Source organism: Streptomyces sp. NPDC005070, assembly GCF_053600395.1.
The window spans coordinates 114,073-161,829 of record NZ_JBSFZS010000003.1; the positions used below are offsets into that span (position 1 = coordinate 114,073).

The window sequence follows — 47,757 nt, forward strand, 5'->3', positions numbered from 1 at the left end:
CCGTGGTCACCAAGCAGGGCTGGACGGTGGGCGGCATGGCCAAGGGTGCCGGCATGCTCGCGCCGGGCCTGGCCACCATGCTGGTCGTGCTCACCACCGACGCGGACGTGGACAGCGCGGACCTGGACCGGGCGCTGCGCGCGGCCACCCGCACCACCTTCGACCGCGTCGACTCCGACGGCTGCATGTCCACCAACGACACCGTGCTGCTGCTCGCCTCCGGAGCCAGTGAAGTCACCCCGGACCAGGCCGAGTTCGCCGAGGCGGTCCGAGCGGTCTGCGACGACCTGGGCCAGCAGCTCATCCGGGACGCCGAGGGCGCGAGCAAGGACATCAAGGTCGAGGTGATCAACGCCGCGACCGAGGACGACGCCGTCGAGGTGGGCCGTTCCATCGCCCGCAACAACCTCCTCAAGTGCGCCATCCACGGCGAGGACCCCAACTGGGGCCGCGTGCTGTCCGCGATCGGCACCACCCGGGCCGCCTTCGAGCCGGACCGGCTGAACGTCGCCATCAACGGCGTGTGGGTCTGCAAGAACGGCGGGGTCGGCGAGGACCGCGACAAGGTCGACATGCGCTACCGCGAGGTCCACATCGTCGCGGACCTCGCCGCGGGCGACGCGACCGCCACCATCTGGACCAACGACCTCACCGCCGACTACGTCCACGAGAACAGCGCGTACTCGTCATGAGCAATACGACCCGCAAGCACACCGCTCTGCCCAAGGCGCAGATCCTCATCGAGGCGCTGCCCTGGCTGACCCGGCACCGCGGCAAGACCGTCGTCGTCAAGTTCGGCGGCAACGCCATGATCGACGCCGAGCTGAAGGCCGCCTTCGCCCAGGACATCGTCTTCCTGCACCACGCGGGCCTCAGGCCGGTCGTCGTGCACGGCGGCGGCCCGCAGATCAGCGCCGCCCTCGACCGGCACGGCATCGTCAGCGAGTTCAAGGCGGGCCTGCGCGTCACCACCGAGGACGCGATGGACGTCGTCCGCATGGTGCTGGCCGGACAGGTCCAGCGCGAGCTGGTCGGGCTCCTCAACGAGCACGGACCGCTCGCCGTCGGCCTCACCGGCGAGGACGCGCACACCATCACCGCGACCAAGCACCGGCCCACGATCGACGGCGAGTCGGTCGACATCGGGCGGGTGGGCGAGATCACCGCGATCGACACGGGCGCGATCGAGGCCCTGCTCGCCGACGGCCGGATCCCGGTCGTCTCCTCGATCGCCCGGAGCCAGGACGACGGACATGTCTACAACGTCAATGCTGATACGGCGGCTGCGGCACTCGCTGCCGCGCTGGGCGCCGAGACGCTCATGGTCCTCACGGACGTCGAGGGCCTTTACGAGGACTGGCCCGACAGCGACGAGGTGATCAGCCGCCTCACCGCCTCCCAGCTCGAAAAGCTCCTTCCCGAGCTGGCCAGCGGCATGGTGCCGAAGATGGAGGGGTGTCTGCACGCCGTACGCAACGGCGTCACCACCGCCCGTGTCATCGACGGCCGGGTCCAGCACTCGATCCTGCTGGAGATCTTCACCGACGAAGGCATCGGCACGATGGTCGTGCCGGACGACGAGGAAGCGGGGGACGCCGAATGACCGGCAGTGCGACGAACGCGGAGCTCACCGAGCGGTGGCGGGGCGCGCTCATGGACAACTACGGCACCCCCCGGCTGCCGCTCGTCCGCGGTGCCGGAACCAGGCTCTGGGACGCCGACGGCAACGAGTACCTCGACTTCGTCGGCGGCATCGCGGTCAACGCCCTCGGACACGGCCACCCCGCGATCGTCGAGGCCGTGAGCCGGCAGATCCGCTCGCTCGGCCACGTCTCCAACCTCTTCGTCGCCGAACCGCCCGTCGCCCTCGCCGAACGGCTCCTCCAGCTCTTCGGCCGCGAGGGCCGGGTGTACTTCTGCAACTCGGGCGCCGAGGCCAACGAGGGCGCGTTCAAGATCGGCCGGCTGACCGGCCGGACCCACATGGTCGCCACCACCGGCGGCTTCCACGGCCGGACCATGGGCGCCCTCGCGCTCACCGGCCAGACCGCCAAGCAGACCCCCTTCCTGCCGCTGCCAGGCGACGTCACGCACGTCCCGTACGGCGACGCGCAGGCCCTCGCCGAGGCGGTCACCGAGGACACCGCGCTGGTCATCATCGAGCCGATCCAGGGCGAGAACGGCGTGGTCGTACCGCCCCCCGGCTACCTGAAGGCGGCCCGCGCCATCACCGCGGCCCACGGCGCGCTGCTCGTCCTGGACGAGGTGCAGACCGGCATCGGCCGCACCGGCCACTGGTTCGAGTACCAGGCCCACGAAGGCGTCCTGCCCGACATCGTCACGCTCGCCAAGGGCCTCGGCGGCGGACTCCCGCTCGGTGCCACCGTCGCCTTCGGCCGTGCGGCCGGGCTGCTGGAGCCGGGCCACCACGGCACGACGTTCGGCGGCAACCCGGTCGTCTGCGCCGCCGGGCTCGCCGTGCTCGACACCATCGAGTCCGAGGGGCTCCTGGAGAACGTGAAGCGCGCCGGCGAGAAACTGCGGGACGGGATCGAGGGTCTCGGCGACGGTTCCGGCCATCCGTTGATCGACCATGTCCGGGGTGCCGGGCTGCTCCTGGGTATCGTGCTCACCGAGCCGCTCGCGCCCCAGGTGCAGCAGGCGGCTCAGGACGCCGGTCTCCTGGTCAACGCGCCCGCCCCCGATGTCGTACGGCTGATGCCGCCGCTGAACCTCGGCGACGACGAGGTGGACGCGTTCCTCCGGGCCCTTCCCGGCATCCTCGACGCAGTCAACGGGGACGGGTGATCCCGGGAAATGGGACGACGACGATGAGTCAGGCGCAGGACCACGAGCACGCAGGGCCTGCCGTGCCGCAGACCCGCACCGCACGCCACCGCCGGATCGTGGACATCCTCAACCGGCAACCGGTGCGCTCGCAAAGCCAGTTGGCGAAGCTTCTCGCCGACGACGGGCTGAACGTCACCCAGGCGACGCTCTCCCGCGACCTCGACGAGCTGAACGCGGTGAAGATCCGCAACAACGACGGCGACCTCATCTACGCGGTGCCGAGCGAGGGCGGTTTCCGTACCCCGCGCGCACCGCTGGGGGAGTCGGCGAAGGAGGAGCGGATGCGCCGCCTCTCCTCGGAGCTGCTGATCTCCGCGGAGGCCTCGGCGAACCTCGTGGTCCTGCGCACCCCGCCGGGCGCCGCGCAGTTCCTCGCGTCGGCGATCGACCAGGCGGAGCTGCACGACGTCCTGGGCACGATCGCGGGGGACGACACCCTGATGCTGATCAGCCGCGATCCGACGGGCGGGCAGGCGCTGGCCGATCATCTGCTGCGGCTGGCGCAGAACAACCACTGACACGTACACACGGTGGAGGCGTACCCCGCGGCGGGGTGCGCCTCCACCGTGTGTACGCCCGCCCCGGGTGAGGCCGGCGTCGCTCACCCCAGGCGCTGGGCGAGGCCTCCCGTGCAGCGGACCTCGTTGCCCGCCGTGATGAGCAGCGCCTCCACGTCCGGGAGCGACTCCAGCCAGTCCAGGCCCGCCCGCGAGCCCATCGCGAAGGCGGCGGTCGCCCAGGCGTCCGCCCAGGTCAGACGGGGGGCCACCACAGTCACTGCCACCAGGTCGGTGACCGCCGGCCTCCCGGTGCGCGGATCGACGATGTGGGCGCCGCGTTCGGCGGTGCCCGAGGTCGCGACGGCCAGCTCACCGACACCGGCCGCGGAGACCACCGCGGCGAGCGCGCCCGGGCGGAGCGGGTCCGACACACCCACCCGCCAGGGGCGGTGCGGCGCGGGGACCCCGCAGACCTGGACGTCGCCGCCGCCGTTGACGCTCACTCCGCTCGCCCCCGCCGCGGCGAGACGCAGGGCCGCGCGCTCGGCCGCCCAGCCCTTGACGATCCCCGTGGGGTCGAGCCGCCCCTCGTAACGCGTGCTGAACCAGCCGTCGCTGACCCGTTCCGCCTCGGCGCCCAGCTCCAGGACCTCGGCGACCTGCGGGTCGCACTCCCCGACCGTGATCTCTCCGCGTGCCAGCCGCGAGATCTGGCTGTCCTCGCGGTAGGTGCTGAACACCTCGTCGACGCGGTGCAGTTGGGTGACCGCCTCCTCCAACGCCACCCGCACGGGACCGGGTTCGCCGCCGCGCACGTCGAAGGAGAAGACCGTGCCCATCACCTCCTCGGCGTGGCGCAGTTCCTCGGGCGCGTCCTGCGCGGGCTCAGACACCGGCCTTGTCCAGGGCCGACTGGAGGGACTTCTTGTAGCCCTCGCTGGTGTAGGTCGCGCCGGAGACGGTGTCGATCTGGGCGCTGCCCGCCGCGACGGCCGCCTGGTTGAGCTTGGGCACGGCGAGTTCGGTCTTCTGGGAGCTGGTCCCGCCCGAGGGTGCCTGGACCGCCTCGGCCTTGGTGATCTTCTTGCCGTCGAGGGTGAGCCGGACCTGGACGGGCCCGTACTGGGTGTCGGTCACGGCCCCGGTGACGACACGGGCCTGCGCGGCCGGTGCCGCGGGCGACGCCCCGGCCGCGCCCGAGGACCCGGAGGACCCCGACGCGCCGCCGACGGTCTTCGCCTTGTCCAGGGCCGACTGGAGGGACTTCTTGTAGCCCTCGCTGGTGTAGGTCGCGCCGGAGACGGCGTCGATGTCGGCGCTGCCCGCCGCGACGGCCGCCTGGTTGAGCTTGGGCACCGCGAGTTCGGTCTTCTGGGAGCTGGTCCCGCCCTCGGGCGCCTGGACCGCGTCCGCCTTGGTGATCTTGCCGCCGCTCATGGTGAGCCGCACCTGGACCGGACCGTACTCGGTCCGCACCACGTCACCGAGGACGGTGCCGGCACCCGCCTGCTCGGCGGAGCCGCCCTGTGCCGCCCCCTGGGCGGCCGCCGTCTGCTGGGGCGCGGCACCGGCCTGCGCCGACGCGGCGGCCGGGTCGGACGCCGGCTTGAGCGCCAGCAGCAGCACGATTCCGGACACGGTGGCGGCACTGGCCAGCATGAAGCGGCGGATGGGGTGATTCTTCTTCATCGTTCCTGACTCCCGTCGCTCACATCTCGAACGACTCGTGATGGATGCGGCGGGCGGGGACCCCCGCGCCGCGCAGTGCCGCGTACACCTCCTGGGCGAAGCCGGGCGGCCCGCACATGAAGACGTCGTGGTCGTCTATGTCGGGCAGCTTGCGGCGCAGGGAGTCCGCCGAGATGTCCGGGCGTTCGCCCTCGGGGCTGTTCACCGCGTACATCAGCCGCGCCCCGCGCTCCTTGGAGATGGCGGCCAGTTCGTCCCACAGGGCCAGATCCTGCGTGGTGTTGGCCCGGTAGAGCAGCGTGAGGTCGCCGGACGCTCCGGGAAGGGTCTCGAACAGCGTCCGCATCGGCGTGATGCCGACGCCGCCCGCCACCAGGAGCACCTTGCCGCGGCTGCGCTTGCCGGCGGTCAGCGCGCCGTACGGGCCCTCGGCCCAGACCCGGGTGCCCGGCTCCAGATCGCGCAGGGCGGCGCTGTGGTCGCCGATCGCCTTCACGGTGATGCGCAGCATGCTGGGGCGGGGCGACGCCGAGAGGGAGTACGGGTGGGAGCTGAAACGCATCCCGGGCGCCAGGAAGCGCCAGCGGAAGAACTGCCCCGCCTCCGCGCCCATCCGGTGCAGCTTGCGTCCGCTGATCAGCACCGACACGATGCCGGGCGTCTCCTCGATGACCGCCTGGACCCGCATCTGGTGCTTCAGGTTCAGTCGGATCGGAGAAAGGATTCGGTACCACAGGACCAGGGCGGTCACGGATCCGTAGAGCCCGTACCAGACCGTCTTGGCGATGGGTTCGACCGCGAAGTCGTTGCCGGTGGAGAGCTGGTGCCAGAACGTCAGGAACACCGCGGCGTACGTCAGCAGGTGGACGTGGTACCAGGTGTCGTACGGGATCAGCCGGCGGAGCCAGCCCATGGAGATGAACCCGATGAGCACGAGCAGACCCGTGCCGATCGCGGCCTTGCCCATGTCGGGAAGCTGGTTGACCGAGTCGACGGTCTGGTGCACGATCCCGCCGAGCCCCTTGCCGGACTGCAGGGCGTAGCCCCACATCGTCAGGAAGAGATGGGCGAGGACCATGCAGATGGTGTAGCGGCCGGTCATCGCGTGCCAGCGCGCCACCCGGTCGGATCCCACCCGGCGTTCAAGGGCGGGGACACGGGCCATCTGGAGCACCACGAGGGCCATCAGGTATCCGGCGAGCAGCCCGGTGATACGGCCGGCGTTGAGGATCCTGCTGTCGTTGTCCGCGATGGACGGGGTGTTGTTCCACCACAGCCACAGGACCGCGGCGGCGCCGGCCCAGACGGCGATCAGCAGCGGGACGGCGGGCGAGCGGCGAGGGCGGATTCGGCGCATGGTCTGGCGCCGCGCGGCGCGACCACCGGCGATCGTGGACACGGTTCCTCCGTGTTCGTCCTGGAGAGACGGGGTGAGGGGAGTGGCCCCCTGGCCCAGAGATACGGTCCACGACGCCCGTGCGTTCAGAGGCCTGCCGAGTCGAGTGCGGACTGCAGCGACTGCTTGTATCCGTCACTCGTGTAGGTGGCTCCGGACACCGAGTCGATCCGGGCGCTCTGCGCGGCCAGCGTCTCGCGCCTGAGCGTGGGAATCGCGTAACTGTTGATCTCCTGGTCCTTGGGATTGCCGGAAGGATAGACGACCGCGGTGGACTCGGTGATCTTGCCGTCCTTCACCGTGACGCGCACCTGGACCGGGCCCCAACGGGTCTGCACCGAATCGCCGGTGACGGTCCTGGTCCCCGTGCTCCTCGACCCGCCGGACGTCCCCGAGGAGCTTCCGGAGGAGTCCCCGGACGAGCCTCCCGGGGACGAGGTGGAGGAGTGCCCCACGGACGAGGAGGCGTCGGCCGCCGTCGGCGCCGTGTGCGGCTTCAGCGACAGCAGAAGGACGAAGCCGGTGACCGTGGCGGCGGCCGCCAGCGTCACCCGGCGCAGCGGACGGTTCTTCTTCAGGGCGTGCACGGCGGCCTCACAGCTCGAACGACTCGTGGTGGATACGGCGGTCGGGGACACCCGCCGCGCTCAGTTCCGCGTACAGGTCCCGGGCCATCGTGGGGGGCCCGCAGAGATAGACGTCGTGCTCGGCGACGTCCGGAACGGCCTCGCGCAGGGACGCGGCCGTGAGCCGCGGGCGGGTGCCGTCGGCGGCGTTGAGCGCGTACAGGACCCGGGCCCCGCGCCACCGTGCGATGTCCTCCAGTTCGCCGCCCAGCGCCAAGTCCTCGGCCGTGCGCGCCCGGTAGAGCAGCGTGACCCGGCCGGGCAGCGTCTCGAACAGGGCCCGCAGCGGTGTGATCCCGACGCCGCCCGCGATCAGCAGGGCCTTCGACGACGTGCTCCGGTCGGCGGTCAGCGAGCCGTAGGGGCCCTCCGCCCACACCCCGGTCCCGGGACGCAGCATCCCCACGGCGGCACTGTGGTCACCGAGGGCCTTCACCGTGATCCGCATCCGGTCCGGCCGGGGCGGCGCCGACAGCGAGTACGGCGTCGAAGTCCACCGCAGTCCGTCCGCGAGGAACCGCCAGCGGAAGAACTGGCCCGCCCGCGCGTCCAGTTCGTCCAGGCGCTCCCCGCCGACCACGATGGAGAAGACCCCGGGCGACTCCCGGTGCACGGACTCCACGCGCAGCCGGTGGCGCAGGTTGAGCCGCACCGGGGTGAGCAGCCGGAACCACACGACGAGCGCGGCCGTACCGAGGTAGAGGGTGTACCAGGCGAACCGGGCCGCCGCGCTGCCGACGAAGTCGGAGCCGAGCGCGAGCTGGTGGAAGAAGGCCAGGAAGACCGCCCCGTACGTCAGCAGGTGCACGTAGTACCAGAACTCGTGGCTGATCCGGCGGCGGGCCGCGCGCGCCGATGTGATCCCGACGGCGAACAGGATGACCGTGCCGATCGTCGCCTTGAGCATGTCGGGGTAGTCGAGGACCACGGCGATCGTCTCGTCCACGACGCCGGACCCGTCCTGGGCCGCGTAGCCGAAGAGGATCAGTGCCACGTGCGCGACCAGCAGGCAGATCGTGTACCGGCCGGCCATGGCGTGCCAGCGGGCCACCCGGTCGGAGCCCACACGCCGCTCCAGGAGCGGGACCCGGGCCATCAGCGCCACCAGGACGGCACAGGCGTAGCCGCACAGCAGCCCGGCCATGCGCCCGCCGTCCGTCAGCCAGCCGGCCGGGCCCACCACCGACCGGGTGTCGGCCCACCACAGGGCGAGGACACCGGCCGCTCCCGCCCACAGCAGGGCGAGCAGCGGCCCTGCGGGCGAGGGCCGGGGCCGCCCGCGCCCTCGTGTCGTGCGCGGGTCCGCCGCCCGCTCGTGCACCGTGGTCATCTGTCCGTCCTTCCTTCCTGCGGTCCGGGAGGAAACTGTGCGTCGTGAACCTCTGAGGAGTCTCTGAACCGGCGCCTGCGGAGCGGACTCACAGGAAACTCAGAGCCGGTTCTCGCGCGGAGGCGACGCGGCGCGGGTCCTCGCGCGGAGGCGACCCGGAGGGAACTCAGAGGAAACTCAGAGGCCGCACGGAGCGGAGGGGACCGCCGGGAGGAGCGATGCTGGAGGACGACATGAACGCTCCCACCCCAGACCCGGCCGCTTCCCGGGACCCCGGCACCGGCACTCCCCGCAGGGCGCCCTCGCTCACCCGGCCCGACGGCACCCCCGTGCGCGTCCTCGTCGTCGACGACGATCCGGACCTGGCCGAGGTCCTGTCCGGCGCGCTGCGCTACGAGGGCTGGGAGGTCCGTACCGCCTGCGACGGCGCCTCGGCCGCCGCCGGGGCGCGCGAGCTGCTGCCCGACGCCGTCGTCCTCGACGTGATGCTCCCGGACACCGACGGCTTCGCCGTGCTGCGCGACCTGCACACCGTGCTGCCGGGCGTCTGCGTCCTCTTCCTCACCGCCCGGGACGCGGTAGAGGACCGCATCGCCGGGATCACGGCGGGCGGCGACGACTACGTCACGAAGCCGTTCAGCCTGGAGGAGGTCGTCGCCCGGCTGCGCGGACTGCTCCGCCGCGCCGGGATGGCCCGCCGCCTCGACGAGGGCCCGCGGCTCGTCGTCGGGGACCTGTCGATGGACGAGGAGGCCCGGGAGGTGACCCGGGGAGGCGACCTGATCGAGCTGTCGCCGACCGAGTTCGAGCTGCTGCGCTTCCTCATGCGCAATCCGCGCCGTGTGCTCAGCAAGGCGCAGATCCTCGACCGCGTCTGGTCGTACGACTTCGGGGGCCAGGCCCACGTCGTCGAGCTGTACATCTCCTACCTGCGCAAGAAGGTCGACGCGGGCCGGGATCCGATGATCCACACGGTCCGGGGCGCCGGGTACGTCATCAAGCCCGCGGCGGCCCGGTGAGTCCGCAGACGCGGGACCGGGCCGGAGCCGGGCGCCGGTGGGCCCGGCCCGTGGCGGCCGTGCGCGCGCTGCCGAGGCCCCGGACGATGCGCGCCCGCCTCACCGCCGGTCTCGTGGTGCTCCTGGCCGTGAGCTGCGCGGCCGTCGGCGTGGCCGCGGTCTACGAACTGGACGGCTTCCTGACCGGCCGCCTCGACCAGCAGCTCCAGGAAGCCGGGCCGCGCTTCCCGGCGAGCCTGGAACACGGTGCGGTGAACCCCTCGGACAAACCGTCCGACCACGACGGCGACGAACACGGCGACACCCGGCGTCAGGCCACCGGTACGTTCGGAGCACGCCTGGTCGGCGACGACGTCACCAACGCCGCCGTCGTGCCGCCGGGCTCCGGCACGGCCGTCCGCAACGTGGATCCGACCGCACACGACGAGGCGGTCCTCGCCGCGGTGCCGGTGGACGGACGGGAACACACCGTGTGTCTCTCGGAACTGGGCGGCTACCGCGTCCTCGCGACGGCCGGCAAGGACGGTGACGTGCTGATCACCGGACTGCCCACGGAGCCGGTCGACGCGGCCGTGCACCGGCTGGAACTCGTCGCCTCCCTGGTCTTCGGCGTGGCCCTCGTGGTCGCCGGAGTCGCCGGGGCGCTGTGGGTGCGCTGGTCGCTGCGACCGCTGAACCGGGTCGCCGCGACCGCCACCCGGGTCAGCGAACTGCCGCTCGCCAGCGGTGAGGTGGCCCTGCCTCCACGGGCGCCCGAGTCGGACCCGCGCAGCGAGGTGGGCCGTGTCGCCGGCGCCTTCAACCGCATGCTCGGCCATGTCGAGGACGCGCTCACCAAGCGGCACGCGAGCGAGGAACGGCTCCGCACCTTCGCCGCCGACGCCAGCCACGAGCTGCGCACCCCGGTCGCCTCGGTCCGCGGCCACGCCGAGCTCGCGCTGCTGCATCCCGGCCCCGTGCCCCCGAAGGTGACGCGCGCCCTCGAACGCATCGCCGCCGAGTCGGCGCGCATGGGCGAGATGGTCGACGACCTGCTGCTGCTGGCCCGCCTCGACGCCGGGCGCCCCCTGGAACGCCTTCCCGTCGACCTGACCCGTCTCGTCCTCGACGCGGTGACCGACGCCCGCGCGGCGGGCCCCGGTCACCGCTGGGTCCTGGAACTGCCGGAGGAACCGGTGACCGTGACGGGCGACGTCCACCGGCTCCAGCAGGTCGCGGCGAACCTGCTGGCCAACGCGCGGGTCCACACGCCGGCGGGCACCCGGGTGACGGTGTCCCTGGAGCGTGCCGGAAAGGAGGCCGTCCTGAAGGTCCACGACGACGGCCCCGGGGTTCCCGAGGACGTGCGGCCGGGCGTCTTCGAGCGCTTCACCCGGGCGGACCGCCGCCGCGCCGACGTCTCCGGCAGCGGAGCCGGCCTCGGCCTGTCGATCGTCGCCGCCGTGGTCGAGGCCCACGACGGCACGGTCACCCTGGAGAGCGGCCCGGGGTCGACCACGTTCACGGTCACCCTCCCGGCGTCCTGACCGCGGGCCGGCCGGAACTCCGGTCGGCCCGTCGCCCCCCTCGGCACGGTCAGTACCGCGTCACCGCCGTGGCCCCGCCCGTCGTGCCGATGGCGATGTGCGGTCCGCGCGCGGGGTCGGCCCACGCGAGGATCCGCCGCATCGCGCCCGCCGGCACGGACACGCAGCCGGCGGTCGGCCCGCTCCCGTCGACATGCAGGAAGATCCCCGCGCCCCGCCCCCGTACGGGCCGGTCGTAGTTGAACCCGATGACCACGGCGTACGCGTACTGCTTGTCGTAGGCGGCCAGCTGCTCGGACTCCCCGGCCCGGCAGTCCGCGGGGCGCGGCTCGGTCCACCGGTTGTACGACCGGGAGGCGTTGTCCTGGCACCACCAGGAGTCCCGGTTCACCCGGCGGTACGGCAGAGAGGTGCCGTCCGGCGCCGCCCGGGTCCCGAACGCGTACGGCAGCGCGTACAGCCCCGAGGGTGTCGTGTTCGTGCCCTGGCGCCTGGCTCCGCCCTCGACGAGTCCGCGCGCCCCGAACCACGCGGGTGCGGAGCCGGCCCGCACCCAGCGCCCGCCCCGCAGGTCCCACCAGGAGAGGGTTCCCGTGGTCGCGTCCGCGCGGGGTGCCTCGGCGGTGAGGAGCTGGCTGCCGCCGCCGGTGTCGGCGAGCCGCGCGGGCAGCACGGCGACGGGCGGCGGCCCGCCAGGGGCCAGAGCGAGCAGGGACACGGACGCGAGGGCGGCGGCGGCTCCGAGGCGCATGGCTCAGACCGTACTGGGGGGCAACGGCAGCGGCAGCCCGGGAAGTCCGTCCAGGCTCGTCGCGATGTGCTCCTTCTTGGTGAAGTACGCGCTCAGCGAGGCGTCGTCCTCGCGCGCGAAGCGCTTGCCGTGCAGGTCGCGGTCCTCCTCGTAGGACATGAAGGGCACCGCGTAGCCGCAGGAGTCGCGGACGAGTTCGGCGGTCACGACGATGATCGCGCGCAGCCCGTGCAGGGTCGGGTCGATGCCGGCGAAGTGGGTGAGGAGTTCCGCGAAGCGCGGGTCGTCGCGGAAGACCGGTTCGCCGCGGCCGTGCACCCGGACGATGTTGGGCGGGCCCTGGAAGGCGCACCACATCAGGGTGATCCGGCCGTTCTCGCGGAGATGCGCGATCGTCTCCGAGGTGCTCCCGGCGAAGTCCAGATACGCCACGGTCAGTTCGTCGAGAACGGCGAACGAGCCGGTGAGCCCTTTGGGGGAGAGGTTGACCGTGCCGTCCCCGGACAGGGGCGCGGTCGCGGTGAAGAAGAGGGGCTGGGCCTCGATGAACGAGCGGAGGCGGCCGTCGATGCGCTCATAAGTCTTTCCCATGTCTAACGATTATCGGGGAAAGCTTTTCGCCTGTCTAAGGGATTGCGGGTTCCGGCGGCGTCGTTCAGGGGCACCGCCGGAACCCGCGGACCGCCCCGGCCCTTGCCGGCGGGGCGGTCGCATCACGGGTCAGGTCACTTGGTGAGCGTGCAGGCGGCGAGGGTGTCCAGGCCGGTCGGCTTGGCGGCGGTGCGGCCGATGGAGATGGCGATGCGGTCGATGGTGGAGACGCGCTTGTCCTTGAGGGGGCCGAGGATCGCGTTCTGGACGAAGTTCGGGCCGCCCTGTCCGACGGTGTTGGCCAGCCGGGTGTTGGCCTCGGAGATCTGGGTGTTCAGCAGGGCGAGGTTGCGGTCGACCTCGGCCTTCGCGGAGGCCGGGACGGCGGGCAACTGCGAGGCGACGTCCGGGCAGGTGATCGTGCCCGCGGCGGTGGCGGCACCCGTTCCGGAGCCGGCCCCGCCCGCCTGTGCGGTGGCCGGCGCGCTCGGCGCGGCGGTGACGGCGCCCGCACCGCCGGCGGCCGCGCCCGCCGTGTTGAGGGTGCAGGGCGCGAGCGCGTCCAGACCCTGCGGCTTGGCGGCGGTGCGGCCGATGGCCGTGGCGATGCGGTTGACGGTGGAGACGCGCTTGTCCTTCAGCGGGCCGAGGATCGCGTTCTGGACGAAGTTCGGGCCGCCCTGCCCGACGGTGTCGACCAGCCGCTTGTTCGCCTCGGCGATCTGGGTGTCGAGGAGGGCGAGGTTGCGGTCGACCTCGGCCTTCGCGGAGGCCGGGATCGCGGGCAGGCTCGGGGCGACGGCCGGGCAGTTCACCGTGTTCGCGGCGGCCTTCGTCGTGGCGTTCCGCGCGTTGCCGTGCGTCTCGCCCGCCAGGGCGCTGCCGGCGATCACGGCCGCGGACAGCACCACGGCGGAGGCTCCGCCGATCATCACGACGCGCCGCTTGTTGTACTTCGGAAGAGCCCTGGACATGCGGAATCCTCACTCGGGTCGGGGGCGGACGGCCATCCGGTGTTCGACCGGTCGGTCATCGTCCGTGTGCCTGTCGTGCGTGAACGCGGCGCCTGCGTTCAGCGGGAGATACGCGGAAACGATTACGAGTGTTCAGCCCTCGGTGAAGATTCCTCGGCCGGGCGTGCCGGGGCGAGCCGCGATTGACGAATCATGCAGAGTGCTGCATACTCATGCATGTCAGCGAATGCACTGTGAGGAGAATCCCGTGACCGAGCGCGTCGTACTCGCCTACTCGGGCGGTCTGGACACCTCCGTCGCCATCGGCTGGATCGCCGAGGAGACGGGCGCCGAGGTCATCGCCGTTGCGGTCGACGTCGGCCAGGGTGGCGAGGACCTGGACGTCATCCGCAAGCGAGCGCTCGCCTGCGGTGCCGTCGAGGCCGAGGTCGCCGACGCCAAGGACGAGTTCGCCGACGAGTACTGCCTCCCGGCGATCAAGGCCAACGCCCTTTACATGGACCGCTACCCGCTGGTCTCCGCCCTCTCCCGGCCGACGATCGTCAAGCACCTCGTCGCCGCCGCCCAGAAGCACGGCGCCACCACGGTCGCCCACGGCTGCACCGGCAAGGGCAACGACCAGGTGCGGTTCGAGGCCGGCATCGTCGCCCTCGCCCCCGACCTCAAGTGCATCGCCCCGGTCCGCGACTACGCGATGACCCGGGACAAGGCGATCGCCTTCTGCGAGGAGAAGCAGCTCCCGATCGCCACCACCAAGAAGTCCCCGTACTCCATCGACCAGAACGTCTTCGGGCGCGCGGTCGAGACGGGCTTCCTGGAGGACATCTGGAACGCCCCGATCGAGGACATCTACGAGTACACCTCGAACCCGGCCGAGCACCGCGAGGCCGACGAGGTGATCATCACCTTCAAGCAGGGTGTCCCGGTCGCCGTCGACGGCAGGCCCGTCAGCGTCCTCCAGGCCATCCAGCAGCTCAACGAGCGGGCCGGCGCCCAGGGCATCGGCCGGATCGACATGGTCGAGGACCGGCTCGTGGGCATCAAGTCCCGTGAGGTGTACGAGGCTCCGGGCGCCATCGCGCTGATCACCGCGCACCAGGAGCTGGAGAACGTCACGGTCGAGCGTGAACTCGCCCGCTACAAGCGGCAGGTCGAGCAGCGCTGGGGCGAACTGGTCTACGACGGCCAGTGGTTCTCCCCGCTCAAGCGCGCCCTGGACGGCTTCATCGACGAGGCCAACCAGCACGTCAACGGCGACATCCGGATGACCCTGCACGGCGGCCGCGCGGTCGTCACCGGCCGGCGCTCCGACACCTCGCTCTACGACTTCGACCTGGCCACGTACGACACGGGCGACACCTTCGACCAGGCCGCGGCCAAGGGCTTCATCGACATCTACAGCCTGTCGTCGAAGATCGCCGCCAAGCGGGATCTGGCGTAAGCGGTACGGGACCCGGCGCGGGCCGTGTCGTGTCCGCCGCCGGGAAGCCTCCCGAGCACTAGCCTGGCAGCCGCCTCCTCACGCACGTGCGCGTGGGGAGGCGGTGGCACATCCACACCTTTCGAGGAGTAACGCAAGTGAGCAGCAACAGCGGTGACGTCCGGCTCTGGGGCGGACGGTTCGCCGACGGTCCCGCCGAGGCCCTGGCCAAGCTGTCCGCGTCGGTTCACTTCGACTGGCGTCTCGCGCCGTACGACATCGCCGGTTCGCGTGCCCACGCGCGCGTGCTGCACAAGGCGGGCCTGCTCACCGAGGACGAGCTCACACGCATGATCGGGGGCCTCGACCTGCTGGAGTCGGACGTCGCCGACGGCTCCTTCGTGGGCACGATCGCCGACGAGGACGTCCACACCGCCCTGGAGCGTGGCCTTCTCGAGCGCCTCGGCCCCGACCTCGGCGGCAAGCTCCGCGCCGGCCGCTCCCGCAACGACCAGGTGGCCACGCTCTTCCGGATGTACCTGCGCGACCACGCCCGGATCATCGGCGGTCTGATCGCCGACCTCCAGGAGGCGCTGATCGGCCTGGCGGAGGCCCACCCGGACGTGGCGATGCCGGGGCGCACCCATCTCCAGCACGCCCAGCCCGTGCTGTTCGCGCACCACGTCCTGGCGCACGTCCAGTCCCTGTCCCGGGACGCGGAACGGCTGCGCCAGTGGGACGAGCGGACGGCCGTCTCGCCGTACGGTTCCGGCGCCCTGGCCGGCTCCTCCCTCGGCCTGGACCCGGAGGCGGTGGCGAAGGACCTCGGCTTCGAGCACGGCAGCTCCGCCAACTCCATCGACGGCACGGCCTCCCGCGACTTCGTGGCCGAGTTCGCCTTCGTCACCGCGATGATCGGCGTGAACCTCTCCCGGATCGCCGAGGAGATCATCATCTGGAACACGAAGGAGTTCTCCTTCGTCACCCTCCACGACGCGTTCTCCACGGGCTCGTCGATCATGCCGCAGAAGAAGAACCCGGACATCGCCGAGCTGGCGCGCGGCAAGTCGGGCCGTCTGATCGGCAACCTGACCGGGCTGATGGCCACGCTCAAGGCCTTGCCCCTCGCGTACAACCGCGATCTCCAGGAGGACAAGGAGCCGGTCTTCGACTCCTGCGACCAACTGGAGGTCCTGCTCCCCGCGTTCACCGGCATGATGGCCACGCTGACCGTCCACCGCGAGCGCATGGAGGAGCTGGCCCCGGCCGGTTTCTCGCTCGCCACCGACATCGCCGAGTGGCTGGTCAGGCAGGGCGTGCCGTTCCGTGTCGCGCACGAGGTCGCCGGTGAGTGCGTGAAGGTCGCGGAGGCGGACGGCAAGGAACTGGACGAGCTGACCGACGAGCAGTTCGCGAAGATCTCGGCGCACCTGACGCCGGAGGTGCGGACCGTCCTCGACGTCCCTGGTGCCCTCGCCTCCCGCGACGGCCGCGGCGGTACGGCACCGAGCGCCGTCGCCGTCCAGCTCGCCGAGATCAAGACGGACGTCGCCGCCCAGCAGACGTGGGCGGCGGCCAAGCGGAAGAAGTAGGACGACCACGCCCCTGATCCGCCCCCGCCCCCGGCCGCCCGAGCAGCGGACACGGTTCGCGGGCCGGGGCGGGTGCCGTACGACGGAGGGTGTCGCGGGTTACGTTGGCCGGGAGCCGTAAAGGAGCCGACCGAACGGAGCCGCGATGCCCTTCGCACGTCTCGCCTCAGCCACGACTCCCACCGCCCACCTCGGCCTGGGGCTTGCCGCGGTGGGCCGCCCGGGCTACATCAACCTCGGGCGCGAGGAGGACCTCCCGGGCGACCGCAGTGTCGAGGCACTGCGCGAGCGCACCCACGAACTCCTCGAAGCCGCCTACGCCCAAGGCGTGCGCTACTTCGACGTGGCCCGTTCCTACGGCCGCTCGGAGGAGTTCCTGGCCGGCTGGCTCAGCGGCCGCCCGGACGTCGACGACGTCGTCGTCGGCAGCAAATGGGGCTACACGTACACGGCCGACTGGCGCACCGACGCCGAGGCGCACGAGGTCAAGGACCACGGCCTCGCCACGTACGAGCGGCAGCGCGCCGAGACCGCGGAGCTGCTCGGCGACCGGCTCGACCTCTACCAGATCCACTCGGTGACCCCCGACAGCCCGGCCCTCACCGACAAGGAACTGCACGCGGCCCTCGCCGACGCGGCCGCCCGGGGCCTGTCGATCGGCTTCTCCACCAGCGGGCCCGAGCAGGCGGAGGCGATCCGTGCCGCGCTCGCCGTCACGGTCGACGGCGAGCCGCTGTTCCGTACCGTCCAGTCCACGTACAACGTCCTGGAGACCTCCGCCGCCCCGGCGCTCGCCGAGGCGCACGACGCCGGGCTCACAGTGATCGTCAAGGAGGGCGTGGCCAATGGCCGGCTCGCCGGGCCGCACGCGCCGGAGGCGCTGCGCGCCGTCGCCGCCGAGACCTCCCTCGGCTGTGACGCGGTCGCCCTCGGACTGATCCTGCGCCGGCCCTGGGCCGGCGTCGTGCTCTCCGGGGCGGCCACCGCCAACCAGCTCGCCTCGAACCTGCACGCGGCGGTCGTCGACCTCGACGACGACCAGCTCTCCCGGCTGTCCGCCCTGGTGGAGGAACCGCGGGCGTACTGGGAGCGACGCGGGCAGCTTCCCTGGCACTGAGCGCTTCCGGACGAGCGAAGGTGAGACACGTACGCTCCGCGTGAGACATTATTGTCTCATCTGCGGTACGGTTGTCTCATGGCTGTCGACCGTGATCACGTGCTGCGCAGCGCAGCCGCCCTGCTCACCCGCAAATCCACCGCGACGATGGACGAGGTGGCGAAGACCGCCGGAATCAGCCGGGCCACGCTGCACCGCCAGTTCGCCGGCCGTGACGCGCTCGTACGCGCGCTGGAGGCGCTCGGCATCGAGGAGTGCGAGGCCGCTCTGGACGCGGCCCGCCTCGACGAGGGCACCGCACAGGAGGCCGTGCGCCGCCTGGTGAGGGAGTTGGAGAAGGCCGCCGGACTGCTCGCCTTCCTCTATACGGAGAACCAGCTCTTCGAGGGCGACGGGCAGCACGAGGGCTGGGCCCGGCTCGACGCCCGGATGGCCGCGCTGTTCCGGCGCGGCCAGGAGGGCGGCGAGTTCCGCATCGACCTCAGCCCGGCCTGGCTCACCGAGGCGCTCTACGGACTGATGGCCTCGGCGTCCTGGGCCGTCACCGAGGGCCGCGTCGCCGCCAAGGACTTCCACCACATGATCGTCGAGCTGCTGCTCGGCGGCGCGCTCAGGAGAGAGGAACCATGACCAGCACCCTGCGGCCGGCGACCGTGACGGAGACGCCGAAGCGTCCGGGCCGGTGGCTCGCGCTCTGCGTCCTCGTCCTCGCCGTGCTGCTGGTGACCGTCGACGCGACCGTCCTCGGTCTCGCGACCCCGTACATCAGTGAAGACCTCGAACCCTCGGGCACCCAGCTTCTGTGGATCGGGGACGTCTACTCCTTCGTCATCGCCGGCCTGCTCGTCTCCATGGGCAGCCTCGGCGACCGCATCGGCCGCAAGCGGCTGCTGCTGGCGGGCTCCACGGCGTTCGGCCTGATATCCGTGCTCAACGCCTATGCCACGACACCCGAGATGATGATCCTCGCGCGGGCGCTGCTCGGCGTCGCGGGCGCGACCCTGATGCCCGCCACGCTCGCCCTGATCCGCAACATCTTCCACGACCCGCGCGAGCGCAGCCTCGCCATCGGCATCTGGGGCGCGACCGCCTCCGCGGGCACGGCGGTCGGCCCCGTCGTCGGCGGCCTTCTGCTCGAACACTTCTGGTGGGGCTCGGTCTTCCTCATCAACCTTCCGGTGATGGTGGTCCTCGTCCTCGTCGGGCGCAGACTGCTGCCCGAGTCGAAGAGCCCCAGCCCCGGCCCCTGGGACCTGATCAGCGTGACGCTCTCGCTCGTCGGTGTGATCGCGGTGGTGTACGGGGTGAAGGAACTCGCCGCGCACGGGCCGTCCGGCGAGGCGCTCGCCGCCGGTCTCCTGGGAGCGGGCGCCCTCTCCTGGTTCGTACGCCGCCAACTGACGCTTCCCACACCGCTGCTGGACGTCCGGCTGTTCCGCAACCGCGGATTCTCCGGCGCGGTGCTCGCCGACCTGTTCACCGTGCTCGGCATGTCCGGGCTCGTGTTCTTCCTCTCCCAGTACCTGCAACTGGTCCAGGGCCGGGGGCCGTTCGAGGCGGGGCTCGCCGAAGTACCCGCGGCCGTCGGCGCGGTGGCGGCGGGCCTGGTCGCCGGACGGGTCGCGCGGCGCTTCTCCGTGCGGACCGTCGTGTCCGGCGGACTCGCCGCAGTGGGCCTCGCGCTCGGAGCGCTCACCGTCCTGGACCGGTCCACCGGCTATCCGCTGCTCGGCACGGCCCTGCTGGTCGTCGGGGTCGGCGCGGGCTTCTCGTTCACCGTCACCGCCGACGTCATCCTCTCTGCCGTGCCCAAGGAGCAGGCGGGCGCCGCGTCCGCGGTCTCCGAGACGGCGTACGAACTCGGCGCGGCTCTGGGCATCGCCCTGCTCGGCTCCGTCGTGACCGGCGTCTACGCGGGCTTCACCGGCCCCGCGGGCACACCGGCCGCGGCGCACGACTCGCTCGGCGGAGCGGTGGAGGCCGCCGGAGGCCTGCCCGAGCACACCGCCGAGACGCTGCTCACCGCGGCCAGGGAGTCCTTCGTGGACGGTCTGGCCCTCGCCTCCGGCGCGGGCGCCGCTGTCCTGCTGGCCACCGCGGTGGCGGCCTGGTTCCTGCTCCGCGGCCAGAAGCTGGAGGCCTAGTGCCGCGACAGGCAACGTTCGCCCCGTCGACGGGCAAACGTTGCCTGCCGCGGCACTAGCCGCACGAGAGCGGGCCCGACTCAGCCGCATCAAGAGGCCCCACCGCGTGGGCGCAAAAGCGTGGGCCCCGACCGGAAGTCTCCGGTCGGGGCCCACCCTGGTGCTTGAGCGCGGCAGCGCTACGCGGCCTTCGCCTTGGTGGCGTACATGTCGACGTACTCCTGGCCGGACAGCCGCATGACCTCGGTCATCACGGAGTCGGTCACGGCGCGCAGCACGTACCGGTCGCGGTCCATGCCCTCGTAGCGCGAGAACTCCATGGCCGGCCCGAAGCGGACCGTGACCTTGCCCGGACGCGGCATGCCCGCGCCGCCCGGCTGGAGCTTGTCCGTGCCGATCATCGCGAACGGGACGACCGGGGCGCCGGTCATCAGGGTGAGCCGGGCGATACCGGTGCGGCCGCGGTACAGACGGCCGTCGGGGGAGCGGGTGCCCTCGGGGTAGATCCCGAAGACCTTGCCCTCCTCCAGGACGCGGCGGCCGGTCATCAGCGCGGCCACGCCGCCGTTGGCGCCGTCCCGGTCCACCGGGATCATGCCGACGCCGGTGAAGAACCACGCCATGAGCCGGCCCTTGAGGCCCTTGCCCGTGACGTACTCGTCCTTGCCGATGAAGAACACCTGCCGGTCGCAGACCAGCGGAAGGATCATCGAGTCGATGAACGTGAGGTGGTTGCCGGCCAGGATCACCGGCCCCTTGCCGGGGATGTGCTCCACGCCTTCCACCCGTAGGCGGAACATCAGGCGCATGATCGTTCCGAGCACTGCCTTGATGAGCGCGAAGCGGGACAACGGGCCCTCCGGTGTCAAGGGATCGGTATGGAGTCTGTGCAGGTGAGGACCATACTCGCGGTTCCCGGTCGATTGCACATCGGGTTCATCGACCGGATACGCACTGTTGACCTACGTTTACCTGCGATGGCGTGCCCGTGAGCGGTGCACACCGGGGTCGTCCGGTGTGACGGACATCGCGCGCGGGTACCGGCGAACGGGTGAGCGCCCGGCGAAGGGCCGTGCGCCCCGCCGTCGTCTCACGCCTACCCCCGACCGCCCGGCCGATGCCGACGGACCGTCAAGTTCCGCATCCCGCGGTGGATCCGAGGTCACCCACTGTTCCGCCACGGGCCCCCCTCCCGTCACACGGGGGCACCTACGATCGTCCCGCTTCGACAGGCAGGCACCTACGGCGGGAGGAGCGCTCATGGGAGCGCAGGAGTCGAACGGTCAGGAGCGGGGCACGGCGCGGCGGACGCTGCTTTCGGCCGCGGTGCTCGGGGCGGGCGGAGCGGCCCTCGGCCTGCCCGGCACCGCGAGCGCGGACGAACGCCACGGGGGCGGCGGCTACCGCGGCCTGCCCCGGCCGACCGTCATCGGTCACCGCGGGGCCAGCGGCTACCGGCCGGAGCACACCTTCGGCTCGTACCAGCTCGCCCTCGACCTGGGCGCCGACGTCGTCGAGGCCGGTGACCTGGTGCCCACCAAGGACGGTCACCTCGTGTGCCGTCACGAACCGGAGATCGGCGGGACCACGGACGTCGCCGCGCATCCCGAGTTCGCCGGCCGCAGGACCACCAAGACGCTCGACGGCGTCCCCACCACCGGCTGGTTCACCGAGGACTTCACGCTCGCCGAGCTGAAGACCCTGCGCGCCGTCGAGCGCATCCCCGCCAACCGTCCGCACAACACCCTCTACGACGGCCGCTGGGAGATCCCCACCTTCGAGGAGGTGCTCCGCTGGCAGGACGAGCAGACCCGCAAGCGGGGCAAGCAGGTCTGGATCTACCCCGAGACCAAGCACCCCACCTACTTCCGGGCGCTCGGTCTCGGCCTGGAGGAGCGGGTCGCGAAGCTGCTGCGCAAGTACGGCAAGGACAGGAAGGACTCGCCCGTCATCCTCCAGTCCTTCGAGCCGAGCAGCATCCAGCGGCTGGACAAGCTCGTCGGCAACCCGCTCGTCGTCCTGCTGTCGGCCGCGAACACCCGCCCCTGGGACTTCGTCGCGGCGGGTGACCCCCGCACGGTCGCCGACCTCGTCACGCCCGCGGGCCTGGAGTGGATCGCCTCGTACGCGCAGGGCATCGGTCCCACCCTCGACCTGGTCATCCCGAAGGACGCGGCCGGCAACCTCACCACCCCGACCACGCTCGTCGCCGACGCGCACCGGGCGGGCCTGACCCTGCACCCGTACACCCTGCGCAACGAGAACCCCTTCCTGCCCGCGAACTTCCGCAAGGGCACCGCCGCGGACGCCTACGGAGACCCCTTCGGCGCCTTCAAGGTCTACTTCGAGACGGGCATCGACGGCGTGTTCTCCGACAACGCGGACACCGCGGTGCTGGCCCGCGCGGACTTCCTGAAGCGATGAGTCCACCGCCCCGGGCCGCTCGCGGACCGGGGCACGGAGCGGGACAGGAGCACAGCGAGGGACAGGAGCACGGAACGGGAGCGGGACAGGTGCCCGCCCTCCGTCAACGGACGAACCGGTCACCCCGGATGGGGTGAGAAACGGCCGCCCCGGCAACCTCGCGCCGGGGCGGCCTCGTCGTGCCGCACATGACGCACGAACTGCTCACCACCCTTCGCCCGCTGCTCGCCGCCGAGGCGTCGGCGGAGGCCCATGCCTCCGGCGACGAGCGGGGCGACCTGGAACAGGCCGTCTGGCTACGGCTGCTGGAACGCCTGGAGACGACGGGACCGCCCGCCGACCCGCAGCGCTGGGTGCGCCGGGCCGTGCGCTCGGAGGTCCGCCGCTGCCGTCGCAGGGCACGCGCCGAGCAGCCCTACGCCACCGAGCCCGCCGACGACGGCTCCGGCCCGGAGGAGCGGGCGATGGCCGCCGTTCATCGGCGTGAGCTGCACGAGGCGGTGCGCCGGCTGCCCGGCCGCTGCCCCGGTCTGATGGCCGCCCTGCTCTCCCCGGCGGACCTCACTTACCGGGAGATCGCAGGCGAGTTGGGTATCTCACAGGGCAATCTTGGTCCGGAACGCTCCAGATGTCTTGGATGTCTTCGGCGATTGCTGACGCCGGAGGTTGCGGCCCGCTGACGACGGGGATAGGAGTGGGGGACGACCGGTGGAACAGGTGAGCGGGAGGCATGCACACATGGGCATGAGCGTGACCATCTCGGCGGCGACCGAGCAGGATGCGGAATCGATCCTGAAGCTGCAGTACCTCTGCTATCAGAGCGAGGCCGAGCTGTACGGCGACTACGGCATCGAGCCGCTCACACAGCCGCTCGACTCCCTCAGGGCGGAACTGGCGGGCGGCACCGTACTGGTGGCCCGGCTCGGCGACGAGGTGGTGGCCTCGGTACGCGGCGCCGTCGACGCCGACGGCACGGCCCGTATCAACAAGCTCATCGTGCACCCGCGCATGCAGCGGCACGGCCTGGGCGGACGCCTGCTCGACGCCATCGAGGCACGCCTGGGCGCCGAGGGCGCGGCCAAGTCCTTCCAGCTCTTCACCGGCCACCGCAGCGAACGCAACCTGCGCCTGTACCGCAAGCACGGCTACGCCCCCGTCTCGCAGGAGCGGGTGGGCGAGCGCATGACGCTGGTGACCCTGGCCAAGGGCGCCGACGCCGGCGTGTACGCCACCAGCGCCTGAGCGCCCGCCCGGCTTCGGCCGGAGGAGCCGTCAGCCGGCGTTCGTACGCGCCTTGCGCAGCCAGTACATCGCCGAGAGCGGCAGCAGGGCCGGGATGAAGAGATAGCCCATGCCGTAGTCCGACCACACCGTGGCGTCGGGGAACGCGGACGGCTCGGCCAGCGTCCAGGTTCCGACGACCAGTACGCCCGCGAGCTCGGCGGCGCAGCACACCAGCGCCGCCTTGCGCGCCGTCTCGCCGCCGCGCACGAGCGAGTACGTGATGAACCCGTAGACGAGACCGGCGACCGCGGACAGCGAGTAGGCGAGCGGCGCCTTGTCGAACTGTGTGGAGATCTGCACGGCCGACCGTGAGACGGCGCCGACCACCATCACCCCGTACAGCCACACCAGCAGGATGCCCGGGCCGCTGATGAGCCGCGCGCGCTTCGTGCCGGCGGACGGTCCCGCCGGGGTTCCGCCCTGTTCGTCGCCCATGTCCCGAGTCACCGGCGTGTTCTCCTCCGTGGCCGTCATCTCAGCCTCCCCAGATGTCGTAGAGCCGGACCTCGAGCACGGCGAGGACGATGCCGCCGGCCGCCACCGTGACCGAACCCCAGCGGGTGCGCTCCGCGAGCGACATGAATCCCGCGGCGGGAATGCAGGCGAAGGCGCCGATCAGATACGCCACGAAGATGGTCGTGCCCTGGTCCGGCTTCTCGCCGCGCGCGAGCTGGACGACGCCGATCACGAGCTGGACCAAGGCGAGCACGCTCACCACGGCCATGCCGATGAAGTGCCAGTCCTTGGTGGGCTGATCGCGGTGGGCGGCCCAGCCGCACCAGGCGGCGAGCGCGAGCGCGGCGACAGCCGTCGCGACCGTCAGGGCATCAAACATGCCGTGACCCTATTACGGGCCAAAAGACCTGATGCGCTCGCCCCCGGGCTGCCCCGCGGGCCACTGTCCGCCGCGCTCCGGGCGGGCCGCGCGGCGGGCCCGACCATCGTGGCGTCGGCCACAACGCGCCGGCCCGGTGAACTCGACGCCGACCTCGTGGTCGAGGGCTCCTCTCCCTTGTCCGTACTGGTGCCGGACGACGGAGCCGAACTCTTTGTCCAGGGCTGAAAAGTGACCACCTCTGTCCATCGCTGTCCGCTATTCGGACAGCGATGGCGGTCCCCACCCTCCTGTCTGCTTTACTTCCTTCCATGACCACGACGAGCGACCGCATCCTTGCGACCGAGGCGACCATGACGCCCGGTGCTCGTTGTATGTGTCGAATGTGCGCCTGCTAGAGGGCCCTCGCACCACCGCCTGATCCCGCGCCCCGAAGCGGGATCGCCGCGCCCAGTGTCCGTACCGCGTACGTGACCGGGCTGCCCCGCGCACACGTTCTCCTTCCGGTTCCATCGCCAACGCGAGAACCGTGCCGCGTTCCGACCGCATGCATCCGTGCCTGGCGCACACCCACGCCCCGCACTCGACAGTGACGGAATTCTCCAGTGATCACGACAACGGGCCTCACCAAGGTCTACCGCTCGCGCGGCCGTGAAGTGACCGCCCTCGACGGCGTCGATCTGCATGTCCGCGAAGGCGAGGTGTTCGGCGTCATCGGCCAGTCCGGTGCCGGCAAGTCCTCGCTCATCCGCTGCGTGAACCTGCTGGAGCGTCCCAGCTCCGGCACGGTCACCGTCGACGGCCAGGACCTCACCGCCCTCGCCGGGCGCGGTCCGCGCGCCGGCCGGGAGCTCCGTCAGGCGCGCAGCCGGATCGGCATGGTCTTCCAGCACTTCAACCTGCTGTCCTCGCGGACCGTCCAGGAGAACGTCGAGCTGCCGCTCGACATCCTCGGTCTCTCCAGGAGGGAGCGCGGCCACAAGGCCCTCCAGCTCCTCGACCTGGTCGGCCTGTCCGACAAGGCCACGTCGTACCCGGCCCAGCTCTCCGGCGGTCAGAAGCAGCGCGTCGGCATCGCCCGCGCGCTGGCCGGCGACCCGAAGGTGCTCCTGTCCGACGAGGCGACCAGCGCCCTCGACCCGGAGACCACGCGCTCCATCCTCCAGCTTCTGCGCGACCTGAACCGCCAGCTCGGTCTGACCGTCCTGCTCATCACCCACGAGATGGACGTCGTCAAGACGGTCTGCGACTCGGCCGCGCTGATGGACAACGGCCGCATCGTCGAGTCGGGCACCGTCAGCGAACTCCTCGCGACGCCCGGCTCCGAACTGGCCGCCGCGCTCTTCCCGGTCAGCGGCACTGCCTCCGGCGAGGACCGCACGGTCATCGACGTCACCTTCCACGGCGAGTCGGCCACCCAGCCGGTCATCTCGCAGCTCTCGCGCACCTACAACATCGACATCTCGATCCTCGGCGCCGCGATGGACACCGTCGCGGGCAGGCAGGTCGGCCGGATGCGCATCGAACTGCCCGGCCGCTACGAGGAGAACGTCGTGCCGATCGGATTCCTGCGCGAACAGGGCCTGCAGATCGACATCCAGGGGCAGCAGCCCGAACTGGTCAAGGAAGGTGCCAAGTGAGCTGGTCCGAGATGCAGCCGCTGCTGTCCGAGGAGTGTTGGAACACGCTCTACATGGTCGGCTGGTCCACCCTCATAGCGATCGTCGGCGGCCTGCCGCTCGGCGTCCTGCTGGTGCTGACGGACCGCGGGGGCCTGCTGCAGAACGTCGTCGCCAACAAGGTCGTCGGGCAGGTCGTGAACATCGCCCGCTCGATGCCGTTCATCATCCTGATGGTCGCGCTCATGACCTTCACACGGTGGGTCACCGGCACAACCATCGGCCGCGACGCCGCCATCGTGCCGCTCGCCATCGGTGCGATCCCGTTCTTCGCGCGGCTGGTCGAGACGGCCGTCCGTGAAGTGGACGGCGGGCTCGTCGAGGCCGTGCAGGCGATGGGCGGCAACACCTGGACCGTCGTCCGCAAGGTCCTCGTCCCCGAGTCGCTGCCCTCGCTGATCTCCTCGGCGACCACCACGGTCGTGGCCCTCATCGGCTACTCCGCGATGGCCGGCACCGTCGGCGCCGGCGGCCTCGGCGACCTCGCGATCCGCTACGGCTACCAGCGCTTCGAGACCGAGCTGATGTGGATCATCGTCGCCATCCTCGCCGTGGTCATCTCGGCCATCCAGTTCGCCGGCGACCACGCGGCCCGGACCCTGGACCGCCGCGCCGGCCACTCCGGACCCAGCCCGAAGCTGCGCCTGCTGAAGACCCGCCGGCCCACCGCCGCGGACGTCGGCGAGGCCGTCTGAACAACCGCGGACCCTCCCGCGGTCCCCGGTCCCACCCACAGTCTTCCCCGTCCACCCCATGACGGGGTGCCCCACCCTCAGGAAAGGCACTTTTCGTGCGTAACACCGCCAAGATCACCACCGCCGTCCTCGCCGCCGGAGCCCTCACCCTGGGTCTCTCCGCCTGCGGCTCCGACAAGGACTCCACCGCCTCCGACACCAGCGGCCCGCTCGTCGTCGCCGCCAGCCCGGTTCCTCACGCCGAGATCCTGAACTTCATCAAGAAGAACCTGGCGAAGAAGGCGGGGCTCGACCTGGAGGTCAAGGAGTTCCAGGACTACATCGTGCCCAACACGGCCACCGAGGACGGTTCGGTCGACGCCAACTACTTCCAGAACCAGCCGTACCTCGACGACTTCAACAAGAAGCGCGGCACCCACATCGTGCCCGTCGTCACGGTGCACCTGGAGCCGCTCGGCCTCTACTCCCACAAGGTTAAGAGCGCCGACGCCCTGAAGAGCGGCGCGACCGTCGCGGTGCCGAACGACGCCGTGAACGAGGCGCGTGCCCTGAAGCTGCTCGCCTCCAACGGGCTCATCACCCTCAAGGACGGCGTCGGCAACGAGGCGACCCCGCAGGACATCGCCAAGAACCCCAAGAACCTCACGTTCAAGGAGGTCGAGGCGGCGCAGACCCCGCGCTCCCTGGACGACGTGGACGCCGCGGTGATCAACGGCAACTACGCCATATCCGCCGGCCTCAAGCCCGCCAAGGACGCCCTCGTCCTGGAGTCGGCGACGAACAACCCGTACGGCAACTTCCTCGCGGTCAAGAAGGGCAACGAGAACGACCCGCGCGTGAAGAAGCTCGCCAAGCTCCTCACCTCGCCCGAGGTCAAGAAGTTCATCGAGGACAAGTACGCGGGTTCCGTCATTCCGTCGTTCAAGTAGGCAGGCGGCCGGGCCGATTTGCGGCCCGCGGCCCGACTCGTCACCGCACGGGGTCCACTCCATTACCCGGAGTGGACCCCGTTGTGCCGTTCGATGGTTTCATGCTGCATGCTGGGCAGTTCAGCGGACCCGACGGTACATCAGGTCCGAAGTCCCCGACGGTTACGGAGCGTCGCATGACGAGCACCTTCCCCGGCATCTCCATCAGCACGGAGCGGTTGGTCCTGCGTGCGCTCGACGAGGACGACGTGCCCGCGCTGACGGAGATGATGAACGACGAGATGGTGGCGGCCTGGACGTCGATCCCCCAGCCGTTCACCCAGGACGGTGCCCACGACTGGATCACCGACTACGCCCCCACGGAACGCGCCCGGGGGCGTGGACTCGACCTCGCCGTCACCGAGTTCCTCACCCAGCGCCTGGTCGGTGTGATCCAGCTCGGCAAGACCAACTGGCGGGTCCGCTCCACCGAGCTGTCCTACATCATCGCCCCCTGGGCGCGCGGCGAGGGCTACGCGTCCGAGGCCGCCCTCGCCACCGCGCGCTGGCTGTTCCGTGAGCAGAAGTTCGAGCGCGTGGAACTGCGCACGGCCGCGGGCAACACCGCCTCGCAGCAGGTGGCCCAGAAGATCGGCTGCATCAGCGAGGGTGTGCTCCGCAACGCCTGCATAGCGCGCACCCGGACCGAGGACGGCGCCTGGGTCGACCTGCGCACCGACTTCATCGTGTGGAGCCTGCTGCCCGAGGACCTCGACGACATGGACGGCCACCTCACGGACACGGGCGGCTTCCGCTCCTTCAACGACTGGAACTGAGGGCCGGCCGGCCGCACTCCAGCCCGCGCGGGAGGCCCGCACCGGCGAACGGGAGCCGCCAGGGCGGGGCGTGCACGGTCACGGCAGGGCGTGTGCGGCCATGGCGGGGCGTGCACGGCCATGGCCGGTCGTAAGCGGTCACGACGGGTCGTATACGGTCGGGTCGAGTCACATGGGTGTACGGAAGTCAGCTCACCGGATACCGGTCGCGCGGAGCCGGTCCCGTGGACCCGGGCCGCCGTCCGGGCCATCGTCCCGGCGCTGCGGGGCCGCTCCCCGCGCCACGCAGACCGGCGCACGCCCGCCGCACCGCGCCGGGGTACCCTCACCAAGCCCGCCCGGGCTGCACCTGAGACCCGCGAAGACCTGTCTGGAGACTGACGACGATGGCCGACCGGGTCACGGTGATCGGCTGGGACGGCTCGCCGCCGACCGTCGCGGCGCGCGCCGCTCTCGGTGCCGCCACACTGGTGGCCGGAGCGGCCCATCATCTCGACCTCCCCGAAGTGCCCGAGGGCGCCGAACGCGTCCGGCTCGGCAGTGTCGGCCTCGCCGCCCGCCGCATCGCGAGCCACCGCGGCACCGCCGTCGTCCTCGCCGACGGGGACCCCGGATTCTTCGGCGTCGTACGCACCCTGCGCGCACCCGAGTTCGGCCTGGAGGTCGAAGTCGTGCCCGCCGTCTCCTCCGTGGCTGCCGCCTTCGCCCGCGCCGGAATGCCCTGGGACGACGCACAAGTAGTCGTCGCACACAGCCGCACGCTGCGACGCGCGGTGAATGTATGCCGAGCCCACACCAAGGTCGCCGTCCTCACCTCACCGGGCGCCGGACCCGCCGAACTCGGGCTGCTGCTCGAAGGGGTGCACCGCACCTTCGTCATCTGCGAGGAACTCGGCACCTCCCGGGAACAGGTCACGATCCTCACCTCCGACAAGGCGGCCGACCACACCTGGCGCGACCCGAACGTCGTGATCGTCATCGGCGGCTTCGTCGCCGCGGCCGAGGGCGGCTGGATCGCCGGCCGGGAGCCCGCCGCCGGGCCGCGCGGCTGGGCGCTGCCCGCGCGGGCGTACGGCGGCGCGCTCGGCGAGGGCGAGTCGGATCTGCTGCGCGCCGCCCAACTCGCCCGGCTGGGACCGCGCGTCGGCGACCTCGTCTGGGACATCGGCTGCGGCAGCGGCGCCTTCGCCACCGAGGCCGCCCGCACCGGCGCCGCCGTCATCGCGGTCGACCGCAGTCCCGGCTCCTGCGCCCGCACCGAGCACTCGGCCCGCCGCTACGGCGTGCAGATGCAGATCGTGCACGGCAGCGCCCCGCACGTCCTCGAGGACCTGCCCGAACCCGATGTCGTGCGCGTCGGGGGCGGGGGCGCGGCCGTCGTCTCCGCGGTCGCCGACCGTCGTCCCCAGCGGATCGTCGCGCACGCCGCGACCCGTGACGCCGCCGAACTCATCGGCCGCGATCTGAGCGAGCACGGCTATGACGTCGAGTGCGCGCTCATTCAGTCCGTCGAACTCGATACACGGGCCTGGACGGAGAAGGAGCGGAGCGTCGCGTTCCTGCTCAGCGGCCGTCTGCCGGATCGCGCCCCGTGATCCTGTTGTCGTACCGCGCGCGGTAGGCTGGCCGATCGTTGTACCGCTCCTGGGGGTCGGCCTTTCGTAGGTCAATGTCCGGAAAACCCGCCCGTTTTGAGGCGTGTGTGGTACGGCGGAACCCGGAGGACGCGCAACGTGGCGCAGTCCACAGCGGGCTCTCGCGGATCACGCTGTCGCGAGGGCGGGATGACCGGGACAATGCCTGTTAATGGCTTTGTCGTCTTTGTTGGCCGGTCGTACGTGCCGCTGGGCATGCACGCTCGTTCTTCACTGTGGGGCGGTCGGTGCGCCGTTCCGGGCGAGCTGGACTTTGGAGCACTAACCGATGGGCGAGGGGTACGCATGACCGACACCGGCCAGGTCCCGGGCGAGGGAATGCCGGAGAGCGCAGGCATGGTGGAGCAGCCGGGCGTCACCACACCGGGCGCGTACACCTACCTCGACTCTCCCGAGAGCCCCGTCGAGGAGGACGACCTCCTTCTCCTGCCGGGCGCGCCCGGTGCCCAGGGCGCCTGGGGCAACGAGGTGCCGCCGCCGGCCCCGATGCCCTTCACGGACGAGCCCGGCCCGCACGAGACGGACGGACGCGACACCGGCGCGATCGACCTCGGCGCCGTGCGCGCGCCGAGCCAGGTGCCCGTGCCGCAGCCGGTTCCGCAGTCCGTGACGCCGCGCCGTCCGCTGCACCTCGGCCCGCCCACCCCGGACGGTTCCTCCAGTCCGGTGCGTTCGCTGGCCGACCGCGGACCCGCGGGCTCCCGCCCGAGCACCATGGCGACCCCGGTCACTCCGTTCCGCCAGGCCGGTCCGGCGACCGTCGGCCCCGAGTACCTGGACGTGCCCCCGTCCGGCGACGCCCTCCCGCAGGCCGTGGCGCCGTGGGGGACCGTGCCCGTCGGCGGCGAGGGCGCTGTCGCCGAAGCGGTCGCGCCCGAGGCGCCGCTGCACGAGGCCGTGATGAGCGCGGAACCCGTACCGGGTCCCGAGGTACCGCAGGCCGCGGAGGCCGGGCAGGTGCCCGGTGTCGTGGCGGCGCCCTTCGTCCACGACCCGGCCCTGGCGCCGGGGGCCGACGGCGTGGCGCTCGACCTCCAGGACCAGGCGGACGGCCCGGCTCCCGAAGCCGTATCCGCGACGGACGGCCCGGCCGCCCCGCGGATTCCCGTCGCCCCGCGGTTCCAGGACGCCCCCGACGCCCCCGTCGCCCCGGACATCGCCGACCTCGCGGAACATGGCGCCGGCGCGATGCCCGGCTATGAGGCCGTACCGGCGCAGATCACCGAGGACACCGGGCACGCCCTGCCGGCGCGGCCACTCGCGCCTGCCGAGGACCTCGCCCCGGCAGAGGACCCCGCCGCGCAGGCCCCGGCGCACCTCGCCGGCCAGGACACCCACGCGGCCGAGCCGGCCGCCCCCGACCTCCAGGAGGCCGGGTTCGCGGAGCCCGCCGTCCGGACGTCGGAGCCCGCCGTCCCCTTCGCGGACGAAGCGTCCCCGCCCGGCGCCGAGCAGCCCCCCGGCGCCCCGCCCGCCCATGCCTACGAGACCCCGGAGTCCGCTCTGTCGGCGCTCTCCGCGCGCTCGGCGGAAGCCTCGCTCGGCGGTCAGGAACTCGCCCTCGACGCGGTCCAGGCCCAGCAGTTCACCGACCGGCTCGCCGCCGCGGAGAACGGCGCGGCGCCGTCCGAGGACGACTCCCTCGTCCACGAGGCCGCCCTGTTCGCGCCCGGCGTCATCGACCCGCAGGCCGTACCGGTCGGCGTGGCCGCGCACGGCGAGTCCGCCCACCCGGCCACCGGCGAACCGCACCACCCGGCGCACGGCGACCAGCACCCCGAGAGTGCCGTCGACGCGGCGGGCGTCCCCGGATTCCCCGGCGCGCCCCTCGTCCCCCAGAGCGACCGCAGTCTCGGCGGATTCGTGCCCGTGGACGGCACGGTGCCCACGACCGCGCACCTGGCCCCGACCCCGCCGCACGGCATGACCGTGGCTCCCGCGCCCGACGAGGAACAGTTGCCCGCGCAGGACGCCCCGGCCGTGGCACCCCTCCCGGCCGAGGAGATTCCCGCGGCGGAGGCCGAGCCGATCGCCCAGGCGTCGGTGCCCGCCCCCCGGGAGGCGGAGGCCGGCCCCGAGGCCGTGCCCGTGGCGGAGCCGCTCACCGCGGAGCCGGAACCCGTGGCCGCACAGCAAGCGGAGGACCTGCACACCCAGGTCGCCGACCAGGAAGAGAGCACGGTCGTGGTGGAAGACGTACGCGAGTCCACCGGCCCGGCGGCCGCCGGCTTCAACGACGCCGAACGCGAGGCCGTCCTGCGCGTGATCCGCGAACGCCGTGACATCCGCAACGGCTTCCGCAGCGACCCGATCCCGCACGACGTGCTGCTGCGCGTCCTGGAGGCCGCGCACACCGCGCCGTCCGTCGGCCACTCCCAGCCCTGGGACTTCGTCGTCATCCGCTCCGCCGAGACCCGGCGCGGCATGCACGAACTCGCCCAGCGCCAGCGCGAGGCCTACGCCCAGTCGCTTCCCAAGGGCCGGGCCAAGCAGTTCAAGGAAATGAAGATCGAGGCCATCCTCGACACCCCGGTGAACGTCGTCGTCACCGCCGACCCGACCCGCGGCGGCCGGCACACCCTCGGCCGGCACACCCAGCCGCAGATGGCCCCGTACTCCGCCGCCCTCGCCGTGGAGAACTTCTGGCTCGCCGCCCGCGCCGAGGGCCTCGGCGTCGGCTGGGTCAGCTTCTTCGACGAGCGTGAGATGGTCCGCGCGCTGGGCCTGCCCGAGCACCTGGAGGTCGTCGCCTACCTGTGCGTCGGGTACGTGGACGAGTTCCCGGAGGAGCCGGAGCTGATGCAGGCCGGCTGGTCCAAGCGCCGGCCCCTGTCGTGGGTCGTGCACGAGGAGACGTACGGCCGCCGCGCGCTGCCCGGTGAGGAGCCGCACGACCTGCTCGCCGACACGGTCTCCAACATCCGCCCGCTCGACGCCAAGGCGCTCGGCGAGGCGTGGGAGCGCCAGAAGCGGATGACCAAGCCCGCGGGCGCCCTCGGCATGCTGGAGATCATCTCCGCGCAGTTGTCGGGCCTCTCCCGGATGTGCCCGCCGCCGATCCCCGAGCCGGCCGCCGTCGCGATCTTCGCCGGTGACCACGGTGTCCACGCGCAGGGCGTGACCCCCTGGCCGCAGGAGGTCACCGGCCAGATGGTGGCCAACTTCCTCGGCGGCGGCGCGGTCTGCAACGCGTTCGCCAACCAGGTGGGCGCCGAGGTCTGTGTCGTCGACGTGGGCGTCGCCTCCGACCTGCCCGCCACGCCGGGTCTGCTGCCGCGCAAGGTCCGGGCGGGCACCGCCGACATGACCACCGGTCCCGCCATGACCCGGGAAGAGGCCGTCGCCGCGCTGGAGGTGGGCATCGAGACGGCCCGCGACCTGGTGGCCGCGGGCAACAAGGCACTGCTGACCGGCGAGATGGGCATCGCCAACACGACCGCGTCGGCCGCCCTGATCTCGGTGTTCACCGGGGCCGACCCGGCCGAGGTCACGGGCCGCGGCACGGGCATCAACGACGAGACCCTGGCCCGCAAGACCGAGGTCGTCCGGCGTGCCATCGAGTTCCACCAGCCGGACCCGGCGGACCCGATCGGCGTCCTCGCGGCGATCGGTGGCCTGGAGCACGCCGCCATGGTCGGCCTCCTCCTCGGCGGCGCGTCCCTGCGGACGCCGGTGATCCTGGACGGCGTCAGCGCGGGCGCCGCGGCCCTGGTGGCCCGCGCCATCGCCCCCGAGGTCCTGGCCGCCTGCATCGCGGGCCACCGCAGCGCCGAGCCCGGTCACGTGGCCGCCCTGAACAAGCTGGGCCTGCGCCCCCTGATCGACCTCGACCTGCGCCTCGGCGAAGGCACCGGCGCCCTGCTGGCCCTGCCCATCGTGCAGAGCGCGGCGCGGGCGATGCACGAGGTCGCGACGTTCGACTCGGCCGGGGTGACCGAGAAGTAGGCCCCCAGCACCGGCAGGGGGGGGTGGGCAGGCGTTCCGGCCTGCCCGCCCCACCCCCGCCGTAGTCTGGATTCCTACCGAAGAACCCCACGTCAGGGCCGCTCCAGAGCCGCAGCGCCCACCGCACCGCCTGCCCGTACGAGGAGCCGCACCTCCATGGCCGAACACCCCGCCTACCCGGTAGGCCTCCGTCTCGCCGGCCGTCGCGTCGTCGTCCTCGGCGGCGGTCAGGTGGCCCAGCGCCGGCTCCCCGCGCTCATCGCGGCGGGCGCGGACGTCCACCTCGTCTCCCCGCAGGCGACCCCGTCCGTCGAGGCGATGGCCGACGCGGGCGAGATCACCTGGACCAGACGCCCGTACGAGGAGGGCGACCTCGCCGACGCCTGGTACGCGCTCATCGCCACCAGTGACCCTCTGGCCAGTGCCGAGGCCAGTGCCGAGGCCGAGCGCCACCGCGTGTGGTGCGTCCGCTCGGACGACGCCGACGCGGCGACCGCGTGGACCCCGGCCACCGGCCACAGCGAGGGCGTGACCGTCGCCGTCCTCACCACGAACGCCAAGGGCCGCGATCCCCGCCACACCGCCGCCATCCGCGACGCCGTGGTCGAGGGCCTGCGCGACGGCACGCTCGTCGCGCCGCACCACCGCAGCCGTACCCCCGGCGTCGCCCTCGTCGGCGGTGGCCCCGGCGACCCCGACCTGATCACCGTCCGCGGACGCCGGCTGCTGGCCGAGGCCGATGTCGTCATCGCCGACCGCCTCGGCCCCCGCGACCTGCTCGCCGAACTCCCGCCGCACGTCGAGGTGATCGACGCGGCGAAGATCCCGTACGGCCGGTTCATGGCCCAGGAGGCCATCAACAACGCGCTCATCGAGCACGCGCGGCAGGGCAAGTCCGTCGTCCGGCTCAAGGGCGGCGACCCGTTCGTCTTCGGCCGCGGCATGGAGGAGGCCCAGGCGCTCGCCGAGGCCGGGATCGCCTGCACGGTGGTCCCCGGCATCTCCAGCTCGATCTCGGTGCCGGGCGCCGCAGGCATCCCGGTCACCCACCGGGGCGTCGCCCACGAGTTCACCGTGGTCAGCGGCCATGTCGCCCCGGACGACGAGCGCTCTCTCGTCGACTGGCCCGCCCTCGCCAAGCTGCGCGGCACCCTCGTCGTCCTCATGGGTGTCGACAAGATCGGCCGGATCGCCGAGACACTCGTGGCGCACGGCAAGTCCGCCGACACCCCCGTCGCCCTCGTCCAGGAGGGCACGACCGCCGCACAGCGCCGCGTCGACGCCACGCTGGCCACCGTCGCCGACACGGTGCGCGCCGAGGACGTGCGGCCGCCCGCGGTCATCGTCATCGGCGAGGTCGTGGACGTCGGCCCCGGACTTCCCGAGTAACCACGGGTAACCCAACCCGTTCCCAGCCGTTGGCACCGCACCCAGGACAAGGCAGTATCACCCTGTGGCCGATCTCATCACCGTCGAGAACCCCGACGACCCGCGTCTGCGTGACTACACGGGCCTGACCGACGTGGAACTGCGCCGCAAGCGCGAACCCGCCGAGGGCCTGTTCATCGCCGAGGGCGAGAAGGTCATCAGACGGGCCAAGGACGCCGGCTACGAGATGCGCTCGATGCTGCTGTCCGCCAAGTGGGTCGACGTCATGCGCGACGTCATCGACGAACTCCCGGCACCGGTCTACGCGGTCAGCCCCGAGCTCGCCGAGCAGGTCACCGGCTATCACGTGCACCGGGGAGCGCTCGCCTCGATGCAGCGCAAGCCGCTGCCCACGGCCGAGGAACTGCTGCGGTCCGCGCGCCGGGTCGTCGTCATGGAGTCGGTCAACGACCACACCAACATCGGCGCCATCTTCCGCTCCGCCGCCGCGCTCGGCATGGACGCGGTGCTGCTCTCCCCGGACTGCGCCGACCCCCTCTACCGCCGCTCGGTGAAGGTCTCGATGGGCGCCGTCTTCTCGGTTCCGTACGCCCGTCTCGACGCCTGGCCCAAGGGCCTGGAGTCGGTCCGCGACGCCGGGTTCAACCTGCTCGCCCTCACCCCGGACGAGAAGGCGAGGTCCCTCGACGAGGCCGCCCCGCACACGATGGACCGGGTCGCGCTGATGCTTGGCGCGGAGGGCGACGGGCTGTCCACCCGGGCCCTGATGGCGGCCGACGAATGGGTCCGCATCCCCATGGCCCACGGCGTCGACTCCCTGAACGTCGGTGCGGCGGCCGCGGTCGCCTTCTACGCGGTGGCGACGGGCCGGCCCACGAGCTGAGAGCCGCACTCCGAGGGGTGCCGTGGGGTGCCGTGGTGTCGTGGGGTGTCGTCCTCGCGGTGTCGTCGGGACCGGATCGGATGAAGATCGGTCCGGTTCGAACGGCACCCCTAGCCGTCGTTGTGCAGCCCGCTCCGGTAAGGACGCTCGATCGCGGCGGCCGCCGCCAGGGCCCCGGACGCCGACCGTGCGTGGTGTACGCCGCCCCGTGGGCCGTCGTCGAGTCCGCGGGACGGCCCCTGGCACCCCTGGGCCGCGGCGATACCCAGCGCGACCAGCAGCGTCACCACGACGAACACGAAGAGCCGCTGACGCAGCAGCCGGGGATTGGCGGGCCGCCGGCCGGTGCCGGTGGCGCGCTGACCGGGCCGTCCGGCGCCACTGCGCGGGGCGGGCCTGTTGCCGGTGCGGCCGGTGCTGCGGACGGGCGCCGGACGCGAACCCGACCGCGATCCGCCGTTCGTCCCCCCGGTGCGCGGCGGGGGAGTGGCCCCCCGCGGCGGGGGAGTGGTCCCCGGCCGCCGCTGGGTGCGCTGCTCGGCGTACTGCTCGGCCAGGCGGCCCGTCGGCCGGTCCGGATCCGAGCGCGGCGCGGGCGGCCGCGCGTCCACCATGCCCTGGGCCTCGCGGGCCGCGATCTCCTTGAGCCGCAGGGACAGTTGGAGGGTGCTGGGCCGTTCCTCGGGGTCCTTGGCCAGGCAGGCCCGGACGAGCGGGGCGAGCGCGTCCGGAACCCCGTGGAGGTGCGGCTCCTCGTGCACCACGCGGTAGAGCATCACCTCGGAACTGCCCTGCCCGAAGGGTGAGTCCTGGGTCGCCGCGTACGCGAGGGTCGCCCCGAGCGCGAACACGTCCGTGGCCGGGGTGACGGCGACACCGCGCACCTGCTCCGGCGCCAGGAAGCCCGGGGAACCGACCGCCGTGCCGACGTGCGTGAGCGTGCTCGCCCCGGTCGCCCACGCGATCCCGAAGTCGATGATCCGCGGCCCCTTCGGGGACAGCAGGATGTTGGACGGCTTGAGGTCACGGTGGACCACCCCGGCCTCGTGCACCGCGACCAGACCCTCCGAGAGGGCGGCACCGACGGCGGCCACGTCGGCCGCCGACAGCGGACCCTCCTCGGCGACCTTGTCGTGCAGGGAGGGGCCGGGCACGTACTGCGTGGCGAACCACGGACGCTCCGCCTCCAGGTCCGCGGCGACGAGCCGCGCCGTGCAGCCGCCCCTGATCCGCCGTGCCGCCGAGACCTCGCGCGCGAACCGGGAACGGAACTCCTGATCCTCCGCCAGATCAGGCCGGATCACCTTCAGTGCGACCCGCTGGCCCCGCCGGTCGGAGCCCAGGTAGACAACACCCATACCCCCCGCGCCGAGCCGTCGGTGAAGCCTGAACGAGCCGACGACACGCGGGTCCTCGCGCCTCAGGCGCATCATCGCCATGTCCATCCCCGCTGCCCGGTCCGTTTGACGAGCCACAGCTTACGTTTCCGCGGCCGGGTGCGCGCAGAGGCCGCGCCCTCTCGTCCCGATCGATTGTCAGTGCCGGGTGGGAAACTTGAGAGGTGGTCAGGGAGCGTGCGAACAGTGCCTCCTTGACCTGCCCTTGATCCCAACCAGCCATCGTTGAAGGGGGATTGAGCCCGTGAGGGGTGACCGCGTGGAGATAGTCGTGGACGCAGGGGACACGACGCGTACGTACGAGGTGGTGGCGAGCAGGGCGGGTCGCCGGGTGGAGACGGCGGTGCGCCGAGGTGTGGTGGAAGTGAGCGAAGTCACTCGAAACGGAACAGTGGTACGGACCGCCCGCTTCATGGCGACTCGGGTGCTGGCACTCGTCGAGCAGCCGGTTCCGCGGGAGGACAGCTCGGAACAGTAGGGGCACATCGGACGTCCCCTCCGGGAAGACCCCGAGACCTGGCTCCGCGTCTCCACCCACGGTAGTACTCAGCAGGTCACGGCTCATCCTCCGGGAGGCCCGGCAATCGGTACGAGGGCATGACGACCCGTCGTCGTCGCGCGCCTAGATTTGAGGTCAAGCGGCGGGTGCAGCACTCGTCCCCCGAGGTCAGACACCCGCCGCTGCCAGGCACAACGGAATCTCGGTCAGGAGAGGGACCATGGCCCACACGGCACCGCGGACAGAGCTCCGCACGCAAGGACGCAAGGCGTACGCCGCCGCGTTCGGCACCCGCCAGGGCCGGCGCCACCCCTTGGTGGCGACAGCGATGGTCCTTCCCCTGGCGGCCCTGCTCGTGGTCGTCTTCGGCGGCTGGGACGCGGTGGTCACACAGGCGTCGTCCGTGGGCGTGATGCTGGGGCGCTGAGCGGCGCCCCAGGCCCGGAAGAGCGGTCCGGGCGGGGACATCCGGCCATGAAACCCCGTGGGGACGGGGGTGCGGCGGACGGCAGAAAGATGCCCGCGCAGCTGGGGAGCTGCGCGGGCATCTCTTTTTGCGTCTGGCGTCTGGCGTCTCGTGCAGTGCCCTCGGCCCCGCCGCCCGGCGTCGGCGCTGGGCGGCGGGGCCGAGGCGGAGGGGTCTCGTGATCCGGGGCGAGTCCACGCCGGCGGCCGGTACGCCTCGGCGGCCCGCCCCGGCCCGCCCGGCCCGCCCCGGCCCGCACGGCCCGCACAGCCCGCACGGCGCGCCGCGCGGCCGGGTGCAGGGACCGGGAGCTTCGGGGGCGAGGGGGAGAAGCCGGCGCAGCGTCCGGGCTTCGGAGGCCCCCGCCTCGTGGCTCCAGGTATCGAGCCCTGCTCGGCCCGGCCGACACGGCACCGCGCCTCGGCGCCGCCTGATCCGGACGACAGGCCCTGGGGCCTGGTGTCGGGGGCCGGCTTCGGGTGGCTACCCTCACCGGCAGGTGCCGGCGGACGTCGTACGGGCCCGTCGTCCAGCTCAAGGAGATCCGTGACCGTAACCAGCCTGCCGGCCGCCCTCGCCGCCGCGGCGCGCGGCGCGGCGCATCCGGCGGCGGCTGTGCCCGGTCCCCGCGGAACCTGTTCCTGCGGCGCCGAGGACACTCTCCTCGCGGACCGCGACGACGGCACCGTGGTCCGGCACGGCGGCATCGTCGCCAAGGCCCACGCCCCGGACACGGAGCCCCACGCGCTCGCCCTGCGTGTCGCCGCGGCCACGCGCCTCCCCGGCATCCTCATGCCACCGGCGGACCCGGAACCCGCCGGCCTCCTCGGCCGCCGGGTGACCCTCTGGCCGTACGGCGCTCCCGTCGACCCCGACGCACCCGACGCGGCTCCCTGGGAGGCGGCCGCGACCCTGCTGGCCGGGCTGCACCGGGCTCCCGCCCCGGACGGACTGCCGCCCATGCGGGGACCCGTCAAGGCCGCCCGCGCGATGGCCCGGATGCGTGCGGCCGGCCCGCACCCGGCCGCCGCTCCGGTCCTGCGGGCCTGGGCGGCGCTGCCCGCCTGGGCGCGGGCCGAGGCCCCGATGCCGGACGCCACGACCCTGTGCCACGGTGACCTGCATCTCGGCCAGCTCATACGCCACCCCGCGCCGGACGGTCCCTGGCTCCTCATCGACGTCGACGACCTGGGTGTCGGCGCCCCGGCCTGGGACCTGGCCCGCCCCGCCGCCTGGTACGCCTGCGGGCTGCTGCCGCCGGACGAATGGCTCCGCTTCCTGACCGCCTACCGGGCCGCGGGCGGTCCCGCCGTCCCCGCCGACGGCGATCCCTGGCCCGCCCTGGACGTCGCGGCCCGCGCCCTCACGGTGCAGACGGCCGCCCTCGCGGTCGCCAAATCCGCCGCCGCGGAACGGCCGTTGGACGAGGTGCAGCAGGCCGTGGTCGACGCCTGCGATCGAATGAGTGCCATCCCACCCGAGTTGACCCGAGGATTGGCGACGTAGGCTGCAACCGACCGAAGCCGGGCGGTGTCTGTCCTGGCGGAAGCAGTACCGACCGGCGAGGAGTTGAGCCGAGCATGCAGTGTCCGAAATGTCACGCGCCGATGCACACGTACAACCGCAATGGCGTCCAGATCGAGCAGTGCAGCGGCTGCCGCGGCATCTTTCTCGACTACGGCGAGCTGGAGGCGCTGACCCGCGTCGAGTCGCAGTGGTCCCAGCCCGCGCCGCCGCCCCAGGGCGCCCCGCAGGCGTACCCGTCCGCGCCGGCCCCCGCGTGGGGTGCCCCGCAGCACGGCGGCCATGGCGGCCACGGCGGTCACTACGGCGGCCACGGCAGCCACCACCGGCACAAGAGCTTCGGCCACATGCTCTTCTCCTCCTGAGCCACCCGAAGGGCCCCTCCCGAACAGAGGGGCCCCTTCGGCGTGTCCGGGCCCCGTGGATCGGGTCACACAGGTCCGTCAGGCAGGCCGGAGCACGACGAAGCCCCCGGTCGTCAGGACGACCGGGGGCTTGCTTGTGCGCGATACTGGGATTGAACCAGTGACCTCTTCCGTGTCAGGGAAGCGCTCTCCCGCTGAGCTAATCGCGCAGGTCACGCGGCCGAAGCCACGTTCGCTGCTGGTACTGCGTGCGCGATACTGGGATTGAACCAGTGACCTCTTCCGTGTCAGGGAAGCGCTCTCCCGCTGAGCTAATCGCGCGGGGATCCTCGCGGATCGAGTCCTTGCGGACCAGTGGACGATACTGGGATTGAACCAGTGACCTCTTCCGTGTCAGGGAAGCGCTCTCCCGCTGAGCTAATCGTCCTTGGAGGTGGAGACGGGATTTGAACCCGTGTAGACGGCTTTGCAGGCCGTTGCCTCGCCTCTCGGCCACTCCACCAGGAGTGCGGGTTCGGGAAGATCCCCCACTTCCTGCGAGCGGACGACCAGGTTCGAACTGGCGACCTCAACCTTGGCAAGGTTGCGCTCTACCAACTGAGCTACGTCCGCTTGTCGTTTCCGTTTCGCTTGCGCGTCCCGGCGACGAGTTGAACTCTAGCGGATTCCCGGGCCAGCACAAAAACGCGTTTGCGCAGCGTGCTGCGGTCTGTCCGCCCGAGGACATGGTCAGGGCACTCGCGGGACACCCGCCCTAGACTCGTCTGCGTGCTCGACCTCCCTCCTCTCGCCCGCTTCGGCGGCCTCGTCGCGACCGGTCTCCTCGATGTCACCAGCGATCCCGCGGCCCTGGACTCGACCGGCTTCTGGGCCGTCGCGGCCGACTTCGAAGGACGTCTGACCTGCGCCCGCTTCCGCGACGTACGAGAGGAGCCGGTGCCCGCCCCGGTGCCCGGACGGTGGCACGGCCCGGCGGCCGGTGACTGGACGTCGTCCCTCGACCACGCCGCGTACACCGCCGGTGTACGGCGTATCCGGGAGTACATCGCGGTCGGCGAGGTCTATCAGGCGAACCTCTGCCGCGTGCTCTCCGCGCCCGTCCCGGCGGACGCCGACGTCGACGCGCTCACCGCCCTGCTGGCCCGCGGCAACCCGGCACCGTACGCGGGAACGATCCGGCTGCCGGACCACGGCGTCGAGATAGCCACCGCCTCCCCGGAACTCTTCGTGCGCCGCGCCGGCCGTTCCGTCGAGTCGGGGCCGATCAAGGGCACCGGACGCACCGAGGCGGACCTCCTGGACAAGGACTACGCCGAGAACGTGATGATCGTGGACCTCGTCCGCAACGACATCGGCCAGGTCTGCGCCACCGGCACCGTGACCGTGCCCGACCTGTGTGTCGTCGAGAAGCACCCGGGGCTCGTGCACCTCGTCTCCACCGTCAGCGGCGAACTGCGCGAGGACGTCGGCTGGCCCGGGCTCCTCGCCGCGGCCTTCCCGCCCGGCTCCGTCACCGGCGCTCCGAAGTCCAGCGCCCTGCGGATCATCGACGCCCTGGAGACCGCGCCGCGCGGCCCGTACTGCGGAGGCATCGGCTGGGTCGACGCCGACCGCGGCACCGGCGAGCTGGCCGTGGGCATCCGCACGTTCTGGATCGACCGCGCCGACGGCGTCCTGCGCTTCGGTACGGGGGCCGGCATCACCTGGGGATCCGACCCCGAGGGGGAATGGCGGGAGACCGAGCTGAAGGCCTCCCGGCTGCTCGCGGTAGCGTCGGGAACGTACGACGCGGGTGACGCGACCCTCACGGACTGACCCGGTTCTCGGGGACGGACGGCGCGGGGAACCGGGGCCGGAACGCCGTGCCGGACGACGCGTCCGGCACACTCACATGCGAGGTAGGGACCAGTGAAGCTTTGGCTCGACGGCGGGCTGCAGGACATCGAGGCCGCCCGCGTCTCCGTCTTCGACCACGGACTGACCGTGGGTGACGGCATCTTCGAGACCGTGAAGGCGGTCGACGGCCGGCCCTTCGCGCTGACCCGCCACCTCGACCGGCTGGCCCGCTCGGCGCGCGGCCTCGGTCTGCCCGAGCCCGACACCGACGAGGTGCGCCGCGCCTGCGCCGCCGTCCTCGAGGCCAACCCGATGCCCCTCGGCCGGCTCCGCATCACCTACACCGGCGGTCACGGCCCGCTCGGCTCCGACCGCGGAGAGCACGGTCCGACCCTCGTCGTCGCGCTCGGCGGCTCGGCCCCGCGCCCCGACTCCACGGCCGTCGTCACCGTCCCCTGGACCCGCAACGAGCGCGGCGCCCTGACCGGCCTCAAGACCACCTCGTACGCCGAGAACGTGGTCGCCCTCGCCCGCGCGCGGGAACACGGCGCGTCCGAGGCGCTGTTCGCCAACACGGTGGGCCAACTCTGCGAGGGCACCGGGTCGAACGTCTTCGTCGTCCTCGACGGCGAGATCCACACCCCGCCGGTCGCCTCCGGCTGCCTCGCCGGCATCACCCGTGCCCTCGCGGTCGAATGGACCGGCGCCAAGGAGACCGACCTGCCGCTGGACGTCCTGGAGCGCGCGGACGAGATCTTCCTGACCTCCACGCTGCGCGACGTGCAGGCCGTGCACCGGGTCGACGCCCGCGAACTGCCGGGCGCGCCGGGCCCGGTGACCGCCAAGGCGATGTGCGTCTTCGACGAACGGGCCGGGGACGACCTCGATCCCTGACCGGGCACGGGCGGCCACCGGCCGCCGGTCGCGGAGCACTTCGAGCGGTGATCGCCGGGCACTTCGAGCGACCCGCGCCGGGTAATTCGGCTGACGACTCGGTCATCAGCGGGTACAACACCCCTGATGACGACGACACTGCGGCCGACCGAGCCGCTCCATCGCGCCGCCGACGGGACCCTCTCACGCCGCTACCAGGTGTGCGTGAACAGCCGTCCCGTCGGCCGGGTAAACCTCGCCACGGAACTCGGCTCGGGACCGCCCGCCGCCAGGATCCAAGAGCTCAGCATCGACGAGCCGGACCGGGGCCGGGGCCGCGGCACCGTGGCCGCGCTGGCCGCGGAGGAGGTCGCGCGCGGATGGGGCTGCCGGCAGATCGTGCTGACCGTTCCCGGCGACGCCGCCGCGGCCCTGGCGCTCACCAGGGCGCTCGGTTACGTCCCGCGCAACCGCATCATGGAGAAGGCGGTCGACGGCTCCGCGCTCGTCCTGCCCCCGGGCAGCGCCGACCGTCCCATGACGCGGGACGAGTACGAGATCTGGGACCGGGTGGGCAGACAGCAGTACGCCGAGGACTGGATCCGGCGCGGGCTGCCCGAGGCCGAGGCGCTGGCCAAGGCGGACCGCGACTTCGGCGGCGCGCTGCCCGAGGGCCCGGCCACCGCGAACATGTGGCTGAGTGTCCTGGAGCACGAGGGCGTCCCCGTGGGCGAACTCTGGCTGGGGCGCCGGGGCGGACAGGCCTTCGTCTACGACGTCGGGGTCCGCGCCGACCAGCGCGGCCACGGCCACGGCCGGACACTCATGCGGCTCGCCGAGGTCCGTGCCACAGCCGTCGGACTGGACCGCATCGGGCTCAACGTCTTCGCGGGAAACACCCCGGCCGAGCGGCTCTACGAGTCACTCGGCTACGAGACGACGGCGTATCACCTGTACAAGACGCTGCTCTAGGCGGGACGGGATCCTGTCGCGGGTGCGTCGAGGCTCCCTCGACACCGCCTTGTCCGGGCTCGCACGAGGCTTTGTTCAGGCCTGTTCGGCGAGGAGCCGGTCGGTGATCTCCTCGATCCGCTCGCGCAGTCCCTCCTGGCTCTTGCCGCCGTCCAGACGTTCACCGCCGATGACGTACGTCGGGGTGCCGGTGACACCGATCGCCTTGCCCTCGGCCTGGTCCGCGTCGACGATCAGGATGTGCCGCCCGTCGATCAGGGCCGTGTCGAACTCCTCGGCGTCCAGGCCGAGTTCCCGGGCGACCTCGACCAGGAAGGCTTCGCCGCCCTTGCGGTCCAGCTCCTCGACGCGACCGAGTACGGACTCCACGTACGGCCAGGCGCTGCCCTGCTCGGCGGCTTCCTCGGCGGCCTGAGCGGCGGCGAAGGCGTGCTTGTTCTTCTCCAGCGGGAAGTGCCGCAGTCGCAGTTCCAGGCGGTCGCCGTAGCGGGCGCGGAGCGCGCCGAGGTCGGCGAGAGCGCTTCGGCAGTCGGGGCACTGGAGGTCGCACCAGACGTCCAGGACGACGGGGGCCGGGCGCGTGGCGGAGGAGGCGGAGAAGTCGTTCATGGATCCAGTCTCCCAGTCCGGTGCGGGGGAGGCTCCACCAGTCCGTGCACGGGAGGTGCCACCAGTCCGGTGCGGGGAGGCTTCACCGCCGGTCCGGAGGGGTCGGGGCAGCGGGACCTGAGGAGGACGGCGACCCCGAGATGTCCCTGAGGTCTGCCCGGACCGTGGCATACCGGGCATGGGGCGGTGCAGGATGGAAGGGATGAGGAACGTGTCGCACCGAGCCCTGCCTGGAGGACCGGAATGATCGCAGAGACCGTCTGCTCCGCCGTCTCCGTCGCCGGCCTGGGCATCGCCGCGGTGACGGCGTACCGCAAGCGTTTCCTGGCGGCCGCGCGGATCGCCGCCTACTCCCTGGTGCCGATCGGCCTGGTCATGACCGGGGTGGTCGGCTGGCTGGCCGACACCGCGTTCAGCCCGACCGCCTGGGCCGGCTTCGTGGTGCTCGGCGGCGCCTGGGCACTGTTCATGATCACCCGTGCCGTGGAGCGCCGCGGCGGCGGGACCCGGAAGGAACGCAAGGCGGCGAAGGCCGCCGCGCAGCGCGACGCGGCGGCGCCCGCGGCCTCGGCCCCGTCGCTGGGCCCGGGTGCCGGACTCGGCTCCCGGCCGGCGTCGACACCGCGGGCGACAGGCTCCGGGGACGACTTCAGCGACATCGAGGCGATCCTGAAGAAGCACGGCATATGACCGGCAGAAGCGACACAAGATCACAAGCGTGACGCAGGGAACGCGCGGAACCGTTCACGTTCGAGCGCGGCCGTCACATCATCCAGCGAACTCCCGTATATTCCGAGCGTGTTGATCGCGAAGCGGGTGCTCTCTGCGTCATCATCGCCCGCGAGATGCTGGACACAACAACGAGCGACACCGCTGCTCCGCCCGAGGAGCGGCGCGGTTGTCTCTTCGCGCTCTCCCAGCCGCCGCTGATGATCTTCCTTGCGGTGATCGGCTGTCTGCTGCTCATGGCTTCGCTGCACGACCTGCTGCTGCTCTGAGCTGTACACGGAGCCCCTGGCGTCACCCGCCGAGGGCTCCGTCAGTCCGGCAGTCCCTCAGTGTGATCCGGTCCGCTGTGTACGGTCGTCAGCCCGCGGCTTCCTTGCGGCGCGCCCGGTAGGCGGCCACGTGGAGGCGGTTCCCGCAGGTGCGGCTGTCGCAGTAGCGGCGGGAGCGGTTGCGCGAGAGGTCGACGAAGGCCCGTCGGCAGTCCGGGGCCTCGCAGCGCCGCAGCCGGTCCTGCTCCCCGGCGACGACGAAGAAGGCCAGCGCCATCCCGCAGTCGGCCGCGAGGTGGTCGGCGACCGAGGCGCCCGGCGCGAAGTAGTGGACATGCCAGTCATAGCCGTCGTGGTCCGTCAGCCGGGGCGTGGTGCCGGCGGCCGCGACCAGTTCGTTGATCAGCGAGGCGGCGGTCCGCGGATCGTCGGCCGCGAAGATCCCGGCGAACAGGCTCCGAACGTCCTGTACGGCGGCGAGATCGCGCTCCGACAGCACCCCGACGTCGCTGATCTCGTGCCTTCGTACGAAATCGGCGAGGGACGACACATCGGCGAGCCCGTCCGCCGTCTCGTCCTCCGGCGCGGTGTTCACCAGATCCACCACGGCGTCGAGTGCGCACCGGGTGTCGTGGGTGATCAGCACGTTTCGCTCCCTGGCCTGGGGGTCGGGCGAGGGCGCCCGCCCGATGCTGGCCGATGGTAGTGGCTTCCCGGCGCGACCGAGACGGGCGTGGGGGCGGGAGCGTGTGCGTGGGGGCGCGAGCATGCGCGTGGGAGGTGTGGGGACGCGCAGCGGCGCCGCCACCGCGAGACGTGCGCGGTGCCGACGCCGGTGCCTTCCCTATGCGGTTGTCCGGGCCCGAGCCGTCTCCCCGAGTGGACGGCGCCGGGCGGCTCTGTCGTGACGCGTCAGCTCTCGGCCAGGATGTGTGAGAGCTCCGTGTCGAGATCGAAGTGCCGGTGTTCCGTGCCCGGCGGCACGGCTGCGTCCGTTCGCTTCAGGAATGACTCCAGGGCCCGCGCGGGGGCTTCGAGCAGGGCTTCGCCCTCTGGTGAGCTCAGGGCGATGCATACGACGCCCTGGCCGTGACTTCGGGACGGCCAGACTCGGACGTCGCCGGTACCGGTGGGCCGGTGCAGGCCCTCGGCGAGGAGGTCGCGGGCGAACACCCACTCGACGGTTTCCTCGGCTCCGGTGTGGAAGGTGGCGTGCACGGCATAGGGATCGGCCGTGTCATACCGCAGTCCTGCGGGTACAGGCAGTGAGGACTCGCTCGACACAACGAGGCGCAGGTGCAGCTCGCAGCTGACCGTGGTGTTCATAAGCGCCAGGGCCTTTCGCTCAGTGTGCGCTCGGGGATTCGCACGTCGGCGAAATCGACATGCCACCTACGGTGCCGTTGTAAACCCCTCTGAGGGTTTTGCATGTCTTTATGTAACTCATCCGGCCGAGGGTGTGATCTCCGGATAGGGCCATTCCGGTGACTGGTTTCTCTCGGGTAGGGTTTGGTCGTATGAATACGGGGAGTGACGAGTCGGGCGAGGTCGCCACGACGGGCGACGGGGCGAACAATGAGCGAGCGCTCGGTTCGCGTGCGCCTGAATACATCAAGGCTCGGCGTGCGCTGCATGTGAGCTGGCAGGTGGGCGTTTTCGTCGTCGGGCTCGCGGTGGTTGCGGCGGGTGTGGTCTTGCTTCCGCTGCCGGGGCCCGGGTGGCTGGTGATCTTCGGTGGCATGGCGATCTGGGCGACCGAGTTCGTCTGGGCGCAGCTCGTGCTGCGCTGGACGAAGCGCAAGGTCACGGAGGCCGCGCAGCGGGCGCTCGATCCGAGGGTCCGGCGTCGCAACATCATCCTCACCACGGTGGGGTTGGTGATCGTCGCTGTGCTGGTGGGGGTGTATCTGTGGAAGTTCGGGCTGGTGATGCCGTGGAACATCACCGAGTGACCGAGGCACCCCCTGACATGGGGTAATGTTCTTCCTGCGCCCGGGCGATTAGCTCAGCGGGAGAGCGCTTCGTTCACACCGAAGAGGTCACTGGTTCGAACCCAGTATCGCCCACACGTAGGAAGAACGGCTCCGGCCCACGACATCGTGGACCGGAGCCGTTTTCGTTGTTCGCGGTGCCGGGTGCCGGAGATCGGAACAGAGAAGA

48 protein-coding genes and 6 tRNA genes (1 of these 54 only partly in view) are annotated in these 47,757 nt (G+C 71.9%); 34 read left to right on the top strand and 20 right to left on the bottom strand.

Annotation, left to right across the window (positions count from 1 at the left end; translation table 11 throughout):
* The 4 genes in view from argJ to ACWEBX_RS02055 are tightly spaced (at most 23 nt apart) and all read left to right on the top strand, a layout consistent with a single transcriptional unit that may run on beyond the window.
* Nucleotides 1-692, top strand: the 3' portion of a protein-coding gene (argJ, locus tag ACWEBX_RS02040; RefSeq protein ID WP_451882966.1) for a bifunctional glutamate N-acetyltransferase/amino-acid acetyltransferase ArgJ. 463 nt of this gene lie to the left of the window's left edge; the window shows 692 of its 1,155 coding nt (coding positions 464-1,155); the start codon falls outside the window, past its left edge; its stop codon occupies nt 690-692.
* On the top strand, nt 689-1,603 hold the full coding sequence (gene argB, locus ACWEBX_RS02045; protein ID WP_451882967.1) for an acetylglutamate kinase: 915 nt from the start codon (nt 689-691) through the stop codon (nt 1,601-1,603). The genes argJ and argB overlap by 4 nt, the downstream gene beginning before the upstream one ends.
* Entirely contained in the window at nt 1,600-2,808 is a 1,209-nt protein-coding gene (locus ACWEBX_RS02050; RefSeq protein ID WP_451882968.1) for an acetylornithine transaminase, read from the top strand. The genes argB and ACWEBX_RS02050 overlap by 4 nt, the downstream gene beginning before the upstream one ends.
* A gap of 23 nt (nt 2,809-2,831) precedes the next feature.
* Nucleotides 2,832-3,368 carry an arginine repressor gene (locus ACWEBX_RS02055; protein WP_384801558.1) on the top strand — a complete coding sequence of 179 codons (537 nt, stop codon included), beginning with the start codon at nt 2,832-2,834 and terminating at the stop codon, nt 3,366-3,368.
* Between the two features lie 83 nt (nt 3,369-3,451).
* On the opposite strand, the gene ACWEBX_RS02060 is transcribed toward ACWEBX_RS02055, so the two are convergent.
* The 5 genes from ACWEBX_RS02060 to ACWEBX_RS02080 all read right to left on the bottom strand — a co-directional run bounded on the left by ACWEBX_RS02060 (nt 3,452) and on the right by ACWEBX_RS02080 (nt 8,391).
* Nucleotides 3,452-4,189, bottom strand: a complete 738-nt coding sequence (locus tag ACWEBX_RS02060) for an FAD:protein FMN transferase (protein ID WP_451883006.1) — start codon at nt 4,187-4,189, stop codon at nt 3,452-3,454.
* Nucleotides 4,190-4,235: 46 nt separating this feature from the next.
* Nucleotides 4,236-5,039, bottom strand: a complete 804-nt coding sequence (locus ACWEBX_RS02065) for an FMN-binding protein (RefSeq protein WP_451882969.1) — start codon at nt 5,037-5,039, stop codon at nt 4,236-4,238.
* Between the two features lie 19 nt (nt 5,040-5,058).
* Nucleotides 5,059-6,396: a ferredoxin reductase family protein gene (locus ACWEBX_RS02070; protein WP_451883007.1), complete on the bottom strand. Its 1,338-nt coding sequence runs from the start codon at nt 6,394-6,396 to the stop codon at nt 5,059-5,061.
* A 125-nt stretch (nt 6,397-6,521) separates the two neighbouring features.
* Nucleotides 6,522-7,022 (bottom strand): FMN-binding protein, encoded by a 501-nt coding sequence (locus tag ACWEBX_RS02075; protein ID WP_451882970.1) that lies wholly within the window; start codon nt 7,020-7,022, stop codon nt 6,522-6,524.
* A gap of 7 nt (nt 7,023-7,029) precedes the next feature.
* Entirely contained in the window at nt 7,030-8,391 is a 1,362-nt protein-coding gene (locus ACWEBX_RS02080) for a ferredoxin reductase family protein (protein ID WP_451882971.1), read from the bottom strand.
* A gap of 218 nt (nt 8,392-8,609) precedes the next feature.
* Between ACWEBX_RS02080 and ACWEBX_RS02085 the strand changes: the two genes are divergently transcribed.
* On the top strand, nt 8,610-9,410 hold the full coding sequence (locus tag ACWEBX_RS02085) for a response regulator transcription factor (protein WP_451882972.1): 801 nt from the start codon (nt 8,610-8,612) through the stop codon (nt 9,408-9,410).
* Between the two features lie 86 nt (nt 9,411-9,496).
* A complete protein-coding gene (locus ACWEBX_RS02090; RefSeq protein ID WP_451883008.1) occupies nt 9,497-10,936 on the top strand; it encodes a sensor histidine kinase in 1,440 nt (479 codons plus the stop codon).
* Between the two features lie 49 nt (nt 10,937-10,985).
* Here the strand turns inward: ACWEBX_RS02090 and ACWEBX_RS02095 are convergent, their stop codons facing one another.
* From ACWEBX_RS02095 to ACWEBX_RS02105, 3 genes are all read right to left on the bottom strand, one after another.
* Nucleotides 10,986-11,687 carry a L,D-transpeptidase family protein gene (locus ACWEBX_RS02095; protein ID WP_451882973.1) on the bottom strand — a complete coding sequence of 234 codons (702 nt, stop codon included), beginning with the start codon at nt 11,685-11,687 and terminating at the stop codon, nt 10,986-10,988.
* 3 nt (nt 11,688-11,690) lie between these two features.
* Nucleotides 11,691-12,278, bottom strand: a complete 588-nt coding sequence (locus ACWEBX_RS02100; protein WP_451882974.1) for a pyridoxamine 5'-phosphate oxidase family protein — start codon at nt 12,276-12,278, stop codon at nt 11,691-11,693.
* A 134-nt stretch (nt 12,279-12,412) separates the two neighbouring features.
* Entirely contained in the window at nt 12,413-13,252 is an 840-nt protein-coding gene (locus ACWEBX_RS02105) for a hypothetical protein (RefSeq protein WP_451882975.1), read from the bottom strand.
* Nucleotides 13,253-13,499: 247 nt separating this feature from the next.
* Between ACWEBX_RS02105 and ACWEBX_RS02110 the strand changes: the two genes are divergently transcribed.
* The 5 genes from ACWEBX_RS02110 (at nt 13,500) to ACWEBX_RS02130 (ending at nt 19,525) form a co-directional block, all read left to right on the top strand.
* Nucleotides 13,500-14,693 carry an argininosuccinate synthase gene (locus ACWEBX_RS02110; protein WP_384797627.1) on the top strand — a complete coding sequence of 398 codons (1,194 nt, stop codon included), beginning with the start codon at nt 13,500-13,502 and terminating at the stop codon, nt 14,691-14,693.
* 137 nt (nt 14,694-14,830) lie between these two features.
* Nucleotides 14,831-16,264: an argininosuccinate lyase gene (argH, locus tag ACWEBX_RS02115; protein ID WP_451882976.1), complete on the top strand. Its 1,434-nt coding sequence runs from the start codon at nt 14,831-14,833 to the stop codon at nt 16,262-16,264.
* A gap of 145 nt (nt 16,265-16,409) precedes the next feature.
* Complete coding sequence (locus tag ACWEBX_RS02120) at nt 16,410-17,381, top strand: aldo/keto reductase (RefSeq protein ID WP_451882977.1); 972 nt, start codon at nt 16,410-16,412, stop codon at nt 17,379-17,381.
* A 78-nt stretch (nt 17,382-17,459) separates the two neighbouring features.
* Entirely contained in the window at nt 17,460-18,011 is a 552-nt protein-coding gene (locus tag ACWEBX_RS02125) for a TetR/AcrR family transcriptional regulator (RefSeq protein ID WP_451882978.1), read from the top strand.
* Nucleotides 18,008-19,525, top strand: coding sequence for an MFS transporter (locus ACWEBX_RS02130; protein WP_451882979.1), 1,518 nt, complete (start codon nt 18,008-18,010; stop codon nt 19,523-19,525). Before ACWEBX_RS02125 ends, ACWEBX_RS02130 begins: the two co-directional genes overlap by 4 nt.
* A gap of 179 nt (nt 19,526-19,704) precedes the next feature.
* Here the strand turns inward: ACWEBX_RS02130 and ACWEBX_RS02135 are convergent, their stop codons facing one another.
* A complete protein-coding gene (locus ACWEBX_RS02135; protein ID WP_362398347.1) occupies nt 19,705-20,394 on the bottom strand; it encodes a lysophospholipid acyltransferase family protein in 690 nt (229 codons plus the stop codon).
* Nucleotides 20,395-20,785: 391 nt separating this feature from the next.
* On the opposite strand from ACWEBX_RS02135, the gene ACWEBX_RS02140 reads away from it, so the two are divergent.
* The 3 genes from ACWEBX_RS02140 to ACWEBX_RS02150 all read left to right on the top strand — a co-directional run bounded on the left by ACWEBX_RS02140 (nt 20,786) and on the right by ACWEBX_RS02150 (nt 23,191).
* Nucleotides 20,786-21,949: a glycerophosphodiester phosphodiesterase gene (locus tag ACWEBX_RS02140; protein WP_451882980.1), complete on the top strand. Its 1,164-nt coding sequence runs from the start codon at nt 20,786-20,788 to the stop codon at nt 21,947-21,949.
* A gap of 188 nt (nt 21,950-22,137) precedes the next feature.
* Nucleotides 22,138-22,629 carry an RNA polymerase sigma factor gene (locus tag ACWEBX_RS02145; protein ID WP_451882981.1) on the top strand — a complete coding sequence of 164 codons (492 nt, stop codon included), beginning with the start codon at nt 22,138-22,140 and terminating at the stop codon, nt 22,627-22,629.
* Between the two features lie 58 nt (nt 22,630-22,687).
* A complete protein-coding gene (locus ACWEBX_RS02150; RefSeq protein WP_355773722.1) occupies nt 22,688-23,191 on the top strand; it encodes a GNAT family N-acetyltransferase in 504 nt (167 codons plus the stop codon).
* A 30-nt stretch (nt 23,192-23,221) separates the two neighbouring features.
* On the opposite strand, the gene ACWEBX_RS02155 is transcribed toward ACWEBX_RS02150, so the two are convergent.
* Together ACWEBX_RS02155 and ACWEBX_RS02160 are read right to left on the bottom strand one after the other, a co-directional pair.
* Complete coding sequence (locus ACWEBX_RS02155; RefSeq protein ID WP_451883009.1) at nt 23,222-23,668, bottom strand: hypothetical protein; 447 nt, start codon at nt 23,666-23,668, stop codon at nt 23,222-23,224.
* Nucleotides 23,669-23,708: 40 nt separating this feature from the next.
* Entirely contained in the window at nt 23,709-24,068 is a 360-nt protein-coding gene (locus ACWEBX_RS02160; protein ID WP_355773719.1) for a hypothetical protein, read from the bottom strand.
* 3 nt (nt 24,069-24,071) lie between these two features.
* Here ACWEBX_RS02160 and ACWEBX_RS02165 point away from each other — a divergent pair, with 3 nt between their 5' ends.
* From ACWEBX_RS02165 to ACWEBX_RS02205, 9 genes are all read left to right on the top strand, one after another.
* The gene (locus ACWEBX_RS02165; RefSeq protein WP_451882982.1) at nt 24,072-24,296 is read left to right on the top strand and encodes a hypothetical protein; all 225 of its coding nucleotides are present in this window, start codon (nt 24,072-24,074) and stop codon (nt 24,294-24,296) included.
* A gap of 377 nt (nt 24,297-24,673) precedes the next feature.
* Nucleotides 24,674-25,708 carry a methionine ABC transporter ATP-binding protein gene (locus tag ACWEBX_RS02170; RefSeq protein ID WP_451882983.1) on the top strand — a complete coding sequence of 345 codons (1,035 nt, stop codon included), beginning with the start codon at nt 24,674-24,676 and terminating at the stop codon, nt 25,706-25,708.
* On the top strand, nt 25,705-26,442 hold the full coding sequence (locus ACWEBX_RS02175) for a methionine ABC transporter permease (RefSeq protein WP_451882984.1): 738 nt from the start codon (nt 25,705-25,707) through the stop codon (nt 26,440-26,442). The genes ACWEBX_RS02170 and ACWEBX_RS02175 overlap by 4 nt, the downstream gene beginning before the upstream one ends.
* A 95-nt stretch (nt 26,443-26,537) precedes the next feature.
* Nucleotides 26,538-27,371 carry a MetQ/NlpA family ABC transporter substrate-binding protein gene (locus tag ACWEBX_RS02180; protein WP_451882985.1) on the top strand — a complete coding sequence of 278 codons (834 nt, stop codon included), beginning with the start codon at nt 26,538-26,540 and terminating at the stop codon, nt 27,369-27,371.
* 176 nt (nt 27,372-27,547) lie between these two features.
* Nucleotides 27,548-28,186 (top strand): GNAT family N-acetyltransferase, encoded by a 639-nt coding sequence (locus ACWEBX_RS02185; protein WP_451882986.1) that lies wholly within the window; start codon nt 27,548-27,550, stop codon nt 28,184-28,186.
* Nucleotides 28,187-28,572: 386 nt separating this feature from the next.
* On the top strand, nt 28,573-29,781 hold the full coding sequence (cbiE, locus tag ACWEBX_RS02190) for a precorrin-6y C5,15-methyltransferase (decarboxylating) subunit CbiE (RefSeq protein ID WP_451882987.1): 1,209 nt from the start codon (nt 28,573-28,575) through the stop codon (nt 29,779-29,781).
* Nucleotides 29,782-30,126: 345 nt separating this feature from the next.
* On the top strand, nt 30,127-33,786 hold the full coding sequence (gene cobT, locus ACWEBX_RS02195; protein ID WP_451882988.1) for a nicotinate-nucleotide--dimethylbenzimidazole phosphoribosyltransferase: 3,660 nt from the start codon (nt 30,127-30,129) through the stop codon (nt 33,784-33,786).
* A gap of 156 nt (nt 33,787-33,942) precedes the next feature.
* A complete protein-coding gene (gene cobA / locus ACWEBX_RS02200) occupies nt 33,943-35,175 on the top strand; it encodes a uroporphyrinogen-III C-methyltransferase (RefSeq protein WP_451882989.1) in 1,233 nt (410 codons plus the stop codon).
* Nucleotides 35,176-35,239: 64 nt separating this feature from the next.
* Nucleotides 35,240-36,058 carry a TrmH family RNA methyltransferase gene (locus ACWEBX_RS02205; protein WP_451882990.1) on the top strand — a complete coding sequence of 273 codons (819 nt, stop codon included), beginning with the start codon at nt 35,240-35,242 and terminating at the stop codon, nt 36,056-36,058.
* Nucleotides 36,059-36,168: 110 nt separating this feature from the next.
* Here the strand turns inward: ACWEBX_RS02205 and ACWEBX_RS02210 are convergent, their stop codons facing one another.
* Nucleotides 36,169-37,503 carry a serine/threonine-protein kinase gene (locus ACWEBX_RS02210; protein ID WP_451883010.1) on the bottom strand — a complete coding sequence of 445 codons (1,335 nt, stop codon included), beginning with the start codon at nt 37,501-37,503 and terminating at the stop codon, nt 36,169-36,171.
* A 196-nt stretch (nt 37,504-37,699) separates the two neighbouring features.
* Between ACWEBX_RS02210 and ACWEBX_RS02215 the strand changes: the two genes are divergently transcribed.
* From ACWEBX_RS02215 to ACWEBX_RS02230, 4 genes are all read left to right on the top strand, one after another.
* Nucleotides 37,700-37,933 (top strand): hypothetical protein, encoded by a 234-nt coding sequence (locus ACWEBX_RS02215; RefSeq protein WP_326788867.1) that lies wholly within the window; start codon nt 37,700-37,702, stop codon nt 37,931-37,933.
* A 241-nt stretch (nt 37,934-38,174) separates the two neighbouring features.
* Nucleotides 38,175-38,381 carry a hypothetical protein gene (locus ACWEBX_RS02220; RefSeq protein ID WP_355773792.1) on the top strand — a complete coding sequence of 69 codons (207 nt, stop codon included), beginning with the start codon at nt 38,175-38,177 and terminating at the stop codon, nt 38,379-38,381.
* Nucleotides 38,382-38,966: 585 nt separating this feature from the next.
* Complete coding sequence (locus tag ACWEBX_RS02225) at nt 38,967-39,926, top strand: aminoglycoside phosphotransferase family protein (protein WP_451882991.1); 960 nt, start codon at nt 38,967-38,969, stop codon at nt 39,924-39,926.
* A 74-nt stretch (nt 39,927-40,000) separates the two neighbouring features.
* A complete protein-coding gene (locus ACWEBX_RS02230; RefSeq protein WP_451882992.1) occupies nt 40,001-40,309 on the top strand; it encodes a TFIIB-type zinc ribbon-containing protein in 309 nt (102 codons plus the stop codon).
* A 137-nt stretch (nt 40,310-40,446) separates the two neighbouring features.
* Here the strand turns inward: ACWEBX_RS02230 and ACWEBX_RS02235 are convergent.
* From ACWEBX_RS02235 to ACWEBX_RS02255, 5 genes are all read right to left on the bottom strand, one after another.
* Nucleotides 40,447-40,518 (bottom strand) — tRNA-Val (locus ACWEBX_RS02235).
* 40 nt (nt 40,519-40,558) lie between these two features.
* Nucleotides 40,559-40,630 (bottom strand) — tRNA-Val (locus tag ACWEBX_RS02240).
* 34 nt (nt 40,631-40,664) lie between these two features.
* Nucleotides 40,665-40,736, bottom strand: a tRNA-Val gene (locus ACWEBX_RS02245).
* A gap of 1 nt (nt 40,737) precedes the next feature.
* Nucleotides 40,738-40,811: transfer RNA gene (locus ACWEBX_RS02250), tRNA-Cys, on the bottom strand.
* Between the two features lie 37 nt (nt 40,812-40,848).
* Nucleotides 40,849-40,921: transfer RNA gene (locus tag ACWEBX_RS02255), tRNA-Gly, on the bottom strand.
* A gap of 156 nt (nt 40,922-41,077) precedes the next feature.
* On the opposite strand from ACWEBX_RS02255, the gene ACWEBX_RS02260 reads away from it, so the two are divergent.
* The 3 genes from ACWEBX_RS02260 to ACWEBX_RS02270 all read left to right on the top strand — a co-directional run bounded on the left by ACWEBX_RS02260 (nt 41,078) and on the right by ACWEBX_RS02270 (nt 43,990).
* Nucleotides 41,078-42,124, top strand: coding sequence for a chorismate-binding protein (locus ACWEBX_RS02260; RefSeq protein WP_451882993.1), 1,047 nt, complete (start codon nt 41,078-41,080; stop codon nt 42,122-42,124).
* 93 nt (nt 42,125-42,217) lie between these two features.
* A complete protein-coding gene (locus ACWEBX_RS02265; RefSeq protein WP_451882994.1) occupies nt 42,218-43,039 on the top strand; it encodes an aminotransferase class IV in 822 nt (273 codons plus the stop codon).
* 126 nt (nt 43,040-43,165) lie between these two features.
* Complete coding sequence (locus ACWEBX_RS02270) at nt 43,166-43,990, top strand: GNAT family N-acetyltransferase (protein WP_451882995.1); 825 nt, start codon at nt 43,166-43,168, stop codon at nt 43,988-43,990.
* A gap of 75 nt (nt 43,991-44,065) precedes the next feature.
* Here ACWEBX_RS02270 and ACWEBX_RS02275 read toward each other — a convergent pair whose 3' ends face one another.
* Nucleotides 44,066-44,599 carry a DsbA family protein gene (locus ACWEBX_RS02275; RefSeq protein WP_451882996.1) on the bottom strand — a complete coding sequence of 178 codons (534 nt, stop codon included), beginning with the start codon at nt 44,597-44,599 and terminating at the stop codon, nt 44,066-44,068.
* A 243-nt stretch (nt 44,600-44,842) separates the two neighbouring features.
* Between ACWEBX_RS02275 and ACWEBX_RS02280 the strand changes: the two genes are divergently transcribed.
* Entirely contained in the window at nt 44,843-45,289 is a 447-nt protein-coding gene (locus ACWEBX_RS02280) for a hypothetical protein (protein ID WP_451882997.1), read from the top strand.
* 155 nt (nt 45,290-45,444) lie between these two features.
* Nucleotides 45,445-45,597 (top strand): hypothetical protein, encoded by a 153-nt coding sequence (locus ACWEBX_RS02285; protein WP_167455603.1) that lies wholly within the window; start codon nt 45,445-45,447, stop codon nt 45,595-45,597.
* A gap of 88 nt (nt 45,598-45,685) precedes the next feature.
* Here ACWEBX_RS02285 and ACWEBX_RS02290 read toward each other — a convergent pair whose 3' ends face one another.
* On the bottom strand, nt 45,686-46,243 hold the full coding sequence (locus tag ACWEBX_RS02290) for a CGNR zinc finger domain-containing protein (RefSeq protein ID WP_451882998.1): 558 nt from the start codon (nt 46,241-46,243) through the stop codon (nt 45,686-45,688).
* Nucleotides 46,244-46,509: 266 nt separating this feature from the next.
* Nucleotides 46,510-46,923 carry an SsgA family sporulation/cell division regulator gene (locus tag ACWEBX_RS02295; protein ID WP_003959770.1) on the bottom strand — a complete coding sequence of 138 codons (414 nt, stop codon included), beginning with the start codon at nt 46,921-46,923 and terminating at the stop codon, nt 46,510-46,512.
* 191 nt (nt 46,924-47,114) lie between these two features.
* Between ACWEBX_RS02295 and ACWEBX_RS02300 the strand changes: the two genes are divergently transcribed.
* Both ACWEBX_RS02300 and ACWEBX_RS02305 read left to right on the top strand, forming a co-directional pair.
* Nucleotides 47,115-47,549 carry a TIGR02611 family protein gene (locus ACWEBX_RS02300; protein WP_451882999.1) on the top strand — a complete coding sequence of 145 codons (435 nt, stop codon included), beginning with the start codon at nt 47,115-47,117 and terminating at the stop codon, nt 47,547-47,549.
* Nucleotides 47,550-47,591: 42 nt separating this feature from the next.
* Nucleotides 47,592-47,663: transfer RNA gene (locus tag ACWEBX_RS02305), tRNA-Val, on the top strand.
* Nucleotides 47,664-47,757 lie beyond the last annotated feature (94 nt).

Coding starts and splice junctions, on each gene's coding strand:
- argB (WP_451882967.1), top strand. CDS start 689: ATGAGCAATACGACCCGCAAGCACACCGCTCTGCCCAAGGCGCAGATC.
- ACWEBX_RS02050 (WP_451882968.1), top strand. CDS start 1,600: ATGACCGGCAGTGCGACGAACGCGGAGCTCACCGAGCGGTGGCGGGGC.
- ACWEBX_RS02055 (WP_384801558.1), top strand. CDS start 2,832: ATGAGTCAGGCGCAGGACCACGAGCACGCAGGGCCTGCCGTGCCGCAG.
- ACWEBX_RS02060 (WP_451883006.1), bottom strand. CDS start 4,189: ATGGGCACGGTCTTCTCCTTCGACGTGCGCGGCGGCGAACCCGGTCCC.
- ACWEBX_RS02065 (WP_451882969.1), bottom strand. CDS start 5,039: ATGAAGAAGAATCACCCCATCCGCCGCTTCATGCTGGCCAGTGCCGCC.
- ACWEBX_RS02070 (WP_451883007.1), bottom strand. CDS start 6,396: ATGCGCCGAATCCGCCCTCGCCGCTCGCCCGCCGTCCCGCTGCTGATC.
- ACWEBX_RS02080 (WP_451882971.1), bottom strand. CDS start 8,391: ATGACCACGGTGCACGAGCGGGCGGCGGACCCGCGCACGACACGAGGG.
- ACWEBX_RS02085 (WP_451882972.1), top strand. CDS start 8,610: ATGCTGGAGGACGACATGAACGCTCCCACCCCAGACCCGGCCGCTTCC.
- ACWEBX_RS02090 (WP_451883008.1), top strand. CDS start 9,497: ATGCGCGCCCGCCTCACCGCCGGTCTCGTGGTGCTCCTGGCCGTGAGC.
- ACWEBX_RS02095 (WP_451882973.1), bottom strand. CDS start 11,687: ATGCGCCTCGGAGCCGCCGCCGCCCTCGCGTCCGTGTCCCTGCTCGCT.
- ACWEBX_RS02100 (WP_451882974.1), bottom strand. CDS start 12,278: ATGGGAAAGACTTATGAGCGCATCGACGGCCGCCTCCGCTCGTTCATC.
- ACWEBX_RS02105 (WP_451882975.1), bottom strand. CDS start 13,252: ATGTCCAGGGCTCTTCCGAAGTACAACAAGCGGCGCGTCGTGATGATC.
- ACWEBX_RS02120 (WP_451882977.1), top strand. CDS start 16,410: ATGCCCTTCGCACGTCTCGCCTCAGCCACGACTCCCACCGCCCACCTC.
- ACWEBX_RS02125 (WP_451882978.1), top strand. CDS start 17,460: ATGGCTGTCGACCGTGATCACGTGCTGCGCAGCGCAGCCGCCCTGCTC.
- ACWEBX_RS02130 (WP_451882979.1), top strand. CDS start 18,008: ATGACCAGCACCCTGCGGCCGGCGACCGTGACGGAGACGCCGAAGCGT.
- ACWEBX_RS02140 (WP_451882980.1), top strand. CDS start 20,786: ATGGGAGCGCAGGAGTCGAACGGTCAGGAGCGGGGCACGGCGCGGCGG.
- ACWEBX_RS02145 (WP_451882981.1), top strand. CDS start 22,138: ATGACGCACGAACTGCTCACCACCCTTCGCCCGCTGCTCGCCGCCGAG.
- ACWEBX_RS02150 (WP_355773722.1), top strand. CDS start 22,688: ATGGGCATGAGCGTGACCATCTCGGCGGCGACCGAGCAGGATGCGGAA.
- ACWEBX_RS02155 (WP_451883009.1), bottom strand. CDS start 23,668: ATGGGCGACGAACAGGGCGGAACCCCGGCGGGACCGTCCGCCGGCACG.
- ACWEBX_RS02160 (WP_355773719.1), bottom strand. CDS start 24,068: ATGTTTGATGCCCTGACGGTCGCGACGGCTGTCGCCGCGCTCGCGCTC.
- ACWEBX_RS02185 (WP_451882986.1), top strand. CDS start 27,548: ATGACGAGCACCTTCCCCGGCATCTCCATCAGCACGGAGCGGTTGGTC.
- cbiE (WP_451882987.1), top strand. CDS start 28,573: ATGGCCGACCGGGTCACGGTGATCGGCTGGGACGGCTCGCCGCCGACC.
- cobT (WP_451882988.1), top strand. CDS start 30,127: ATGACCGACACCGGCCAGGTCCCGGGCGAGGGAATGCCGGAGAGCGCA.
- cobA (WP_451882989.1), top strand. CDS start 33,943: ATGGCCGAACACCCCGCCTACCCGGTAGGCCTCCGTCTCGCCGGCCGT.
- ACWEBX_RS02210 (WP_451883010.1), bottom strand. CDS start 37,503: ATGGACATGGCGATGATGCGCCTGAGGCGCGAGGACCCGCGTGTCGTC.
- ACWEBX_RS02220 (WP_355773792.1), top strand. CDS start 38,175: ATGGCCCACACGGCACCGCGGACAGAGCTCCGCACGCAAGGACGCAAG.
- ACWEBX_RS02230 (WP_451882992.1), top strand. CDS start 40,001: ATGCAGTGTCCGAAATGTCACGCGCCGATGCACACGTACAACCGCAAT.
- ACWEBX_RS02270 (WP_451882995.1), top strand. CDS start 43,166: ATGACGACGACACTGCGGCCGACCGAGCCGCTCCATCGCGCCGCCGAC.
- ACWEBX_RS02275 (WP_451882996.1), bottom strand. CDS start 44,599: ATGAACGACTTCTCCGCCTCCTCCGCCACGCGCCCGGCCCCCGTCGTC.
- ACWEBX_RS02280 (WP_451882997.1), top strand. CDS start 44,843: ATGATCGCAGAGACCGTCTGCTCCGCCGTCTCCGTCGCCGGCCTGGGC.
- ACWEBX_RS02285 (WP_167455603.1), top strand. CDS start 45,445: ATGCTGGACACAACAACGAGCGACACCGCTGCTCCGCCCGAGGAGCGG.
- ACWEBX_RS02295 (WP_003959770.1), bottom strand. CDS start 46,923: ATGAACACCACGGTCAGCTGCGAGCTGCACCTGCGCCTCGTTGTGTCG.
- ACWEBX_RS02300 (WP_451882999.1), top strand. CDS start 47,115: ATGAATACGGGGAGTGACGAGTCGGGCGAGGTCGCCACGACGGGCGAC.